At 65.0% G+C, this 57,671-nt stretch carries 48 protein-coding genes and 1 pseudogene (2 of these 49 cut by a window edge); 26 read left to right on the forward strand and 23 right to left on the reverse strand.

Going from position 1 to position 57,671, the window contains the following annotated elements; all coding sequences use genetic code 11:
• The 6 genes and pseudogenes from CCZ28_RS09740 to mreB form a co-directional block, all read right to left on the reverse strand.
• A protein-coding gene (locus tag CCZ28_RS09740; RefSeq protein ID WP_140217632.1) for a YhdP family protein crosses the window boundary here: on the reverse strand, positions 1-3,045 show its 5' portion. 783 nt of this gene lie to the left of the window's left edge; the window shows 3,045 of its 3,828 coding nt (coding positions 1-3,045); it begins with the start codon at positions 3,043-3,045; its stop codon lies beyond the left edge, outside the window.
• Positions 3,046-3,057: 12 nt separating this feature from the next.
• On the reverse strand, positions 3,058-4,512 hold the full coding sequence (rng, locus tag CCZ28_RS09745; RefSeq protein WP_140217633.1) for a ribonuclease G: 1,455 nt from the start codon (positions 4,510-4,512) through the stop codon (positions 3,058-3,060).
• 55 nt (positions 4,513-4,567) lie between these two features.
• Positions 4,568-5,176 (reverse strand): Maf family protein, encoded by a 609-nt coding sequence (locus CCZ28_RS09750; RefSeq protein ID WP_140217634.1) that lies wholly within the window; start codon positions 5,174-5,176, stop codon positions 4,568-4,570.
• Between the two features lie 73 nt (positions 5,177-5,249).
• A complete protein-coding gene (gene mreD / locus CCZ28_RS09755; protein WP_140217635.1) occupies positions 5,250-5,738 on the reverse strand; it encodes a rod shape-determining protein MreD in 489 nt (162 codons plus the stop codon).
• A 215-nt stretch (positions 5,739-5,953) separates the two neighbouring features.
• A pseudogene (gene mreC, locus CCZ28_RS09760) lies at positions 5,954-6,916 on the reverse strand (rod shape-determining protein MreC); the annotation flags it as partial.
• Between the two features lie 126 nt (positions 6,917-7,042).
• Positions 7,043-8,086 carry a rod shape-determining protein MreB gene (mreB, locus tag CCZ28_RS09765; protein ID WP_058760126.1) on the reverse strand — a complete coding sequence of 348 codons (1,044 nt, stop codon included), beginning with the start codon at positions 8,084-8,086 and terminating at the stop codon, positions 7,043-7,045.
• Positions 8,087-8,316: 230 nt separating this feature from the next.
• Between mreB and gatC the strand changes: the two genes are divergently transcribed.
• From gatC to CCZ28_RS09785, 4 genes are all read left to right on the forward strand, one after another.
• The gene (gene gatC / locus CCZ28_RS09770) at positions 8,317-8,604 is read left to right on the forward strand and encodes an Asp-tRNA(Asn)/Glu-tRNA(Gln) amidotransferase subunit GatC (protein WP_140217637.1); all 288 of its coding nucleotides are present in this window, start codon (positions 8,317-8,319) and stop codon (positions 8,602-8,604) included.
• An 8-nt stretch (positions 8,605-8,612) separates the two neighbouring features.
• A complete protein-coding gene (gene gatA, locus CCZ28_RS09775) occupies positions 8,613-10,064 on the forward strand; it encodes an Asp-tRNA(Asn)/Glu-tRNA(Gln) amidotransferase subunit GatA (protein WP_140217638.1) in 1,452 nt (483 codons plus the stop codon).
• A 14-nt stretch (positions 10,065-10,078) separates the two neighbouring features.
• Entirely contained in the window at positions 10,079-11,527 is a 1,449-nt protein-coding gene (gatB, locus tag CCZ28_RS09780; protein ID WP_140217639.1) for an Asp-tRNA(Asn)/Glu-tRNA(Gln) amidotransferase subunit GatB, read from the forward strand.
• A gap of 89 nt (positions 11,528-11,616) precedes the next feature.
• Positions 11,617-12,015 carry a septal ring lytic transglycosylase RlpA family protein gene (locus CCZ28_RS09785; protein WP_140217640.1) on the forward strand — a complete coding sequence of 133 codons (399 nt, stop codon included), beginning with the start codon at positions 11,617-11,619 and terminating at the stop codon, positions 12,013-12,015.
• Positions 12,016-12,031: 16 nt separating this feature from the next.
• On the opposite strand, the gene CCZ28_RS09790 is transcribed toward CCZ28_RS09785, so the two are convergent.
• From CCZ28_RS09790 to CCZ28_RS09815, 6 genes are all read right to left on the reverse strand, one after another.
• A complete protein-coding gene (locus CCZ28_RS09790) occupies positions 12,032-13,051 on the reverse strand; it encodes an alginate lyase family protein (RefSeq protein ID WP_205894657.1) in 1,020 nt (339 codons plus the stop codon).
• Positions 13,052-13,296: 245 nt separating this feature from the next.
• Complete coding sequence (gene kdgD / locus CCZ28_RS09795) at positions 13,297-14,208, reverse strand: 5-dehydro-4-deoxyglucarate dehydratase (protein ID WP_140217642.1); 912 nt, start codon at positions 14,206-14,208, stop codon at positions 13,297-13,299.
• 132 nt (positions 14,209-14,340) lie between these two features.
• The gene (locus tag CCZ28_RS09800; RefSeq protein WP_140217643.1) at positions 14,341-15,093 is read right to left on the reverse strand and encodes a FadR/GntR family transcriptional regulator; all 753 of its coding nucleotides are present in this window, start codon (positions 15,091-15,093) and stop codon (positions 14,341-14,343) included.
• Between the two features lie 83 nt (positions 15,094-15,176).
• Entirely contained in the window at positions 15,177-16,910 is a 1,734-nt protein-coding gene (locus tag CCZ28_RS09805) for an ABC transporter ATP-binding protein/permease (protein ID WP_140217644.1), read from the reverse strand.
• Between the two features lie 123 nt (positions 16,911-17,033).
• On the reverse strand, positions 17,034-17,594 hold the full coding sequence (locus CCZ28_RS09810; RefSeq protein ID WP_140217645.1) for a response regulator transcription factor: 561 nt from the start codon (positions 17,592-17,594) through the stop codon (positions 17,034-17,036).
• Between the two features lie 16 nt (positions 17,595-17,610).
• On the reverse strand, positions 17,611-18,870 hold the full coding sequence (locus tag CCZ28_RS09815) for an ATP-binding protein (RefSeq protein ID WP_140217646.1): 1,260 nt from the start codon (positions 18,868-18,870) through the stop codon (positions 17,611-17,613).
• Positions 18,871-19,046: 176 nt separating this feature from the next.
• Between CCZ28_RS09815 and CCZ28_RS09820 the strand changes: the two genes are divergently transcribed.
• From CCZ28_RS09820 to CCZ28_RS09875, 12 genes are all read left to right on the forward strand, one after another.
• On the forward strand, positions 19,047-19,754 hold the full coding sequence (locus tag CCZ28_RS09820) for an SIMPL domain-containing protein (RefSeq protein ID WP_140217647.1): 708 nt from the start codon (positions 19,047-19,049) through the stop codon (positions 19,752-19,754).
• A 247-nt stretch (positions 19,755-20,001) separates the two neighbouring features.
• The gene (locus tag CCZ28_RS09825; protein ID WP_140217648.1) at positions 20,002-21,600 is read left to right on the forward strand and encodes an ABC transporter substrate-binding protein; all 1,599 of its coding nucleotides are present in this window, start codon (positions 20,002-20,004) and stop codon (positions 21,598-21,600) included.
• A 70-nt stretch (positions 21,601-21,670) separates the two neighbouring features.
• On the forward strand, positions 21,671-23,269 hold the full coding sequence (locus tag CCZ28_RS09830; RefSeq protein WP_140217649.1) for an ABC transporter substrate-binding protein: 1,599 nt from the start codon (positions 21,671-21,673) through the stop codon (positions 23,267-23,269).
• 39 nt (positions 23,270-23,308) lie between these two features.
• Positions 23,309-24,901, forward strand: a complete 1,593-nt coding sequence (locus CCZ28_RS09835) for an ABC transporter substrate-binding protein (protein ID WP_140217650.1) — start codon at positions 23,309-23,311, stop codon at positions 24,899-24,901.
• 146 nt (positions 24,902-25,047) lie between these two features.
• Positions 25,048-26,466 carry an OprD family outer membrane porin gene (locus CCZ28_RS09840; RefSeq protein WP_140217651.1) on the forward strand — a complete coding sequence of 473 codons (1,419 nt, stop codon included), beginning with the start codon at positions 25,048-25,050 and terminating at the stop codon, positions 26,464-26,466.
• A 363-nt stretch (positions 26,467-26,829) separates the two neighbouring features.
• Positions 26,830-27,840, forward strand: coding sequence for an ABC transporter permease subunit (locus tag CCZ28_RS09845; RefSeq protein ID WP_140217652.1), 1,011 nt, complete (start codon positions 26,830-26,832; stop codon positions 27,838-27,840).
• 22 nt (positions 27,841-27,862) lie between these two features.
• Positions 27,863-28,774: an ABC transporter permease subunit gene (locus CCZ28_RS09850; RefSeq protein WP_140217653.1), complete on the forward strand. Its 912-nt coding sequence runs from the start codon at positions 27,863-27,865 to the stop codon at positions 28,772-28,774.
• Positions 28,771-29,802, forward strand: coding sequence for an ABC transporter ATP-binding protein (locus CCZ28_RS09855; RefSeq protein WP_140217654.1), 1,032 nt, complete (start codon positions 28,771-28,773; stop codon positions 29,800-29,802). Before CCZ28_RS09850 ends, CCZ28_RS09855 begins: the two co-directional genes overlap by 4 nt.
• Positions 29,789-30,814 (forward strand): peptide ABC transporter ATP-binding protein, encoded by a 1,026-nt coding sequence (locus tag CCZ28_RS09860; RefSeq protein ID WP_140217655.1) that lies wholly within the window; start codon positions 29,789-29,791, stop codon positions 30,812-30,814. The genes CCZ28_RS09855 and CCZ28_RS09860 overlap by 14 nt, the downstream gene beginning before the upstream one ends.
• A gap of 120 nt (positions 30,815-30,934) precedes the next feature.
• Positions 30,935-31,357 carry a GNAT family acetyltransferase gene (locus CCZ28_RS09865; RefSeq protein WP_140217656.1) on the forward strand — a complete coding sequence of 141 codons (423 nt, stop codon included), beginning with the start codon at positions 30,935-30,937 and terminating at the stop codon, positions 31,355-31,357.
• A gap of 190 nt (positions 31,358-31,547) precedes the next feature.
• Positions 31,548-32,690 carry an IS481 family transposase gene (locus tag CCZ28_RS09870; protein ID WP_140217657.1) on the forward strand — a complete coding sequence of 381 codons (1,143 nt, stop codon included), beginning with the start codon at positions 31,548-31,550 and terminating at the stop codon, positions 32,688-32,690.
• 316 nt (positions 32,691-33,006) lie between these two features.
• Positions 33,007-33,477: a helix-turn-helix domain-containing protein gene (locus CCZ28_RS09875; protein ID WP_140217658.1), complete on the forward strand. Its 471-nt coding sequence runs from the start codon at positions 33,007-33,009 to the stop codon at positions 33,475-33,477.
• 182 nt (positions 33,478-33,659) lie between these two features.
• Here CCZ28_RS09875 and CCZ28_RS09880 read toward each other — a convergent pair whose 3' ends face one another.
• Complete coding sequence (locus tag CCZ28_RS09880) at positions 33,660-34,799, reverse strand: hypothetical protein (protein WP_140217659.1); 1,140 nt, start codon at positions 34,797-34,799, stop codon at positions 33,660-33,662.
• A 122-nt stretch (positions 34,800-34,921) separates the two neighbouring features.
• On the opposite strand from CCZ28_RS09880, the gene CCZ28_RS09885 reads away from it, so the two are divergent.
• From CCZ28_RS09885 to CCZ28_RS09905, 5 genes are all read left to right on the forward strand, one after another.
• Entirely contained in the window at positions 34,922-35,227 is a 306-nt protein-coding gene (locus CCZ28_RS09885; RefSeq protein ID WP_140217660.1) for a nucleotide pyrophosphohydrolase, read from the forward strand.
• Positions 35,224-35,976, forward strand: a complete 753-nt coding sequence (locus CCZ28_RS09890; RefSeq protein WP_140217661.1) for a methyltransferase domain-containing protein — start codon at positions 35,224-35,226, stop codon at positions 35,974-35,976. The genes CCZ28_RS09885 and CCZ28_RS09890 overlap by 4 nt, the downstream gene beginning before the upstream one ends.
• A 49-nt stretch (positions 35,977-36,025) precedes the next feature.
• Positions 36,026-36,637 (forward strand): DUF4136 domain-containing protein, encoded by a 612-nt coding sequence (locus tag CCZ28_RS09895; protein ID WP_140217662.1) that lies wholly within the window; start codon positions 36,026-36,028, stop codon positions 36,635-36,637.
• Between the two features lie 61 nt (positions 36,638-36,698).
• Positions 36,699-37,283, forward strand: coding sequence for a DUF4136 domain-containing protein (locus CCZ28_RS09900; protein ID WP_140217663.1), 585 nt, complete (start codon positions 36,699-36,701; stop codon positions 37,281-37,283).
• A 162-nt stretch (positions 37,284-37,445) separates the two neighbouring features.
• Positions 37,446-39,989 carry a bifunctional diguanylate cyclase/phosphodiesterase gene (locus tag CCZ28_RS09905; RefSeq protein WP_140217664.1) on the forward strand — a complete coding sequence of 848 codons (2,544 nt, stop codon included), beginning with the start codon at positions 37,446-37,448 and terminating at the stop codon, positions 39,987-39,989.
• 5 nt (positions 39,990-39,994) lie between these two features.
• On the opposite strand, the gene CCZ28_RS09910 is transcribed toward CCZ28_RS09905, so the two are convergent.
• Positions 39,995-40,195: a hypothetical protein gene (locus CCZ28_RS09910; RefSeq protein ID WP_140217665.1), complete on the reverse strand. Its 201-nt coding sequence runs from the start codon at positions 40,193-40,195 to the stop codon at positions 39,995-39,997.
• A gap of 244 nt (positions 40,196-40,439) precedes the next feature.
• On the opposite strand from CCZ28_RS09910, the gene CCZ28_RS09915 reads away from it, so the two are divergent.
• On the forward strand, positions 40,440-42,569 hold the full coding sequence (locus tag CCZ28_RS09915; RefSeq protein ID WP_140217666.1) for a TonB-dependent siderophore receptor: 2,130 nt from the start codon (positions 40,440-40,442) through the stop codon (positions 42,567-42,569).
• Between the two features lie 27 nt (positions 42,570-42,596).
• On the opposite strand, the gene CCZ28_RS24925 is transcribed toward CCZ28_RS09915, so the two are convergent.
• The 4 genes from CCZ28_RS24925 to leuA form a co-directional block, all read right to left on the reverse strand.
• Positions 42,597-43,106 (reverse strand): leucine zipper domain-containing protein, encoded by a 510-nt coding sequence (locus tag CCZ28_RS24925; RefSeq protein ID WP_140217667.1) that lies wholly within the window; start codon positions 43,104-43,106, stop codon positions 42,597-42,599.
• 89 nt (positions 43,107-43,195) lie between these two features.
• Positions 43,196-44,146: an aldo/keto reductase gene (locus CCZ28_RS09925; RefSeq protein WP_140217668.1), complete on the reverse strand. Its 951-nt coding sequence runs from the start codon at positions 44,144-44,146 to the stop codon at positions 43,196-43,198.
• Between the two features lie 54 nt (positions 44,147-44,200).
• Complete coding sequence (locus CCZ28_RS09930; RefSeq protein ID WP_140217669.1) at positions 44,201-47,512, reverse strand: EAL domain-containing protein; 3,312 nt, start codon at positions 47,510-47,512, stop codon at positions 44,201-44,203.
• Positions 47,513-47,654: 142 nt separating this feature from the next.
• Entirely contained in the window at positions 47,655-49,325 is a 1,671-nt protein-coding gene (gene leuA, locus CCZ28_RS09935; RefSeq protein WP_140217670.1) for a 2-isopropylmalate synthase, read from the reverse strand.
• 364 nt (positions 49,326-49,689) lie between these two features.
• Here leuA and CCZ28_RS09940 point away from each other — a divergent pair, with 364 nt between their 5' ends.
• From CCZ28_RS09940 to CCZ28_RS09950, 3 genes are all read left to right on the forward strand, one after another.
• Positions 49,690-50,121, forward strand: a complete 432-nt coding sequence (locus CCZ28_RS09940; RefSeq protein WP_140217672.1) for a DUF4174 domain-containing protein — start codon at positions 49,690-49,692, stop codon at positions 50,119-50,121.
• A gap of 170 nt (positions 50,122-50,291) precedes the next feature.
• On the forward strand, positions 50,292-51,440 hold the full coding sequence (locus tag CCZ28_RS09945) for a pyridoxal phosphate-dependent aminotransferase (RefSeq protein ID WP_140217674.1): 1,149 nt from the start codon (positions 50,292-50,294) through the stop codon (positions 51,438-51,440).
• On the forward strand, positions 51,428-52,219 hold the full coding sequence (locus CCZ28_RS09950) for an amidohydrolase (RefSeq protein ID WP_140217676.1): 792 nt from the start codon (positions 51,428-51,430) through the stop codon (positions 52,217-52,219). The genes CCZ28_RS09945 and CCZ28_RS09950 overlap by 13 nt, the downstream gene beginning before the upstream one ends.
• Here CCZ28_RS09950 and CCZ28_RS09955 read toward each other — a convergent pair whose 3' ends face one another.
• Positions 52,220-53,368 (reverse strand): aminotransferase class V-fold PLP-dependent enzyme, encoded by a 1,149-nt coding sequence (locus CCZ28_RS09955; protein WP_140217678.1) that lies wholly within the window; start codon positions 53,366-53,368, stop codon positions 52,220-52,222. It lies immediately after the preceding gene.
• A 133-nt stretch (positions 53,369-53,501) separates the two neighbouring features.
• On the opposite strand from CCZ28_RS09955, the gene CCZ28_RS09960 reads away from it, so the two are divergent.
• Positions 53,502-53,963 (forward strand): Lrp/AsnC family transcriptional regulator, encoded by a 462-nt coding sequence (locus tag CCZ28_RS09960; protein ID WP_058760006.1) that lies wholly within the window; start codon positions 53,502-53,504, stop codon positions 53,961-53,963.
• 184 nt (positions 53,964-54,147) lie between these two features.
• On the opposite strand, the gene der is transcribed toward CCZ28_RS09960, so the two are convergent.
• The 4 genes from der to hisS form a co-directional block, all read right to left on the reverse strand.
• Positions 54,148-55,635 carry a ribosome biogenesis GTPase Der gene (gene der / locus CCZ28_RS09965; RefSeq protein ID WP_140217680.1) on the reverse strand — a complete coding sequence of 496 codons (1,488 nt, stop codon included), beginning with the start codon at positions 55,633-55,635 and terminating at the stop codon, positions 54,148-54,150.
• Positions 55,636-55,712: 77 nt separating this feature from the next.
• On the reverse strand, positions 55,713-56,855 hold the full coding sequence (gene bamB / locus CCZ28_RS09970; protein ID WP_140217682.1) for an outer membrane protein assembly factor BamB: 1,143 nt from the start codon (positions 56,853-56,855) through the stop codon (positions 55,713-55,715).
• Positions 56,855-57,496, reverse strand: a complete 642-nt coding sequence (locus CCZ28_RS09975; RefSeq protein WP_140217684.1) for a tetratricopeptide repeat protein — start codon at positions 57,494-57,496, stop codon at positions 56,855-56,857. Before CCZ28_RS09975 ends, bamB begins: the two co-directional genes overlap by 1 nt.
• A gap of 11 nt (positions 57,497-57,507) precedes the next feature.
• Positions 57,508-57,671, reverse strand: the 3' portion of a protein-coding gene (gene hisS / locus CCZ28_RS09980; RefSeq protein WP_058759999.1) for a histidine--tRNA ligase. Its footprint extends 1,144 nt past the window's final position; only the last 164 of its 1,308 coding nucleotides appear in the window; its start codon lies off the right edge, out of view; it ends in the stop codon at positions 57,508-57,510.

Genomic DNA, 57,671 nt, shown 5'->3' on the forward strand with positions numbered 1-57,671 from the left:
GTTCAGGTTCAGCGCCGGCAACTTACGCGGATCGACGTCGGCCAGCGGATCGGGCCGCGGCGCATCGCTGACCACCGAAGGGTCCGCTGGTGTCTGGGGAATGCGCAGGTGCTGCAGATTGACATCGATCGGCTGCCCGCTCTGCCGCGGTATCCGCACCTGGCCGGCGATGGTCTGGCTGGTCAGCCCAAACTCCCAAGCGGTGTCCTGGGGCTCGTAGGTGAGGCGTAGGTTGTCGATTTCCTGACCAAAGGCGAGGAAGCGATCGAAGGTGAGATCGCCACGCCCGAGACTGGAAAGATCGGGAAGATTGTCATTGCCCTGCCCTGCACCGCCATTGCCGCCCAGGCCAGTGGCTACGTAGCGTTGATAAACGTTCTGCCAGGCGCTCAGATCGAATTCGGCGAGCTTTCCTCGCAGGTCGTAGCCGGGGCTGGCCGGCAGATTGGCGGTGCCACCACCGAGCATGATCTCCCCGCGCCCCTTGGCGATGGCGGCGGGATCGAGCAGCAAGACGGCGTCGGCGATGCCCTTGTAGGTCGCCTCCACGCGGCGTTCACCCTCGTTGAGCGCCAGGCTGAAGAAGGCGTCGCGGCTGTCGTCGGCACTCTTGCCGAAGGGCGCCGGCAGGTCGATGGCCACGCCGCGCAGGTCGGAGGTGACCACCAGCTCGCTGTGCTCGGCCAGGGTCAGCCCGAGGCGATAGCCCAACGAGCCACGCGCCGGGATGGGGCGCCCTGCACTCCCCAGCCAACGGGCCAGTTGATCGACATCCACGCGCCCATCCAGGACCAGGCGGGTACGCGGATCGTCGGCCTTGCCTTCGGCCAAGGCCTGGCCTCGGATGGGCTGGTCGAAGACCCGCGCCTGGATGTCCGGAGCGCTCAAGCCAGTGCGGGTGTCGTAGCGGAAGGTGCCGCGGATGTCGGTCAAGGTCAACTTGGGGTCCGCCAGTTCCAGGCGGGCCTTGTCCGGCGTCAGGTCGACCACCACCACCGGTGGCTGGGCCTTGGCCAGCGGGATGTCCAGATTCAGGCCGCTGTTGGGAAGCGCGCCCTCCCCCTTCCAGCCGGCGAAGACCTTGGCGGTCGGCAACGGCGTTTCCTGCAGGATCTTCAAGCCGTCGCGTACGCTGCTGTCGAGCCGAGCGGTGAGCTTCAGGTGCGGTGCGCTGCCGTCGTGCAGCAGCGGAATACGGGCCTCGGCATCTCGTACGCGGGTGTCGAGGATACGTCCTTCCGGCACCTGCACCTTGATACCGTCGTTTTCGATGAACACCTCGCCCCGGGCCTGCCGTAGCGCCGGCCAGCCGGGCTGATAGGCCAGCTGGGCATCATGCACCCGGAAGAACAGGCTCATGGTGCGAGAGTGCGCGGGCGAGCCGTGCCGCAGCGATCCCTGGTACTGGAAGATGCCCTCGTCGATACGCCCGCCGACGATGGCGGTGCTCAGCCACTGGGCAAGCTCCGGGCTGAATTGCGTCGCCGGCAGGCGCGTGGGCAGGTACTTGCGGGTATAGCTGGCATCGCCATCCTTGAGGCCGACCCGCAGGTCCATGTAGCTGTCCACCTCCGGATGCAGACCGAGCTGGATGTGCATGTCGCCACTGGCGGCGCCTTCGGGACCAGTCACCTGCATCAGCGCACTGCCGAGGGTGAAGCGCTGGCTGTCGAGACTCCAGGTCAGCCGCGCCTTGGCGGTGCGATAGCGCCAGGGGTCCGGGAAGATATCGCTCAGGTACAGCATGAAATCGGTGGTATCCAGGCGCAATTCGCCACCGCCGAGACTGCCGCTGAGGCTACCGCTGATACCGTCGGCGGCGGGTGCGCCGTGATAGGCGGAAAAGCCTACCCGTTCCATGTTGGTGGCGTAGGTGAGGCGCTCCGGCAGGGGCTTCTGCGGATAGAGATCGGCGTTGAGATTGCGTAGCCGGCCATGGGGTGCCAAGGTCTGTACCGCCTGGGCGACCGTCGTGGGCAAGGGCGCAAGATCCCGCGCCAGGCGCGCGGCCTGGGCGAGATCCAGCTGGTCGCCACGCACCTGCAGGTGCTGGGTGTCACCGTCGTAGGCGAGGCCGTAGCGGCCTTCCAGCGGTTGCCCGTCGAGCTGAGCCTTGAGCGCCAGGGCCGCCGTTTGCCTGGCCGCCTCGGCACCCTGCTGGGCGGCGTCCAACTCCAGCCCCTGCAAGCGCACCGGAGGACGGTCGGCGTAGGCGAGGGTCAGGTCGGCGGCGCGCAGGCGCAGGTAGGAATGCTGCAGGCGCCCCTCGGCCCAGTCGAACCAGAGTTCGCCATCCGCCTGAGCGCGCCGCAGCTGCCATTGCCTGGTCAAGGAGGCCGGCACCCAGCGAGACCAGTCGCTGGAGGGCAGGCTGAGATAGCCTTCCAGGCTACTGGCGCGCCAATCGTCAGGACGTGGCTTGCCGTTCAGATGCGCCGCCACGGTGCCGCCATCGGGCAGCCGGAAACGACTCGCCAGCTCCAGGGAACCATTCAATTGCCGCGACAGGCTGGCCTCTAGGTATCTGAGGGTGACCGGTGAACCCTGTTGCGGAATCAGGCTGAGCTGGCTGTCCAGCAGGCTGGCATGGTCCAGCCGGCCCAAGGCGTCGAGCAGCGGAGCCGGATCGAAGGGTTTGGCCTCCGGCGCGCGCGGTGGCAGGCCGCGCAGTTGCCAGTGCCCTTGGGCATCCTCCTGCAAGACCAGATGGACACCATCGACCTGCAGCGCCTTGAGCCGCAGTTGCCAATGCCAGAGGCTGCCGAAGACATCCGGCACCACCTTGAGGTAGTCGAGCTGTATGGTCCGCTCACCCCGTCCCAGGCTCAGATCGCGCAGCACCAGCACCGGATTCCAGATCGCCCAGTGGCCTTCGAGGCGGCCCAGGCGCACCGGCTCGCCCAGCGCGGTCGACGCCCGTGCCTCGACCTCGTTGCGATACTCCCCGACCCAGGGCATGAGCAACCGGCCCAGGCCCACGTAGAGCGTGGTCAAGGCGAGCAGCGACAATGTCAGGATAAGCGCACCACGCTTGAGCAGAGCCATCACCCAGCAGACCTAGAGCAGCACCACATCGTACTGCTCCTGGGAATACATGGTCTCCACCTGGAATTTGACGGTACGACCGATGAAGGCTTCGAGATCGGCGACGTTGCCCGATTCCTCGTCCAGCAGCCGATCCACCACCTTCTGGTTGGCCAGCACCAGGTAGGAATTGGCCTGGTAGGCTCGCGCCTCGCGCAGGATCTCGCGGAAGATCTCGTAGCAGATGGTCTCGGCGGTGCGCAGGATGCCGCGCCCCTGGCAATTGGCGCAGGGTTCGCAGAGCACCTGGGACAGGCTTTCGCGGGTGCGCTTGCGGGTCATCTGCAACAGGCCCAACTCGGTGATGCCGATGATGTTGGTCTTGGCGTGGTCGCGCTCGAGCTGCTTCTCCAGCGTCCGGATCACCTGGCGCTGGTGCTCTTCGTCTTCCATGTCGATGAAGTCGATGATGATGATGCCGCCGAGATTGCGCAGCCGCAGCTGGCGAGCGATGGCGGTGGCGGCCTCGAGGTTGGTCTTGAAGATGGTCTCTTCCAGGGTGCGATGGCCGACGAAGGCACCGGTGTTGACGTCGATGGTGGTCATGGCCTCGGTGGGGTCTATCACCAGATAGCCACCGGACTTGAGCAGCACCTTGCGCTCCAGGGCCTTCTGGATCTCGTCTTCCACGCCATAGAGATCGAAGATCGGCCGCTCGCCGGGATAGTGCTCCAGGCGCGAAGCCACCTCGGGCATGAGTTCCTCGACGAACTGGCCGATGCGCTGGAAATTCTCGCGGCTGTCGACGCGGATCTTTTCCGTGCGCGGCCCGACCAGGTCACGCAGCGCCCGCAGTGCCAGGGTCAGGTCCTCATAGATGGGCACCGGCGTCGGCCCCTGCAGATTGCCGGAAATCTGCTGCCAGAGCCGGCGCAGGTAACGGATGTCGGCAAGGATGTCTTCCTCGCGCGCGGCCTCGGCGGCGGTACGCAGGATGAAGCCGCCCTCCTGCTCGATCCCTTCGCTTTCGACGCAGCGGGTCATGATCGCCTTGAGGCGCTCGCGCTCGGCCTCGTCCTCGATCTTCAGCGAAATGCCGACATGGGAAGTCCGCGGCATATAGACCAAGTAGCGCGAGGGGATCGACAGATGGGTGGTGAGCCGCGCGCCCTTGGTGCCTATGGGGTCCTTGGTGACCTGGACCACCAGGGTCTGGCCCTCACGCACCAGGGCGTTGATGCTCTCTACCGCCGCTCCCTCGCGCTGGGAGATCTCGGCGGCGTGGATGAAGGCCGCCCGGGCGAGCCCGATGTCGACGAAGGCCGCCTGCATGCCCGGCAGCACCCGCACCACCCGCCCACGATAGATGTTGCCGACGATGCCGCGTCTCAGGGTGCGTTCGACGTGCACCTCCTGCAGCACACCGTTTTCCACGACCGCGACACGGGACTCCATGGGAGTGATGTTGATGAGGATCTCTTCGCTCATGGAGGACTCTTGGACGACGTGGAAGGGCGGAAGAACGACCGAGGACTCGAATGCCTCAGGGTTGGGCAGTCGACAGTCCAACGGACCGCCAACAAGGGATGGCGAAAGCGCTCAGCAGTTCCGCGGTTTCGCATAGCGGCAGCCCTACGACGGCACTATAGCTACCCTGCAAGCCACGCACGAAGACCGCCCCGGCGCCCTGGATCGCGTAGCTGCCGGCTTTGTCCGCCGGCTCGCCGGTCTCCCAATAGCGCTCGGCTTCGCCGGGTGCCAGCGGACGGAACTCCACTTCCGCCGCCACCACGCGACTCAGGCAACGCTCGCCATCGGCGACGGCGACGCCCGTCACCACCCGATGACGGCGACCGCTGAGCGCAGCGAGCATGGCCAGCGCCTCGCTCCGGTCCCGGGGCTTGCCCAGCAGTCGGTCATCGAGCACCACGCAGGTATCGGCGCCCAGCACGCAGCCGTCCGCGGTGCCGGCCAGCACCTGCCAGCCCATGGCCGCCTTGGCTCGCGCCAGCCGCTCGACATAGGCGTCCGCCGCCTCGCCCGGATAGGGGGTTTCGTCCACTGTCGCGGCGACTTTTTGGAAGGCGACGCCGATCTGTTCGAGCAATTCGGCACGCCGTGGCGAGGCGGAAGCAAGGTAGAGCTGGGGCATCGACAACAACCAGACGGCAGGAGATGAGGGGAGCATGCCAGCCTGGCGCAGGTGAAACCAGCTCAGACAAGCCTTAGTTGACGCCGAATCTGAGGCGCAACCCGCGAAGCAGCAGGTAGATCCAGGGCCAGAGCAAGGCGCTGACCAGGGCCGGGGTGAGAAAGACCAGGGTCGGCGGGCGGCTGCCAGCCAGGGCGTTCAGCCACAGCGCCAGCAGTTGACCGATGCCATAGACCACCAGCAGCACGAAGCCCTGCTGCCAGATCGGAAAGGCGCGCAGCCGCGGCGCCAGGGAGCGGACCAGGAACACCACCAGACTCAGCACCAGGGCCGTTTGCCCCAGCAGACTGCCGTAGAGCACGTCTTCGGCGATACCCATCACCCAGGCGGTGAGCAGACCGACGCGATGCGGCAGGGTCAGGGTCCAGAAGGTCAACAACATCGCCAGCCACAGCGGCCGGCCGATTTCCATGAACTCCGGCATGGGCGCGACCGACAGCAGCAGGCCGACCAACAGGGTGAGCCAGATCACCCACCCGTTGTGGCCGATGCGCAGCGCCATCAACGATCACCCTCGTCCGGCAGTTCCGGGGCCTGGTGCTGAACCGCGGCGGGCAGCGGAGGCACCTTCTTCTGCGGCTGAGTGGCGGTCGCGGCCGGCTGGCCGGTCGTCGGGGTGGCGCCATGGGCCGGCGGTTTGTTTGGCGTGGCGGGATGGGCAGCGGCACCACCCTGGGTTGCCGGCGGCTTGGCAGGCGTAGCCTGGCGACTGCCGGAGCCGGCTCCTTGCGGCGGCGCGGCCGGGCGACTGCCAGAACCCGTCCCCTGCGCCGGAGTGGCCGCGGCCGGCGGCGTCGCGGCAGCGCCGGCAGCAGGCGGACTGGCCGGGACGGCCGGGCGTTGCGCGGCGTGACGATCAGCCGCTTCCTGGGCCTCGGCGGCGTCGTTGGCGCGCTGCTCGGGGGTCCGGGTGTCGCTGAATACCAGCAGCATGTAGCGGCTGCGATTGAGCTTGGCGGTGGGAATGGCGCGGACCACGGCGAAGGGTTGCCCCGAGTCGTGGATCACCTTGGACACCGTGGCCACCGGATAGCCCGCCGGGAAGCGCTGCCCCAGGCCGGAGCTCACCAGCAGGTCGCCTTCCTTGATGTCGGCGGTATCGGCCACGTAGCGCAATTCCAGGCGCTCGGGGTTGCCGGTGCCGACCGCGATGGCGCGCAACCCGTTGCGATTGACCTGGACCGGAATGCTGTGGGTCACGTCGGTGAGCAGCAGGACGCGTGCCGAATAGGGCATCACCTCCACCACCTGCCCCATCAGGCCGCTGGCGTCGAGCACCGGCTGGCCGACGAAGACGCCGTCTTTCGCGCCCTTGTCGATGATGATGCGATGGGTATAGGGATTGGGATCGACGCCGATCAGCTCGCCGACCAGCACCTTGTCGTCCACCAGCGCTGCGGAGTTGAGCAACTCGCGCAGGCGCACGTTCTGTTCGGTCAGGGCGGCGAGCTTCTGTAGCCGGCGTTGCAGCAGCAGTTGCTCGGCCTTGAGGCGTTCGTTTTCCGCCATGAGTTCGCTGCGACTGGAAAACTGGTCGCTGACCGCTTCCCAGGCGCGCACGGGGAAACCCGCCACCTCGTAAAGGGGCGACAGGACCAGCGCCAGCTGGCTGCGCACGGGTTTCAGATAGTCGAAACGCGCGTCCGTGACCATGACACCCACCGACAGGGCGGCCAGGATCAACAGACGAATGCCCAACGAAGGGCCTTTGCTGAAAATCGGCTTGATGGTGAGTTCCTCGCAGAACGCGCCCGGCGATCCGGACGCCAGGGGCGACCGGATCGGGGCCTGTAGTCTGGAACTGCCTTATTCGGTGGACAGCAGGTCCATGGCGTGGCGATCCATCATTTCCAGCGCCTTGCCGCCGCCACGGGCCACGCAGGTCAGCGGGTCCTCGGCGACGATGACCGGCAGACCGGTCTCCAGCGACAGCAGCTTGTCCAGGTCACGCAGCAGGGCGCCACCACCGGTCAACACCAGGCCACGCTCGGCGATGTCGGAGGCCAGTTCCGGCGGCGACTGCTCGAGGCAGCTCTTGACCGCCTGGACGATGGTCGCCAGGGATTCCTGCATGGCTTCGAGCACCTCGTTGGAATTGAGGGTGAAGCTGCGCGGGACACCTTCGGCAAGGTTGCGGCCACGCACATCGATCTCACGGACTTCGCCGCCCGGGTAGGCGGTACCGATTTCCTGCTTGATGCGCTCGGCGGTGGATTCGCCGATCAGGCTACCGTAGTTGCGGCGCACATAGGTGACGATGGCTTCGTCGAAGCGATCACCGCCGACGCGGACCGACTCGGCATAGACCACGCCGTTCAGGGAAATCAGCGCGATCTCGGTGGTACCTCCACCGATATCGACGACCATGGAACCATGGGCTTCCTCGACCGGCAGACCGGCGCCGATGGCCGCGGCCATCGGTTCTTCGATCAGGAACACCTCACGCGCCCCGGCACCCAGCGCGGATTCGCGAATGGCGCGGCGCTCGACCTGGGTCGACTTGCAGGGCACGCAGATCAGCACCCGCGGACTGGGCTGCAGGAAGCTGTTCTCGTGCACCTTGTTGATGAAGTACTGCAGCATCTTTTCACAGACGCTGAAGTCGGCGATGACGCCGTCCTTCATCGGGCGAATCGCGGAGATGTTGCCCGGCGTCCGACCGAGCATGCGCTTGGCATCGGTACCGACGGCGACCACGCTCTTCTGGTTGCTGTTGCCGTGGGTACGGATAGCGACCACCGAGGGCTCGTTCAGCACGATACCGCGCTCGCGGACATAAATCAGGGTGTTGGCGGTTCCCAGGTCGATCGACAGATCGCTGGAGAACATGCCACGCAATTTCTTGAACATGAGGTGACCCTAGGCGGTGACAAGCAGGCACGCGACAGGACAAACGTGCGGGTAAAAAAGTGCGGCAGACTCTAACAATCGCAGGGATTTAGGGCAAGGCGCCGATATGCTAGATTGAGAGCTTTTCCGGGCCATTAAGCCCTCGTTCAACGCGGCGCCCGACCCGTCTGCCCGTCTCCTGCATACGCGGCCACCAACCGGGTCACGCCGCCTTCCTGCTGGAGAAGCCGATGGCGCTCGAACGCACCGACGTCGAAAAGATCGCTCACCTGGCCCGCCTGGGCCTCGACGAAGCGGATCTCGCCGCTACCACCGCCACCCTCAACGATATCCTCGGCCTCGTCGACCGCATGCAGGCCGTGGACACCGCGGACATCGCCCCCCTCGCCCACCCGCTGGAAGCCACCCAGCGCCTGCGACCCGACCAGGCCACCGAAAGCAACCGGCGCGACGCCTACCAGGCCATCGCCCCCGCCGTGGAAGCAGGGCTCTACCTGGTACCCAAGGTGATCGAGTGAGACACGACATGCATCAGCTGACCCTGACCGAGATCGCCGCCGCCCTGGCCGCGAAGCAATTTTCCGCCGAAGAACTGACCCTCGGCTTGCTGCAGCGGATCGAGCAACTCGACCCGCAGCTCAACACCTTCATCACCGTGACCCGCGAGCAGGCCCTGGCGCAGGCACGCGCCGCCGATAATCGCCGCGCCGCTGGCGAGACCGGCGCCCTGCTCGGCGCGCCCATCGGCCACAAGGACCTGTTCTGCACCCAGGGCGTGCTCACCACCTGCGGTTCGAAGATTCTCACCGGCTTCGAGGCGCCCTATGACGCCACCGTGGTGGAGAAGCTGGCCGCGGCCGGCACCGTCTCCCTCGGCAAGCTGAACATGGACGAATTCGCCATGGGCTCGGCCAACGAATCCAGCCACTATGGCCCGGTGAAGAATCCCTGGGACGTCACCCGCGTGCCGGGCGGCTCCTCCGGTGGCTCCGCTGCCGCCGTGGCGGCGCGCCTCTTGCCCGCCGCGACCGGCACCGACACCGGTGGCTCGATCCGCCAGCCGGCGGCCCTGACCAACCTCACCGGCATCAAGCCCACCTATGGTCGCGTCTCGCGCTGGGGCATGATCGCCTTCGCCTCCAGCCTCGATCAGGGGGGCCCGCTGGCCCGTACCGCCGAGGATTGCGCCCTGTTGCTGCAGGCCATGGCCGGCTTCGATCCCAAGGACTCCACCAGCGTCGACCAGCCGGTGGACGACTACCGCTCCACCTTGCAGCAACCGCTGACCGGTCTGCGCATCGGCCTGCCGCGGGAGTACTTCGGCGCCGACCTGGATGCCCGCATCGGCGAGAAGGTGCTGGCCGTGGTCGAGGAGCTGAAGAAGCTCGGCGCCACCGTCAAGGACATCTCCCTGCCCAATCTGCAGCACGCCATCCCGGCCTATTACGTGATCGCCCCGGCCGAGGCCAGCTCCAACCTGTCGCGCTTCGACGGCGTGCGCTTCGGCTATCGCTGCGAGAATCCGGTCAACCTGGAGGACCTCTACAAGAGATCCCGCGGCGAAGGTTTCGGCGCGGAAGTGAAGCGCCGCATCATGGTCGGCACCTATGCCCTCTCGGCGGGCTACTACGACGCCTACTACCTCAAAGCGCAGCGTATCCGCCGGCTGATCAAGAACGACTTCGTCGCGGCCTTCGCCGAGGTCGACGTCATCCTCGGCCCGACCACGCCGAATCCGGCCTGGAAAATCGGCGCGAAGAGCAACGACCCGGTCTCCGCCTATCTCGAAGACCTCTACACCATCGCCGCCAACCTCGCCGGCATCCCCGGCCTATCGATGCCGGCCGGTTTCATCGACGGTCTGCCGGTGGGCGTGCAACTGCTCGGCAACTATTTCCAGGAAGGCCGGCTACTCAACGTCGCCCACCAGTACCAACAGGTCAGCGACTGGCATCGCCAGGCGCCGAGCGGCTTCTGAGGAAGGATAGAGACATGCAATGGGAAACCGTGATCGGGCTTGAGATCCACGCTCAGCTCAGCACCCAATCGAAGATTTTCTCGGCCAGCGCCACCAGCTTCGGCGCCGAGCCCAATGCCCACGCCAGCCTGATCGACCTCGGTATGCCCGGCACCCTGCCGGTGCTCAACGCCGAGGCCGTGCGCATGGCCTGCAAGTTCGGCCTGGCCATCGATGCCGAGATCGCCGAACGCAACGTGTTCGCGCGCAAGAACTACTTCTACCCGGACCTGCCCAAGGGCTACCAGACCAGCCAGATGGATCACCCCATCGTCGGCAAGGGCCACCTGGACATCACCCTGGAAGACGGCACCGTCAAGCGCATCGGCATCACCCGCGCGCACCTGGAAGAGGATGCCGGCAAGAGCCTGCACGAAGACTTCCACGGCATGAGCGGCATCGACCTGAACCGCGCCGGCACCCCGCTGCTGGAGATCGTCTCCGAGCCGGATATCCGCAGTGCCAAGGAAGCCGTGGCCTACGTCAAGGCCATCCATGCCCTGGTGCGCTACCTGGGCATCTGCGACGGCAATATGGCCGAGGGCTCCTTGCGTTGCGACTGCAACGTCTCGGTACGGCCCAAGGGCCAGGAAGCCTTCGGCACCCGCGCCGAGATCAAGAACGTCAACTCCTTCCGCTTCATCGAGAAGGCCATCAACCACGAGGTCCAGCGCCAGATCGAATTGATCGAGGACGGCGGCACCGTCGTGCAGGAAACTCGCCTGTACGATCCGAACAAGGACGAGACCCGTTCCATGCGCAGCAAGGAGGAAGCCAACGACTACCGTTACTTCCCCTGCCCCGACCTCTTGCCGGTGGTGATCGAGCCGGCCTTCCTCGCCGAGGTGCGCAGCCAGTTGCCCGAGCTGCCGACCGAGAAGCGCGATCGCTTCCAGAGCGAGTACGGCCTGTCGGTCTATGACGCCAGCGTGCTGTCCGCCAGCCGCGAACTGGCCGACTACTTCGAGGAAGTCCAGCGGGTGAGCGGCGATGCCAAGTTGGCCGCCAACTGGGTGATGGGCGAGTTGTCCAGCCTGCTCAACAAGCAGGACCTGGAGATCGGCCAGTCGCCGGTGAGCGCGGCCCAGCTGGGCGGCCTGATCCTGCGCATCAAGGACGACACCATCTCCGGCAAGATCGCCAAGATGGTCTTCGAGGCCCTGGCTGCCGGCGAAGGTGAGAGCGCCGATGCCATCATCGAAGCCAAGGGGCTCAAGCAGGTCACCGACAGCGGCGCCATCGAGGCCATGCTGGACGAGGTCCTGGCCGCCAACGCCGCCCAGGTCGAGCAGTACCGCGCCAGCGACGAAGCCAAGCGCGGCAAGATGTTCGGCTTCTTCGTCGGCCAGGCGATGAAGGCCTCCAAGGGCAAGGCCAACCCCGGCCAGGTCAACCAGTTGCTCAAGCAGAAACTGGAAGGCTGACGGCGGTCGCACGGGGTAGCGGAGCGGGGCTGACAGCCCCGCTCCAAGCCCTTAAGCTGCTGGCGGTCGTTTTGCCAAGAGGCATCGAGATGCATCGTATCCACCGGGCCGGACTGCTGTCACTGGCCCTGCTGTTCGCCGGCTGCGCCAGCCATGACCGCTTCCCGCCCACGCTCTCCTCCAGCGCCGCCCACGATTATCACGACGTCGGCGTGGCGTCCTTCTACTCCAAATGGCACGCCGGACGTCGCACCGCCAGCGGCGAGAAATACGATCCCAACGCCCTCACCGCCGCCCATCGCACCCTGCCCTTCGGCACCCGCGTCCAGGTTACCAACCTGGATAACGGTCGCAGCGTCATCGTCCGTATCAATGATCGCGGCCCTACGGTGCATCGGCGCCTGATCGACCTGTCGCGCAGCGCAGCCGATCGCCTCGACATGGTGGCCGACGGTACGGCGAAGGTCAGCATCTACAGTCTCAATTGATCCCCGCGCGAATCGTCTAGTGCCGACAAGGCGGGGCATAGGCCCACAGCCAACGCGGCGGTGCGGAGGCAAGACGTCTGGCAATAGCGGTATAGCCAGGGTCGAGCAGACTGGCCGACCAGTACAGGGCCTTGGCACTCACCGGATCCCAGGGACCGGAAAAACCAGGTAGTCCGGCCTGGGCGCGCTGGGCATCGAAGCGCACCGTCGAATGCTGGAATTCCTCATGGCTGCGCTGCCCTTGCGCATAGGGCAATAGCCAATCGAGCGCCGCGGCCAGGGTTTGGCCTTCCCGCCCCGGCAGCCGCAACCAATTCTCGCCCCGCCCCTGAGCGACCGCCGCGGCCAGCACCAGGGGTTCGAGGTCATAGACGACATAGTGCAGGGCATCGCGCTGAGTGAAGTCGAGTACCTCGCCATCGGGCCTTACGTTGGCCGACAGCTGGGCCACGAAGGCCATGCGGACCCGGGCGAACAGCGCCTCGTCATTCAGGGCGCTGGCCGCCAGCACGGCCAGCTTGACCCTATGGCTCTGCCAATTGTTGCTCCAGACGCCACGGGCATCGCCGCGATGGGCCTCCATCCAGTCCAGATAACCACGCGCCAGTTGCTCGATGAAGACGCGCGTGCGCTGGGCCGTCGCCTTGGGAAGATCAGCCGCCGCCAGCCGATAGGCAACGATTAGATTGCCGAGACTCGTCTCGTCGATGGGATCGAAGCTCGGTCGATACGTCTGCGCCCAGGCATCGAAGTAGCCCGCCAGCCGCGTCAAAGCCGCGGCATCATGGGCGTCCCGCCAAGCCAATGCCAGATCCAGCATGTAACTGAAATCGCGCACGGCCGCGGCAGACTGATCGTGGCTGCCGGTGTGGGGCAAGGTCCCCTCGGTATGGATGACCGGCAGCGCCTGGGGGCCTGGCGCCGGAGGGTTGCTGGCCGCCCGTACCAGCGCGACCGCCGAGGGCGGATTTGCCGCCAGGCAGGTCGCGCTTCCCGGTGTTGCGGCGAGCGCGAGAAACAGGACGGCTGCGGTCATAGGGCGAACCTTGACTAGAACATTGGCCGAAGGCATGCACCAGGCTGGCCAGGTCTTGGCGTGCTCTGCCGGAAGCGCACGAATCTGGCAGAGCGGCCTTAGCAGCGAATTAAAGCCAGCAGACTGGAGGCCATACCGCATCCATCCCTGACTGCAGAACGGGCAGAAAAAAGCCCACGACCAGCAGGCTGGTGGTGGGCTCTGCAGCTGCAGGGACGGGCCGAGGGCCGCCCCGCCGTTTGTGCTTACTGCGGGCCGAGCTTGTCCATCAGCGCCGCCAGCCGCTCGTACTCGTCCTGCTTGAGATCGGTCAGCGGGGTACGCACCGGACCGGCGTCGTAGCCTGCGATCCTGGCGCCCGCCTTGACGATGCTCACGGCGTAGCCGGCGCAGCGGTTGCGGATCTCCAGGTAGGGCAGGAAGAAGTCGTCGATCAACTTGCCGACGGTCTCGTGATCGTCACGGGCGATGGCTTCGTAGAACTGCACGGCGGTCTTGGGAATGAAGTTGAACACGGCCGAGGAATAGACCGGTACACCCAATGCCTTGTAGGCGGCGGCATAGACCTCGGCGGTGGGCAGGCCGCCCAAGTAGCTGAAGCGATCGCCCAGCCGACGACGGATAGCGACCATGAGTTCGATGTCGCCCAGGCCGTCCTTGTAGCCGATCAGGTTGGGGCAGCGCTCGGCCAGTTGCTCCAGGTGCTGGGGCTGCAGGCGGCAGACGTTGCGGTTGTAGACGACCACGCCGATCTTGACCGATTTACAGACGGCTTCGACATGGGCGGCGACACCGTCCTGGCTGGCTTCGGTCAGGTAATGCGGCAACAGCAGCAGGCCTTTGGCGCCCAGCCGCTCGGCCTCCTGGGCATAGGCGATGGCCTGACGCGTGGAGCCGCCGACACCGGCCAGGATCGGCACGCTGCCCTGGCAGGTGTCCACCGCGGTCTTGATGATGCTGCGGTATTCACTGGCTTCCAGCGAGAAGAATTCCCCGGTGCCACCGGCGGCGAACAGCGCGGTGGCGCCATAGGGAGCCAGCCACTCCAGGCGCTTGGCATAGGTATCGGGGCGGAAGTCGCCTTGAGCATCGAAGTCGGTCAGCGGGAAGGACAGCAGACCGGAAGAGAGGACGTGTTTGAGTTCTTGTGGAGTCATCTGGATGCCTCGGCGTAAGTTGGACTGAGGTGCGGCTATTCCGCCACCTGTTGTAAGTCATCGTACAACCTATTTCGTGGGAGGAGCAAGTCCTCCCCGGTAAAATGCTCTGCGCGAGTCGAAGCCGGCTATCTAGACCTCTTCGACTTGCCGTTCCATCTCTTCGTGGGCACGTCGCAGACGCTCGCGACTGTTGCTCAGGTGCAGACGCATGGTCGAACGGGCCGCTTCCACATCACCCTCTTCGATGGCCTGGACGATGGCCTCATGCTCGGCATCCAGGCGCGTCTGATAGCGTTGCTGGTCATCGTGCGCCAGGTAGGCGGAGTTGAGTCGGGTACGGGGAATGAGCACCGTGCCCAGATAGCTCATGATGTCGCTGAAATAGCGGTTACCCGTGGAGCTGGCGATCAGCAAATGCAATTCCAGATCGGCGCTTACCGCACGATCCGGTTGCTCAACGCCATTGCGCATGGTCTCCAGCAGGCTCCACATGGCGCGCAGCTGCTCCTCGGAACGGCGCTGCGCAGCAAGACCGGCCGCCTCGACCTCCAGGCTGATGCGCAATTCGAGCATCGCCAGGACATCCTTGAGGGTAATGATGGTGGCGGGATCGATCAGCAGCGGCGACTCGGCACGCCGCTCCAGCACGAAGGTGCCGATACCGTGCCGCGTTTCCACGTAACCACCGGCCTGCAGCCGAGAGATGGCTTCCCGCACAACCGTACGACTTACGCCTTGAGCTTGCATGATGGCCGACTCTGTAGGCAGCTTGTCGCCCGGCTGAAATTGACCCTCGCTGATCTGCTCGATCAGCACCATAACAACTTCTTCAGCCAGGCTGCGTGGTCTTTTACGGGGGCGGGAAAAAATGGGTGCAGACATATTTTTTTACCAATTAGAAAGGTCTATCGAAAGCATAGCATTCACCCTCTTGCTAACACCCGATCTAGACCGCCCAGTCCATATCAGGATACGTCATCCACTGCTCTGGGGCGCAGCTCTTGATCCTCCAACAATAGATATCGACGATGATAGGCGCGTAGGCTCGGACGATGGCCGACACTTATCAAGGTAAGGCCGGGATTCTCCGCCAGGAGCCGATGGTAGAGTGCTCGCTCATCCGCTTCGCTGAGCGCTGAACTGGCTTCGTCCAGGAACAACCAGTCGGGCGCATAGAGCAGGGCCCGGGCCAGGGCTACGCGCTGCTGCTCACCCGGCGACAGGGTGCGCTCCCAATGACGATTTTCGTCCAGGTGCTCGCAGAGGTGCTCGAGGCGGCATTGCTGGAGCACTTCCACCAGGCGCTCGTCGGAATAGGCTTCCACTGGCTGTGGATAGGCCAGCGCCTCGCGCAGGGTGCCGATGGGGAGATAGGGCTGTTGCGGCAGGAACAGTTGCCGCCCATCGGGCACGGCGATACCACCCTGCCCTTGCCGCCAGAGTCCGGCCAGGGCGCGCAGCAGGGTACTTTTGCCGCTACCCGAGGCGCCCTCGATCAACAGGTGTTCGCCACGGGCGATGCGCAGGTCGGTGGGATGCAGCAGCAAGCGGCCGGCAGCGCCCAGGGTGAGACCTTCCAGCACCAGGTCACTGTCGCTGGTACGGGGCACCAGGATGTCAGTCTCCTGGCTGAATTCGGCCATGGTTTCGCGGAAGGTCAGCAGACGATCACTGATGGCGCGCCAGGAGGCCAGGCTGACATAGGCGTCGACGAACCAGCTGAGGCTCTCCTGGACGTTGCCGAAGGCTGAGTTGATCTGCATCAGGTCACCCAGCTGGATCTTGCCCGAGAAGTAGCGTGGCGCGGCCAGGACGAAGCCGGCGATGATGGCGATCTGGCTGTAGCCGGCGGTGAAGAAGGTCAAGCGCTTGGTGTAGTTCATCACCAGATGGTAGTTGCCCCAGACATAGCCGAAGCGGTCCAGCAGCCGCCGGTGCTCGTTGGCCTCGCCACGGAACAGGGCGACGCTCTCGGCCTTCTCGCGGACGCGGATCAGGCCGAAACGCAGGTCGGCTTCGTAGCGCTGCTGCTGGTTGTACAGCCCGATCAGCCGGCGCCCGATGAGGTGGGTGAGCCAGGTGCCGACGGTGGCGTAGATCAGCGCGGCCCAGAACATATAGGCAGGGATGGTGATGCCGAACAGAGTGATGTCGCCGGAAATACCGAACAGGATGACGCTGAAGGACACCAGACTGACCACGGTGCGAATGAAGCCCAGCCCCAGGCTCAGAGTGGTTTCGGCGAAGTCGCGGATGTCCTCGGTCAGCCGCTGGTCGGGGTTGTCGGCACCGCCTTCGCGTTCGAGCTGGTAGTAGTTGCGATCGGACAGCCAGAGGCCGAAGTGCTTTTCGGTCAACCAACGCCGCCAGTTGATGGTCAGTGCCTGGGTCAGGTAGAGCCGGTACACGGCCAGCAGGATGGCAGTGGCCGCCAGGCCGCAGAAATACAGCATCAGCCGGATGAAAGCGGCCAGATCGCGGGTTTGCAGGGCATCGTAGAAATAGCGATACCAGGTATTCAGGGCAACCGACAGGCCCACGCCGGCCAGGGACAGGGCGATGACCACGCCCAGCAGGAGCCAGGCCTTACCCTTCTCTTCACTGCGCCAGTAGGGGGTGATCAACGCCCAGACACGGGCCAGGAAATGCCCGCGGGAAGCTCCGTAGACGGAGGGCACGGGTACGGCGGATTCGGACATGCTCGGACTCTCAAAGACTGCTCAACGAGACGCCTGCACAGCCTATGCCGGAATGCCTGAACGAATTCTGACTGAAACAATGTAACAGTCATCACCCGCCGAGCCGGGGACGATGAAGGTCCGTCAGCGCCGGACCGGGCGCTTCTGCAACTTACGCTGCAGGGTCCGGCGGTGCATGCCGAGGGCCCGGGCGGTGGCCGAGATATTGCCCTCGTGCTCCGCCAGCACCCGCTGGATGTGCTCCCACTGCAGGCGATCCACCGACATGGGATTATCCGGCACCAGGGTGTCGAGGTCGGCGTGCTGGGCCAGCAAGGCGGCCAGGACGTCGTCGGCATCGGCCGGCTTGCACAGATAGTTGGTGGCGCCGCGCTTGATGGCTTCCACGGCGGTGGCGATGCTGGAATAGCCGGTCAGCAGCACCACGCGCATTTCCGGATGCAGCTCCAACAGCTTGGGCAGGAGCACCAGGCCGGAGTCGCCTTCCATCTTCAGGTCGAGCACGGCGTAGTCCGGCAGGTCGTCCTTGGCCAGTTGCAGGCCTTCTTCGGCGCTGTCGGCGATGGACACGCGCAGGCCGCGGCGATCCATGGCCCGGGCCATGACCCGGGTGAAGGTGGGATCGTCATCGACCAGCAGGATATGGGGCTGGTCGTCGAAACCGTTGTTGAGGTCTTCAGTCATAGAAATCTCCAGGCATTCACGCCAGGGCGTAGTGCCGCGGCAGGCGCAATTCGGTGAGGGTGCCGCCTTCCTCATGATTGTAGAGCTTGACCGTGCCACCCGCGCGGGTGACGCTGGCCTGGCTGAGGAACAGACCCAGACCGAAGCCCTTGCCCTTGGTGGTGAAGAAGGGTTTGCCGAGCTGCTCGGCGATGGCCAGAGGCACCCCGGCGCCGTGGTCGCGGATCGACAGGCACAGCTCACGCGCATCCCAGTGCAAGCGAAGGCCAAGGTTCTCCGGGCAGGCATCGGCGGCGTTGTTGAGTAGATTCAGCAGCGCCTGGGTAAGTTCGACGGGGGGCGTCAGCCGGGGCGGCGCGCCTAGGCTCGCCACCTCGAAGCTGTAGGTGGCTTCCGGTCGCATCAGGTGCCAGCGATCCATGGTCGCCTCCAGCCACTCCACGACGGTCTGCTCCTGCAGGGTCTGGCGCCGATCAGCTTCGGCGGCGCGTACCAGTTGCTGCAGGGTCTGCTTGCACTGGCCGACCTGGGCCTGCAACAGCGCCAGGTCTTCGCTCAGGGTCGGCTGATCCGCATGTTCCTGCTGCAACTCCTTGAGCAGGACGCTCATGGTGGACAGCGGCGTGCCCAGTTCGTGGGCGGCCCCGGCGGCCTGGGTGGCCACGGCCAGGAGTTGCTGGTCACGCATGGCTTGCTCGCGGCGCTGGGCCTGCAGACTCTCCTGCTCGCGCAGGGCGGTGGCCATCCGCGCGACGAACAAGGTAATGACCGCTGCCGACAGGGCGAAGCTCAACCACATGCCGTAGCTCAGCACGGCGCCATCGTTGGCCACCAGCAGATGCAACGGCTCGTAGGAAAGCAGCATCAGCGAGAAGACGGTAAGGGTCAGGGCCGCCAGTATCAGGGTGTAGAGCCAGGGCAGTGTCGCCGCGGCGATGGTCAGGGGCACCAGGTAATAGGAAGCGAAGGGATTGGTGGGCCCACCGGCGAAATACAGCAGCGCACTGTGGATGGCCAGATCACAGCCCAGATGCGCGGCATATTCCTGCTCGGTGACCGGCCAGGAACGCGTCAGCCGCAGGGCGGCGAACAGGCAGAGCACCGCCGAGACACCCAGGGTGATGGCCAAGGCGGTCCAGGGCAATTGGACGATGCCGGACAAGCGGGCGATCCCCACCGAGCCGGCCTGGGCGGCCAGGACCAGCACGCGAATGAGTACCAGACGCCCAAGATTCTGGCGATTGGCAGACAACCATTGAACGGGCAAGGAGAACATGCGGGGTTCCAGACGCAGGAGACGATCGAGACGGCCACCACCAGTGGCGCGCTCGTCAGAACAGACTGACATTATAGCGAGCGCCATCCGCCTTCAGCCGCCGACGCGGCAAAGCGACGCACCATCCGCCGTGACCGTGGTCCCAAGGCTTTCGTACTGCCAATCAGGAGTTCACCATGACCTTTCCCCTACGCCCGTTCATGCTGGGCGCCGCCCTGTTCAGCGCCGTCGTCGCCACCACGTCCCAAGCCGATGAGGCACGTTACAACCAGGTCAGCCTGAGGGCCGAGGTCAGCCGTGAGATACCGCGCGACCGCATGCAGGTCATGCTCTATACCGAGAGCCAAGGCCAGGACCCGGCGGCGCTCGCCAGCGAAACCACCAAGACCCTCAATGCCGCCCTGGAGCAGGCGCGCAAGGTAGCGGACGTGAGCGTTTCCTTAGGTAACCGCAACACCTACCCGGTCTACGAAGACCAGGGCCGCGCCATCACCGCTTGGCGCGAGCGCGGTGAAGTGCGCCTGGAAAGCGCGGATTTCGCTGCGCTGTCCAAGCTGACCGGTGAACTGCTCGGCAACCTGAAGATGGGCAACCTGCAATTCACCATCGCCGACGGTACCCGCAAGCAGCAGGAGGATGCGCTGTTCAAGGACGCCGTGGCCGCCTTCAAGGCTCGCGCCCAATTGGCTACCGAAGCCCTGGGCGGCACCGGCTATCGCATCGTCAACCTGGATCTAGGCACCAGTGGCGTGCCCCAACCAATGCCCGTGCTGCGCATGTCGGCGATGAAGGCTGCCGGTGATGCCGTGACGCCCGACGTGGCCCCTGGCACCACCACGGTCGAGGTCGCGGCAGGTGGTACCATCCAGGTACAAATGCCCTGATATAGTGCAAAAAAGTAACAATGCTGTTTCTGTGCGCTCTTTTAGGGCGCACAGATGGCTGTCGTGGAGAGACTCGACTTATATCTTTGCGACATCCGCTTTTCGTTTGTGTCTCTTCATGTCTATAGCTCCTTTGAGCTATGCACATGGGCATGAGCTGTGCATGTGGGCTTGTCTGTCCACAAGACATCGGTAATCTGTTTCGCAACACTACCGGGTGTTGCGTCACCCCCAATCTGAGGTCTCCATGCACAAAAAAATACTCGCTGCCCTGATCGCTTCCAGCCTGCTGGCCGGAGCACCCCTGGCCCAGGCGGCCAATCTGGTGTTCTGCTCCGAGGGCAGCCCGGCCGGTTTCGACCCGGCGCAATACACCACCAGCACCGATTGGGACGCCTCAGCCGAAACCGTGTTCAATGAGCTGGTGCAGTTCGAGCGTGGCGGCACCCAGGTCAAGCCGGGTCTGGCCGAGAGCTGGGACATCAGCCCGGACAACAAGACCTATACCTTCCACCTGCGCCCGGGCGTGAAGTTCCACACCACCGACTACTTCAAGCCCACCCGTGATTTCAACGCCGACGACGTGGTCTTCACCTTCAAGCGCATGCTGGACAAGAACCAGCCGTTCCGTAAGGCCTACCCCACCGAATTCCCCTACTTCACCGACATGGGCCTGGACAAGAACATCCAGTCGGTGGAAAAGGTCGACGATCACACCGTGCGCATCCACCTGAAGGATGTCGATGCCGCCTTCCTGCAGAACGTGGCCATGCCCTTCGCGGTGATCCTCTCCGCCGAATACGCCGACCAGTTGCTCAAACAGGGCAAGGCCGCCGAGATCAACCAGAAGCCCATCGGCACTGGCCCCTTCGTCTTCAGCCGCTACCAGAAGGATGCGGTGATCCGCTTCAAGGCCAATCCCGACTACTGGGACAAGGCCGACGGTCCCAAGGTGGACAACCTGATCTTCTCCATCAACACCGATCCTTCGGTACGCATCCAGAAGCTGAAGGCCGGCGAATGCCAGATCACCGCCTATCCGCGGCCTGCCGACCTGGAAGGCCTGAAGAAGGACCCCAGCCTGAAGATGCCCTCGCAGCCCGGTTTCAACGAGGGCTGGGTGGGCTTCAACGTCAAGCATGCGCCGCTGGACAAGGTCGAGGTGCGCCAGGCGCTGGACATGGCCATCAACAAGAAGGCCATCATCGATACCGTCTACCAGGGTGCCGGCCAGGAAGCGGTCAACGCCATGCCGCCGACCCAGTGGTCCTATGACACCTCGATCAAGGCCGTGCCTTACGATCCGGCCAAGGCCAAGGCGCTGCTGGAAAAGGCTGGCGTCAAGGAGGGCACCGAGATCACCCTCTGGGCCATGCCGGTGCAGCGCCCCTACAACCCCAATGCGCGGCTGATGGCCGAGATGATCCAGCAGGATTGGGCCAAGGTCGGCATCAAGGCCAAGATCGTCAGCTACGAATGGGGCGAGTACATCAAGCGTGCCCACAACGGCGAGCAGGATGCCCTGCTGATCGGCTGGAGCGGCGACAATGGTGATCCGGACAACTGGCTGGGCACCAACTTCGGCTGCGACGCGGTCGGCGGCAACAACTTCTCCATGTGGTGCTACAAGCCCTACGAGGATCTGATCCAGGCCGCCAAGCGCACCACCGACCAGGCCAAGCGTACCGAGCTCTACCAGCAGGCCCAGCAGATCATCATGCAGCAGCGGCCCCTGGCTCCGATCGCCCACTCGACCATCTATATGCCCATGCGCAAAGAGGTCGAGGGCTTCAAGATAAGTCCGTTCGGACTGAACCAGTTCTACGGCGTCAGCGTCAGCAAGTGATCCACGCGGATACGACCGGCCCCTAAGGGGGGCGGTCGTATCCCTTTGTTGACCGACGGAGAACCCCCTCATGCGTCCCATCCACGCCTCTTCCTTGCTGGCGGCGGCCTTGCTCGCCTCCGCGCCGCTGGCCCAGGCCGCCAGCAGCCTCGTCTATTGCTCGGAAGCCAGCCCCGCCGGTTTCGATCCGGCGCAATACACCTCGGGTACCGAGTTCGATGCCTCGGCCGAGACGGTCTTCAATCGCCTGGTGCAGTTCCAGCGTGGCGGCACCACCCTGGAGCCGGGCCTGGCGACCGGCTGGGATGTGAGTGCGGATGGCAAGATCTACACCTTCCACCTACGCTCCGGGGTGAAGTTCCACACCACCGATTACTTCAAGCCCACGCGCGACTTCAACGCCGACGACGTGGTCTTCACCTTCCAGCGCATGCTGGACAAGAACCAGCCGTTCCGTAAGGCCTACCCCACCGAATTCCCCTACTTCACCGACATGGGGCTGGACCAGAACATCGCCCAGGTAGCCAAGGTCGACGACCAGACCGTGGTCTTCACCCTGAAGCAAGTGGATGCCGCCTTCGCCGCCGATCTGGCCATGAGCTTCGCCTCCATCCAGTCGGCCGAGTACGCCGATCAGCTACTCAAAGAGGGCAAGCCGGAGCTGCTCAACCAGCAGCCCATCGGCACCGGCCCCTTCGTCTTCAGCCGCTACCAGAAGGATGCGGTGATCCGCTACAAGGGCAACCGCGACTACTGGAAGCCCGAGGACGTCAAGCTCGACAACCTGATCTTCGCCATCACCCCCGACGCCGCGACCCGCCTGCAGAAGCTCAAGGCCGACGAGTGCCAGATCAGTGGCTATGCCCGCCCGGCGGACCTGGTGGAGATGAAGCGGGATCCACAGCTCAAGGTGCTGGAGCAGCCGGGCTTCAATGTCGGCTTCCTCGCCTACAACGTGCAGCATCCGCCGCTGGACAAACCCGAGGTGCGCCGCGCCCTGGACATGGCCATCAACAAGCAGGCCATCGTCGACACGGTATTCCAGGGTGCCGGTCAGGTGGCGCAGAACGTGATCCCGCCGAATCAGTGGTCCTACGACAAGCGCATCAAGGGCGCCCCCTACGATCCGGAAAAGGCCAGGGCGCTGCTCAAGCAGGCCGGGGTCAAGGACGGCACCGAGATCGCCCTCTGGGCCATGACGGTGCAGCGCGCCTCCAACCCCAACGCCCGCCAGTCGGCGCAGATGATCCAGCAGGACTGGGCCAAGGTCGGCATCAAGGCCAGGATCGTCAGCTACGAATGGGGCGAGTACATCAAGAGAGCCAAGGCCGGCGAACACGATGTGCTGACCTATGGCTGGACCGGCGACAACGGCGATCCGGACAACTGGCTGGGCGTGCTCTACGGCTGCAGCGCCATTGGCGGCAGCAACTATGCGCGCTGGTGCGACCAGGACTACGACGCTCTCATCCAGCGAGCCAAAACCAGCAATGATCGCGCCGAGCGCACCCGTCTCTATGAGCGGGCTCAGCAGATCATTCGCCAGCAAATGCCAGTGAGCCCCATGGCCCACTCGGTAGTGTCCCAGCCCATGCGCAAGGACGTGCAGGGTTTCAAGATCAACCCCTTCGGTGTCACCGGTTTCTATGGCGTAAGCCTAGACCGTTGATCCTTTCCGGCCCCTGGGCCTTTTACGAGGAGAATTTTCGTGTCCAAACCACTATTCTCGCTGTCTCTTGCTGCCCTGCTCTGCCTTACCGCCAACGCCGCCCTGGCCCGCCCTCTGGTGGTCTGCACCGAGGCCAACCCGGAAGGCTTCGATCCCGGGCGCTATACCTCGGGCTACACCTTCAACGCCTCGGCCACGCCGCTATACAACCGCCTGGTGGAATTCAAGCAGGGCAGCGCTGAAATCGAGCCGGGCTTGGCGCAGAGCTGGGAGGTCTCCCCCGATGGCCTGCAGTACACCTTCACCCTGCGCACGGGCGTGAAATTCCACACCACGCCCTATTTCAAGCCGACCCGCGACCTCAATGCCGACGACGTGGTGTTCAGCTTCGAACGCATGCTGGACAAGAACAACCCCTGGTACAACCTCTCCCCTAGTGGCTATCCCTATGCCGCGGCCATGGAGATGGGCAGCCTGATCAAGTCCATCGACAAGATCGACGATCAGCACGTGCGCTTCACCCTGAACCAGCCCGAGGCGCCCTTCCTCGCCGACCTGGCGATGCCCTTCGGCTCCATCCTCTCCAAGGAGTACGCCGATAGCCTGCTGGCGAGCAAGAAGACTGAAGACATCAACCAGAAGCCCATCGGCACCGGCCCCTTCGTCTTCGAGCGCTATGCCAAGGACTCGATGACCCGCTACAAGGTCAATCCCGATTATTTTGGCGCCAAGCCCAAGCTGGACGGCCTGGTACTGGCGGTGACCCTGGACCCCAATGTGCGTATCCAGCGGGTGCGCAACAACGAATGCCAGATTGGCCTGACGATCAAGCCCCAGGACGCGGCGATGCTGCGCCAGGACAAGAGCGTCAAGCTGGCCCAAGTGGAAAGCCAGACCACCTCCTACCTGGCCATCAACACCAAGCACAAGCCACTGAACGACGTGCGGGTGCGCCAGGCCATCGCCATGGCCTTCGACCAGCAGAACTACTTGAAGACGGTGTTCGGCGAAGGCGGCGCCAAGCCGGCCGTGAATCCCTATCCCTCCTCGCTGCTGGGCTATGCCAAGGACATCAAGCCCTGGCCCCACGACCTGGAAAAAGCCAAGGAATTGCTCAAGGAAGCTGGTTACCCCAACGGTTTTACCCTCAAGTACTACATCAGCACCGGCAGCGGCCCGGGTGGCAGTCCGGCCCTGGTGGCTCAACTGATCCAGGGCGACCTGGCCAAGATCGGCATCAAGGCCGAGATCACCCAGTTCGAGTGGGGCGAGTTCGTCAAGCGCACCAAGGCCGGCGAGCATGATCTGATGATGATGAGCTGGACCGGCGACAACGGTGATCCGGACAATTTCCTCACCAATAACCTGAGCTGCGCCGCGGCGCAAAGCGGTGACAACCGCTCGTTCTGGTGCGACAAGGCCTTCAATGACGACATCGAGAAGGCCAAGCGCATCAACGATCCGGCCCAGCGCGCCGCCCTCTACGAACAGGCCCAGCAGATCTTCCACCAGCAGATGCCCTGGATTCCGCTGGCCCATCCGCTGTTCACCGACGTCCTGCAACCCAAGGTGCAGGGCTATGTCCAGAGCCCCCTGGGGGTCTACGACTTCTCCACGGTGACCCTCAACTGACCGGCGCCTGACGCCAAACCGAACCGGGCCCGGGCGGGCCCGTCCCGACGCCTTACCCGTACGCGTGCCGTTTTCGGCGCGACGGGTTCGGCCGTCGCGAAAAACGCCCCTACGACAGAAAAATAGCCAATCAAAGGAGCAACACCATGAAGAAGATCCACCAAGGGAGCCTAGCCCTATCCCTGCTTGCCTTGGCACTGAGCGCCCAGGCTCAGTCCCCTGCCCCTCAAGACCCCAGCTATGCCAACGACGTCCAGACCGTCCCCAACGTGCAGAAGCCGGTCAAGGGCCAGGAAGGCGCCAAAGGCTTTCTCGCCGATGACAGCCTGACCCTGACCACGCGCAACTTCTTCGCCCGCGAGACCAGTTCCGATCCCATCTTCAGCTACGAGAAGAATGGCACCCGCAAACGCACCCACTCGCGCAACACCTGGGTCCAGGCTACCGCGCTCAAGTACAGCTCCGGCTACACCCAGGGCACCGTGGGCTTCGGCCTCGACGTGGCCGGCTACCAGGCCACCAACCTGGAGCGCGGCAAGGGCCGTATCGGCGGTGGCGGCAACCGCACCCTGGCCAACGCCCAGGGTGAAGGCCATGCCGAATGGTCGAAACTGGGCATCGCCGATGTGCGCTTGCGCGCCTCCAACACCGAGCTGAAGGTTGGCCGCTTCATGCTCGATACCCCGGTGATCAGCTATAACGACAACCGCCCCTTCCCCTCCAGCTTCGATGGCGCAGCCTTCACCAGCGACGAGTGGGATAACCTCTCGCTGCAGGGCGGTAGCTTCAACCGGGTCAGCCCGCGCACCGGCGCCGGTGACGAGCCCTGGACCACCGAGTACGGCACCCGTGAGGTGCGCGCCGATCGCCTGAGCTTCCTTGGCGGCAACTACAAGCTGCCCCAGGGCTGGGAAGTCAGCCTCTATGGCGCTAACTTCGCAGACGTTTGGAACCAGTACTTCCTGAGCCTGACCCAGGCCGGCGGCAACCTGGACACCTTCGCCTGGAAGACGGTGGCCAACGCCTATCGCACCCTGAACACCGGCAGCTCCAAAGCCGGCGACATCGACAACACCGCCTGGAGCCTGGCGTTCACTGGCAGCCACCAGGCCCATAGCCTGACCCTGGGCTACCAGCAGATCGACGGCAACGAGTACTTCGACTACGCCCACGAGACCGCCGCCATCTACCTGGCCAACTCCCTGGTCTCGGACTACAACGGCCCCAACGAGAAGTCGCTACAGATCCGCTATGAAACCGACTGGAGCTACTTCGGCATAGCCGGCCTGAGCACCGGTGTCTGGTACGCCAAGGGCTGGGATATCGACGGCACCCACTACAATCCCGGCACCGGCAAGTACGCCAACTATGCTGATGTGCTGGAGCAGGATGGCGAGAAGCACCACGAGATCGGCTTGATCGGGACTTACACGGTACCGAGCGGCGAGTTGAAGAACAGCAAATTCCGTCTATTGCTGACCGATCACACCGCCAGCCACAAACAAGCCGACGGCAACGTCAAGGAAGTGCGCCTGGTCTCCACCTTGCCGTTCAACCTGCTGTGATGATCGAGCCCGGTAGAATTCGTCAAGCGCCGGCCATTTGGCGGGATCGCGTGGCGAACATCGGCGAAGCCATGATTTTGTCGAGGATTTCGACCCCCATGGCAACGTGGTAACCTGCCGGGCTTCGAGTGCCGTCCCAGAGCGCTCTTCGAACCTTTCCGTAGGACCGAAGGAACCACCGTCGCAGGTGCTTCCTTCGTCCGGGGCCAGGATGGCTCCCTCAGGGATGAATCGAGACCCACAAGGTCTGAGAGCCAGAGCAAAAGCTCACACGCAGCTTTCGAGCAGGCTCTTACCCAAAAAACGCGGCCGGGCACGTACCTGCGCCGTTCTAATAAGCCTCAAGAGGAGACACCCCCTCCGATGCTCGCCTTCATCGCCCGTCGCTTCGGGCTGCTGATCCCGACGTTCTTCGGCGTCACCCTGCTGACCTTCGCCCTGATCCGCCTGATTCCCGGCGATCCGGTGGAAGTCATGATGGGCGAACGCCGCGTCGATCCGCAGATGCACGCCGAAGCCATGCACCGCCTGGGCCTCGACAAGCCCCTGTACCAGCAGTATTTCGACTACATCGGCAACCTCGCCCACGGCGACCTCGGCGAATCCTTGCGCAGCCGTGTCGGCGTCTGGGACGAATTCACTACCCTGTTCCCCGCCACCTTCGAACTGACCGTGTCGGCCATGCTGTTCGCCACCGTGTTCGGTGTGCTGGCCGGCATCATCGCCGCGCTCAGGCGCGGGTCCGTCGTCGACCACGGAGTGATGGGCGTCGCCCTCACCGGCTACTCCATGCCGATCTTCTGGTGGGGCCTGCTGCTGATCATGCTGTTCTCGGTAAAGCTCGGCTGGACCCCGGTCTCGGGTCGCCTGGACCTGCTCTACGATATCCCGCCGCGTACCGGCTTCATGCTCATCGACACCCTACTCTCCGACGAGCCCGGCGCCTTCCTCGATGCGCTCAAGCACCTGATCCTGCCGGCCATCGTGGTGGGTACCATCCCCCTGGCGGTGATCGCCCGCATGACCCGCTCGGCCATGCTCGAGGTCTTGCGCGAAGACTACGTGCGTACCGCCCGGGCCAAAGGCCTGTCGCCGGCGCGGGTGGTCTTCGTCCATGCCCTGCGCAATGCCCTGATCCCGGTGATCACGGTCCTCGGCCTGCAGGTGGGCAGCCTGCTCTCTGGCGCGGTGCTGACCGAGACCATCTTTTCCTGGCCCGGCATCGGCAAGTGGCTGATCGAGGCCATCGGCGCCCGGGACTACCCGGTGGTGCAGAACGGCATCCTGTTGATCGCCACCCTGGTCATCCTGGTCAACTTCGTCGTGGACATCCTCTACGGCCTGATCAATCCGCGCATCCGCCACCAGCGTTGATGCGCCCGCACGGACAGAGCCTATGACAACGGTAAACACTCCGGCCGCTCAAGACCCGAGCGCCCTCTATCCCTCCCCTTTCAAGGAATTCTGGCAGGCCTTCGCCCACAACAAAGGCGCCCTCGGTGGGCTGATCTTCATGGTCATCGTGATCTCCTGCGCGCTCCTGGCGCCCTGGGTCGCGCCCCATGCGCCGAGCGAGCAGTTCCGCGACTTCATGCTCAACCCGCCGATGTGGCTGGCCGGTGGCCAGGCGCAATTCCCGCTGGGCACCGACGAGTTGGGCCGCGACATCCTCAGCCGGCTGATCTATGGCGCCCGGTTGTCGCTGCTGATCGGCCTGGCCTCGGTGGTGGTCTCGCTGATCCCCGGCATCCTGCTCGGGTTGATCGCCGGCTTCTCGCCCAATCGCGCGGGTCCGGTGATCATGCGCCTGATGGACATCATGCTGGCGCTGCCCTCGCTGCTGCTGGCGGTGGCCATCGTCGCCATCCTCGGCCCAGGCCTGACCAACACCGTGGTGGCCATCGCCATCGTCTCGCTGCCCTCCTATGTGCGCCTGACCCGCGCCGCGGTGATGGGTGAACTGCATCGCGACTACGTCACGGCCTCGCGGCTGGCCGGCGCCGGCACCCTGCGCCTGATGTTCGTCAGCGTGCTGCCCAACTGCATGGCGCCCCTGATCGTCCAGGCCACCCTGAGCTTTTCCTCGGCGATCCTCGATGCCGCCGCCCTGGGCTTCCTCGGCCTCGGCGTCCAGCCGCCCACCCCCGAGTGGGGCACCATGCTGGCCTCGGCCCGCGACTACATCGAGCGCGCCTGGTGGGTGGTGACCCTGCCGGGTCTCGCCATCCTCTTCACCGTGCTGGCCATCAACCTGATGGGCGACGGCCTGCGCGATGCCCTCGATCCGCGTCTGAAGGTGCAGTCATGAGCCTCCTCGAAATCCAGAACCTCTCGGTGCGCTTCGGCGGCGCCGACGCCCCGCCGGTGGTGGAAGGCCTCGATCTCACCGTGGATCAGGGCGAGATCGTCGCCATCGTCGGTGAGTCCGGCTCCGGCAAGTCGGTGACCATGATGGCCGTGATGGGCCTGATCGATCACCCCGGCCGCATCACCGCCGACCGCCTGCACTTCGACGGCCAGGACCTGCTCAGCCTCAAGGGTAGCCATCGTCGGCACCTGATCGGCAAGGAGCTGTCGATGGTCTTCCAGGACCCGATGACGGCGCTCAATCCCAGCTACACCGTGGGCTTCCAGATCGAGGAGGTGCTGCGCCAACACCTGGGCCTCAAGGGCCGCGCCGCCCGCCAGCGCGCCGTGGAATTGCTGGAGAAGGTCGAGATCCCGGCCGCCGCCAGCCGCCTGAGTGCCTATCCGCACCAGCTCTCGGGGGGCATGAGCCAGCGCGTGGCCATCGCCATGGCCATCGCCGCCGAACCGCGCCTGCTGATCGCCGATGAACCCACCACCGCCCTGGACGTGACCATCCAGGCGCAGATCATGGAACTGCTGGTCAACCTGCAACGCGACGAGGGCATGGGGCTGATCCTCATCACCCACGACCTCGCCGTGGTGGCCGAGACCGCCCAGCGCGTGGTGGTGATGTATGCCGGGCAAGCGGTGGAGAAAGGCGTGGTGCCGACCCTGTTCGACGCCCCCGCCCATCCCTATACCGAAGCCCTGCTGGCGGCCATTCCCGAGCACAGCCAGACGGACCGCCTGCACACCCTGCCGGGCATCGTCCCCGGCCGCTACGACCGTCCCACCGGTTGCCTGCTCAGCCCGCGCTGCCCCTATGTGCAGCCACGCTGCGCGGAACGCCCGGCGCTGGAGCCCTATGACCGCGGCGCGGTGCGCTGCTTCTTCCCGCGCAATGTAGCCCCGGGCGAGGCGCCCGAGGTACTGCCCGAACATCAACGACCCAGCCAGTTGCCGGAGGATCGCCATGGCGCCGTCTGAAGCCACCGTCCTCGCTAGTCCCGCTACCCAGGGGCAGGCGTCCGAGCGCCTCGTGCTCGAAGCCAAGAACCTGACCCAGCACTACCACCTCTCCCGCGGCCTGTTCAAGGACAGCGCCACGGTCAAGGCGCTCAACGGCGTCTCCTTCGACCTCCAGGCCGGGCGTACCCTGGCCGTGGTGGGCGAGTCCGGTTGTGGCAAGTCCACCCTGGCGCGTTCCCTGACCCTGATCGAGCAGCCCACCGCCGGCAGCCTGGTCATCGGCGGCCAGGACGTCGCCCAGGCCGATGCCGCCCGCCGCAAGGAGCTGCGCCGCGAGGTGCAGATGGTGTTCCAGAATCCTTACGCCTCGCTCAACCCGCGGCGCAAGATCGGCGACCAACTGGCCGAGCCGCTGCAGATCAACACCGATCTCTCCCGCAGCGAAAGGCGCGAGAAGGTGCAGGCGATGATGCAGCAGGTCGGTCTGCGACCCGAGCATTACCAGCGCTATCCGCACATGTTCTCCGGTGGCCAGCGCCAGCGCATCGCCGTGGCCCGCGCCATGATGCTGCAGCCCAAGGTGCTGGTGGCGGACGAGCCGACCTCGGCGCTGGACGTATCCATCCAGGCGCAGGTGCTCAACCTGTTCATGGACCTGCAGCAGCAGTACCACACGGCCTATGTGTTCATCTCCCACAACCTCTCGGTGGTGCGCCACATCGCCGACGAGGTGATGGTGATGTACCTCGGCTGCATTGTGGAGAAGACCAGTCGCGACCTGCTGTTCGAACGGCCGCTGCATCCCTACACCCAGATGCTGCTGTCGGCCACCCCGAGCCTGCACCCGGACCCGAGCAAGCCGCGCATCCGCATCCAGGGCGAACTGCCCAACCCGCTGGACCCGCCACCCGGTTGCGTCTTCCACCGTCGCTGCCCCTATGCGACGGAGAAGTGCAAGACCGAGGTACCGGTCCTGCGCAATGTGGAAGCCCGCCAGGTGGCCTGCCACTATGCGGAGAATTTTCTCTAGGACGCAGACCCGTCGGGCTTCGCTAACGCTCAACCCAACCTACGAACGCCCCGTAGGTTGGGTTGAGACGGCTCTATCGTCGAAGCCCAACACGTACCCTGGCTATAGGTTTCCAGCCCCATGCTCATCCGCCCTTTCCAGCCCAGCGATACCGAGGCCGTGGTCAGCCTCTGGCACGTCTGCGACCTGACCCGCCCCTGGAACGACCCCTACCGCGACATCGAGCGCAAGCTGGCCGAGCAACCGGAGCTGTTCCTGGTGGGCGAGGTGGACGGCACCCTCATGGCCAGTGCCATGGTCGGCAATGACGGCCATCGTGGCTGGCTCTACTACCTGGCGGTGGCGCCGGAGCACCGTCGCCGGGGCCATGCCCGGCGCCTGGTGGAAACCGCCGAACGCCTGCTGATCGAGCGGGGCTGCCCCAAGCTGCACCTGATGGTGCGCCGGGAAAACACAGCGGTGCATGGCTTCTACGCGGCCCTGGGCTACGCCGAGGTGGAGGCCGTCACCCTGGGCAAGCGGCTGATCGCCGACGATCACTGATTGCTGCCCGGGCGGTGGCCAAGGCGGCAGTTCTCCCCGCTTAACCTTTGCCAATCGGAAATCCGTTACCGGGGCGCTCCCTCACCCCAACCCTCTCCCAAAGGTGTATGGCCCGGGGACATGGTGGACACCTGTTCGGAGACAGGGTGGACACATCAAGCTGTGGCATTTGGCAGGTGGGAGCAGGCCGATGCCGTGGCAGGGGAGGTCCACGATGGAGTTACGCGAGGAATTCGTTGGCTTGGCGCAACAGGCGGGAGCGAACATACGCTTGCTGTGCCGCCGTTTCGGCATTAGCCCGACGACGGGATACAAGTGGCTGGCGCGTGCCAGGGCCGGCGAGGCGTTGACGGACCGTTCGCGCCGTCCGGCGACGTCGCCAAGCCGCTGTGCACCGGAACAGGAGGCGCAGGTCATGGCCTTGCGCGCGCAACACCCGGCTTGGGGAGCACGTAAGCTGGCGCGTCGGCTGGAAGATCAGGGCGTGCCGATGCCGGCCATCAGCACGGTGCATGCAATCCTGGTCCGCCACGGCGCAGTGAGCGCGGCGGCTTCAGCGGCGGCCAAGCCCTGGCAGCGCTTTGAACACCCGCACGCCAACGATCTGTGGCAGATGGACTTCAAGGGTCATGTCCCCCTATTGCGGGGACGCTGTCATCCGTTGACCGTATTGGACGACCATTCGCGCTACGCAGTGGTGTTGCAGGCCTGCGGCGACGAGCGGGAAAGCACCGTGCGTCAGTGCCTGATCGCCGCATTCGAGCGCTATGGCCTGCCGGCGCGAATGACCATGGACAACGGCAGCCCCTGGGGCACGGACGGCCAGCATTACACTCGGCTGGACGTCTGGCTGATGGCCCAGGGTATCCGGGTCAGCCATTCGCGGCCCTATCATCCGCAGACGCAGGGCAAGGACGAACGCTTCCACCGCACGCTCAAGGCCGAAGTCTTGCAGGGCCCGCCGTGGGCAGACCTGGACAAGGCGCAGCGGGCCTTCGACCACTGGCGACAGCTCTACAATGCCCAGCGGCCGCATCAGGCGCTGGGCATGCAGGTGCCCCAGACACGCTATCAACCCAGCCCCCGCGCCTATTGCCCCGCGCCATCCGCGCCGTTGTACGCTGAAGGCGGTATCGTCCGCACGGTACGCGATCAGGGGCTCATCAACTGGCGAGGCCATCAGTGGCACGTGGGCAAGGCCTTCATCGGCGAACCCATGCTGATCCGTCCCGAGGGCGTGGACGGCCAGTACGACGTGTTCTGGCGCACCTGGCGCATCGCGTGCCTGAACTTACATACCCGGACGGCGACGACGGGACGTTCCGTCGCCTGACACCTGTCCACCATGTCCTCGAACAGGTGTCCACCATGTCTCCGGGCTATACACAAAGGGAAAGGGGGCTATCGAGCAGGCGTTTGTCTCCCGTAGGAGCGGCAGCATCGGCGGACCGCCATGGCCACGATCGAGGTGTAAGCTGGAAAGACCCCAGCTCATTCACCGGCACCGGCCGCCCCAGATGAAAAACGTTGCGTGGCTGGTTAATTGCCCCTGTCGCGTCGCTGTCGGGCTACTGTCAGGTTGCTGTCGTGTCAGGCCTGAGGCAAAACGGCGAAGCTTGCTCCCGTCGATTCCCTCTGGAGAAACTGCGATGCAAATGCCGAACAAGATCAAGGAACTTCGCGTGGCACGAGCCTGGTCGCAAGAGCACCTGGCTGAGTTGGCGGGTATCAGTGCTCGCACCGTGCAACGCATCGAAAACGGCGAACAGGCCAGCCTGGAGACACTCGGCGCGCTGGCTGCCGTACTGGAAGTCCGGATTGTCGATCTGACCGAGCAAACCACTCAAGCAGGCGGGGCAGCCGTAGACGAGCGGATCACCGATGCCCGTGACCGAGTAGCGGCGGAAAGCAAATTCTACTGGCGAGTGCTGCGTGGCCTGGTGATTTGTCTATTTCTCTATTTCCTGAACCGCGCTACCTCACCTGATAGTCATTGGTCTTGGTGGGTCGCGGCTATCTGGGGCGTCTTGCTGGCAGTGCGTGGCCTACAGATCTTCGTATTGCGCGACCGGATTGCCCGCTGGCAGCAAATCCGGCTGCAAAAACTTCTTCGCAAATAATGAAAAGCTACTCATGGCGCCGGTTGGGCTGAGACGGCCTTATCGTCGAAGCCCAATCATGCCGAGCGCGGCTTGCGGCTGTTGGGCTTCGCTACGCTCAGCGCCAACCTACGGGTACTTTGCCGGCCACCGCGTAGGTTGGGTTGAGACGGAGCCCAACATCACCCGGCACCAACCTAGCCCTAGCGCGGCAGCAATCCCACCAACGGCCCCGGATGCTTGCGCACCTCGGCGTAGGGCACCAGGGTGCCGCCGGGTTCGTCGCAGTTGCGCGCGGCGCGGTAGAAGGTCGGGCCCAGGTAGAGTCCCTTGGGTGTCAGGTACCAGGGCGCGAATTGCCAGACATCGGCGCTGCGATAATCGCAGCCCTCGCCATCTGCCGGTGCCTGCATCAGCGCAGGATACAGCCGGCTGAACAGCCGTATCACCCAGGGTGCCAGGGTCTTTTCCCGATAGTCCGCCAGGGCCTGGGAATAGCGGTCGTCCGGCACTGGTCGGATCGGCTTGCCGTGGCCCAGCCAGAGGAAGTCCTCCAGCGCCAGCTCCTGGCCGGTCTTGAGGTCCAGGGTCAGGGGCGCGCTGCCGAAATCCGGGTGGGCCGCACCGCTGCAACTGTACTGGCTGAACAGATTGACGCTGAGCACCCGGTCGGTGAGCAATTGCGGCGTCACCTTCAGGCTGTGTTCGCCGTCGTTGCCGATGCAGCCCAGATGGGCGTCCACCTCCGCCCAGAGTCGTTCGCGCAGCACGGCATTGGCCACCTCGCTGGCACCCTCCACGGTGAACAGCCGCATGCCCGAAAGGGGCTCGCGCCACCAGCGCAGACCGCGTCCCATGAAGGTCTGGTGCTCGCCGGGCTGCAGGGTCAGGCCCTGCAGCCGGCGGAATTCGTAGGGATCGTCCTTGAGTAGCCGCTGGCGATAGCGATCCGCAGGGGCGCCGTTCGCCAGCTGCAGCGGCGCCAGGGCGATGGGCAGGGTCTTGCCATCACCGCTCCAGGTGCCACGCCAATGCCCAGCGGGGTCACGCGCCAACGACCAACTCGCCTTGGGACCATCCTGCCAGGGAGCGCCCTCTTCCAGCTTCAGGTGATCGCCCTGCTGCGCCGGACCGCTCAGATGCAGGTCCCGGCGGCAGCGATCATAGAAATAGCGGCCACAGGCTTCTTCGTTGGCGCTGGGATCGAGCTCGACCACCACGGTGCCCTGGCCCAGGGTGCCTTCCAGCAGCAGCTTCTCGGCGTGGGCGGTGCCGGTGATCAGGGGCAGCAACAGCGCCAGCTCCAGTAAAAAGCAGCACAGGCCGCACAGGCGAGCATTCATAGAATCTCCAACGGACAGCCTTTCGATTGACGATTCAGGGTAAAGCAGGCTGGCCAGGCTGTCCTCCACAGCGACCGGTCCGCCATGGGAGAATGCCGCTTTAGCAGAATCACCGGACGCCCATGGATCTCCCCGCCCTGCTCTCCCGCCTGCACGCCATCCGCGACGCCAATGCCTGGCGGCGTTACCACAACCCCAAGAACCTGGCGATGGCCGCCAGTGTCGAGATGGCCGAGCTGGTGGAAATCTTCCAGTGGAAAAGCGATGCCGAGGCGCGCGCGCTAACCGCTGCCGAGCGCGAACATGCCGGCCAGGAGATCGCCGACGTCCTGCTCTATCTGCTGCAACTGGGCAGCGAACTGGAGCTGGACGTGGAACAGGCGGTGCTGGCCAAGCTGGCCGACAACGAGAGGCGCTTCCTGCCGTGAGCGATACCTTCTTCGACGACCGGGCGACCCGCTTCGCTGCCAATATCTACGGCGGCACCAAGGGCGCCATCCGCTTGGCGGTGCTGCAGGCCGACCTCACCGAAGTACTGCCGCCGCGCCCGCTGCGGGTACTGGACATCGGCGCGGGCCTGGGCCACATGAGTCTCTGGCTGGCCCAGCAGGGCCATGCGGTGACCCTGGCCGAGCCCTCGGCGCCCATGCTCGCCGGTGCCCAGGAGGCCTTCGCCAGCGCCGGACTCGAAGCCGACTGGCTGCCACTGCCGTGGCAGGAGTTGCCCCGCTTCGCCGAACCCTTCGACTTGGTGCTCTGCCATGCGGTGCTGGAATGGCTGGAGACGCCCACGGCGATCCTGCCGACGCTGCAACGCTGCCTGCCCCCGGACGGCTGGTTGTCCCTGGCCTTCTACAACCGCGACGCCCTGATCTACCGCAACCTGCTCAAAGGGCACTTCCGCAAGCTCAAGCTGGGTCACTATGCCGGCGAGGGTCGCGGCCTCACGCCGCAACAGCCGCTCGATCCGCGCGAGGTGGAAACCTGGCTGGCGCCCGATTGGCAGATCCAGGCCCGCAGCGGCGTGCGGGTGTTCCACGACTACATGCCGCCGGACTTCCAAGCCCGCGCCGACGGCGAAGAGCTGGTGGCCATGGAACTGGCGCATCGCCGCCACCCCGCCTTCGCCGGCCTGGGGCGTTATCTGCATTGGCTCTGCCAAGCTAAGGTAGAGTGAAGCTGGGCGCGGTATGCTCTGGCCCAAGCATTCCTTCGAGGAGCTGGTCATGCGTTGCCCCCTGCTTTGCCTGGCGCTCGCGCTGTTCGCCCTGGCCGGATGCCAGGGCACCAATCCCTATGTCGCCAGCGCCCTGCCCCAGGCCTCGGCGCCGGTGCTGCCACAGCAGGACCCGGCTGCCTATCCGGCCGCACCCATCGATTGGGGCCGCTTCCGTAGCTGGACCTGGGCACCGGGTGCCGCCGTGATCAGCGGGGGGTTGGATGGCGCGACCCTGCAGCGGGCGGTAGCCGATGGGCTTGACCAACGCGGCCTGCGCCCGGCGATCGACGGTGCCCGCCCCGATCTACTGGTGCGCGCCCGTCTCACCCAGCAGCAACGCAGCGAGCAATACACCGATTATTACGACACCAACTACGGTTACGGCGGCTATGGCCCCTACGGCTACGGCCCCGGCTATGGCGCCACGATCGGCCAGGCGCGGACCCGCACCCGGACCTATCTGGTGGACGTGCTGGAGATAGAGCTGTTGGACCCTGCCAGCGGTCGCGTACTCTGGCATTCTGCCGCGGAGCAGTCCGCCGGCGGCAATAGCACCGAACGCGCCCGTACGCTGAGCGACACCATCCGCCGCGTTCTGGCCAGCTATCCACCGAGCTGACGGGACAAGACGTCCCTGAAGCAGTCCAAGCACCTTGAGTGCCTCACCCAGAGGGTCGTTCATGAAACGCTGTCTTCTGCTGCTGTCGGTCTTGCTGCTCGCGGCCTGCGCCGAGCGGATGCCCATCAACCTGGATTACGATGCCAGCCGTGATTTCGCGGCCTATCGCAGCTGGAGCTGGGCGGACCCGGCCATCGAGTATCGGCCCAACGACCCGCGGGTCCGCAGCGACCTCACCGAGCAACGCCTGCGTGAGGCGGTCAGCGCCGGCCTCGATCAGCGCGGCCTGCGCCCTGCGGCGGCCGGTACCCGGCCGGACCTGAAGATCAAGCTGTACGTCATTCTCGACCAGCGCCAGCAGAGCGTCAGCTACAGCGAGCCCTATTGGGGTGGCGGCTGGGGCAGCCCCTGGGGACCCGCTTGGGGTCCCAGCCCCTGGGGGCCGAGCTATGTCCGCACCCAGACCATCACCTATCCGGTGATGACGGTACAACTCGACATGCTCGACGGTCGCGACGGCAAGTTGGTCTGGCGTGCCAGCGAGGAACGCCTGATGGACGATCAGAACGCCACGCCGGCGCAGCGCAGCGCCGCCTTCGATCGCCTGGTGAACCAACTGCTGACCCACTATCCGCCGCGTCGCTGACGCGAACGACCGTCCAGGCAGCTGAGTAACGCCCCCGGTCAGATGGCCGGGGGAACATCCTTTGTTGGCTGGCGATAATAGCCCATTGCCAGACCCCCTCTTCCGCTCCCGGCACCTATCCGAGGCGTCTGTCAGTCGTTCCCACGCGTCTTTGGGTCACTCATGCCGTCAGCTCCCGTCGCTACCCGCCGCAGCCACAAGATGCTACTGCGGCTGTTTCCCGCCATCTGCGCCCTGCCGATCCTACTCGGCCTGGGCTGCTACCTGCTGATCAAGACCGCCACCAGCCAGGATGCCGACGTTCAGCAGCGCGCACAGAAGTACATCGCCCGTACCCTGGGGCAGGTGCAATACGAAATCGCCCACAACATCATCAATTACGCCAAGTGGGGCGAGGCGTACAAAAACCTGCACATGAAGGTCAATCTGTTCTGGGCGAACGACGAGCGCAACGTCGGCGATATCCCCTACGAGCTGTACGGCTACAATGGCGTGTTCGTTCTCAATCCCCAGGATCGCACCGTCTACGCCGTAATCAATGGCCTGCCTTCGACGGCCCCCATCCAGCAGTGGCTCGACGGCGATCTGACCAAGCTGCTGGCGACGGCGCGCAGTCATCCCGGGGAAACCGAAAGTTTGGTACGGCTGTTCAGCGTCAGCGGTGTGCCTGCCCTGGTCGCCGCCGCAACCATCACCACTGGCGACAGCTACAGTGTGGCACCGGTACCCGGTACGCCGTCGGTGATGCTGTTCGTCAACGTACTCGACAAAGCCAAGCTCGATCATCTCAGCGAAACCTACGGCCTGCCTGATCTGGAACCCTCCCATGAACCCCTGCCCGGCTTCGAGTCCATGCGCGTGCTGGACTCTTCCTGGCTGCTGAACTGGCATCCACCCCAGCCCGGCGCCCACCTGCTGCACCAGACCCTGCCGGTGTTTCTCGCCGTCGTACTGACCCTGGCCCTGGTGCTGGCCCTGCTGATCCGCCATGCCCTGAGTTCGGCACGCCAGCTCGACCAGCAATTCGACGCCCTGGTCGCCAGCCAGGCGGAACTGACCCGCAGCGAACAGCGTTTTCGCGATCTGGCCGAGGCGGCGTCCGACTGGCTGTGGGAAGTCGATGCCGAGGGGCGTCTCTCCTATCTCTCCGAGCGCTTCGCCCGGATCACCGGCAATACGCCGCACAGCTGGCTCGGCCGCTCCCTAGCCGAATTGTTCAGCCCGGAGACCACCACCCTGCCTGTCTGGCTGGCCGCCAGTGCCGACCGCCTCGACGAACGCGAGGTGCTGCGCTGCCATTACCGCGACCGCCTGGGCCATCCCCGCGTCTGCGAGATCACCGCCCGCCCCTTGCCGAATGGCGCCGGCTATCGCGGCACTGCCAGCGACATCACCGCCGCCTTCACCGCCCAGGCCGAGATCGAGCACCTCTCGCAGCATGACAGCCTGACCGGTTTGTCGAATCGCCTCCATCTGCAGCAATTCCTCGCCAGCCATCTGGTCCGCAACCCGGCGTACCTGACCCTGCTCAGTCTCGACTTGGACCGCTTCAAGCCGATCAACGACAGCCTCGGTCACGCCGCCGGCGATCAGGTGTTGCAGGAGATCGCCCAGCGCCTGCAAGCCAGCCTGAGACCGGGTGGCCTGGTGGCACGCGTGGGCGGCGATGAATTCATCGTGGTGCTGGTCGGCGCTCTGGAAAAGACGGTGATCGAACAGATCTGCGCCCGCCTGGTGACGACCTTGAATCGCCCCATCCTGCTGGAAGACCAGACCGTCAGCGTCGGCACCAGCATCGGCGTCGCCCAGGCACCCGGCCAGGCGATGCAGGCCGAGGAACTGCTGCGGCTGGCCGATATCGCGCTCTACCAGGCCAAGGCCGCCGGGCGTAACTGCTGGTGCTTCTACGCCCTGGAGATGGACGCCCAGCTCAGTCAGCGGCGACAGCTGGAGCAGGAACTGCGCCAGGCGCTGCCGCTCGGCCAACTGCGCCTCTATTACCTGCGCCGGCACCTCCCGGAGACCGATGTCCTGTGCGGCTTCGAAGCGCAACTGCGCTGGGCGCATCCCGAGCAAGGGCTGTTGCTGCCGGACGCCTTCCTGCCGCTGGCCGAGGAGACCAGCCTCAGCGTTTCCCTGGGGTTATGGCTGCTGGATACCGCCTGCCGCGAGGCGGCCAGTTGGCCGGTGCCGCTGAAGCTCGCGGTGACCCTGACCGCCCGCCAATTCGCCGGTCGCACGCCCCTGGCGGACGTTGTCGCCCAGGCCTTGCAGCACAGCGGCCTGGCGCCCGACCGCCTGGAATTGCAGTTCAGTGAAACTCTGCTGGAGAGCAACAGCGGCGAGTTGCCAGCGCAGTTGAGTGCACTCAAGGCGCTCGGCGTGCGATTGAGCCTGATCGACTTCGGCAGCGGTTGCGTTGCACTCGAACTCCTGCACCGTCAGGTACTGGACGGGGTCCGCATCGACCGCCGCTTCATCGCCCAGCGCGAACACCAGGAGCTCGATCCCACCATCGTCCAGACGCTGATCACCGTTGGGCAATCGCTGGGGCTGACGGTGGCGGCCGAAGGCATCGACACCGCAGCGCAATTGGATTGGCTACGCGCGCACCGATGTTCCGAAGTCCAGGGCGACTACCTGGGCAGCGCCCTGTCCACCGACCAGTTGACCTCTCTGCTCGCCACGCTCGGGCAAGCAGGCTGAGCGGCTTAAAGCCGCTCCAGCCAGCCCAGGTCGCCGCCCCTGGCGGGTACCGGATAGCAGCCGTAGGGGGCGTAGCCGTGGGTACAGACCGGATCGGCCGGCAATAGCGGGGCGAGGAGCGGGCGCGCCTGCCAGCTGTCCACCAGGGCCAGCGCCAGCAGCAGGGCGATGAAGAGCACGGAGCGAATCGTTCTTGTCGTACGCATGGTGACCTCCGGCGAGGCGAACGCAAGGGTCGAGCGGACAGCGCCTCGCCCTTTGAGTATCGCCCCATGCCCCCTTTTCCGCCGCTCCCAGGGCGCACCTTTCGCGCAACGCTGCACTACCGTTCGCGCAACAGTTGTCTGAGGTCTTATCTATAAAACTTGGCAAGGCTCAAACGCGCAAATAGAATTGATTCTCTTTAGCCAATAACTCTCAAACTTTCCTGCGCGTTTCGGAGCACCCTCGATGAAACCTACCCTGGCCCCTCTGGCCGCCCGGATCCTGGCGGCCATTGCCGGCACCGCCTGCCCGCTCGTTCAGGCCGCGGACTCTCCGCTCGATCTCCCCAGCGATACCATCACCTCGTCGGTCATCGAGACCCAGGAAGGTGTCGCCCAGGGCTACCAGGGCAAGCCCACCACCGGTACCACCCGCCTCAACCTGACCAACCAGCAGACGCCCCAGGGCGTGACCTCGGTGACCCGGGAGCGCATGGACGACTTCCGCCAGGAAAGCGTGCGTGATGTGCTGGACTACACGCCGGGCATCAACGTGCAGAAGGTCGAGACCGACCGTACTTACTTCACCTCCCGCGGTTTCGACATCACCAACTTCCAGTACGACGGCTCCGGCATGCCATTCTTCTGGGGCGTACTGGTGGGCGATATCGACACCGCCCCCTATGAGCAGGTCGACATCCTGCACGGCGCCAACGGCGTCATGACCGGGCTGGGCAATCCCTCGGCCACGGTCAACTTCGTGCGCAAGCGCCCGACCTATACCCCCGAGGCCGAGGTCACCCTGAGCGCCGACTCCTGGGACAAGCGCCGGCTCGACATCGACGTGTCCGGCCCGCTCACCGAATCCGGCAACGTCCGCGGCCGGCTGATCTACGCCAACGAGAACAAGAACTCCTACCTGGATCGTTACTCGCGGGAAAAGAACGTCTTCGCCGGCCTGTTGGCCTTCGACCTGAGCGAGCGCGACACCCTGACCGTTGGCTTCGAACAGCAGAAGAGCGACGCCAACGGCGCCAGCTGGGGCGCCCTGCCGCTGACCGATGCCAGCGGTAACGCCATCCATTACCACAGCGTGCATTCGAACATCGCCCAGCCGTGGGTCTACTGGGACGTCGACACCCAGCGCGCCTTCGCCGAGTGGGAACACCGCTTCGACAACGACTGGGTATCCAAGCTGACCATCACCGGCGCGGATCACCGCGAAGACACCCAGATGTTCTACATGTACGCAGGCGTCAACGGAGCCGGTACGGATTCCTTCTACGGACTCGCCTCCAAGTACAAGGGCAAGACGCGTGACCTGATCGGCGATCTCTCCTTCACCGGGCCTTTCCAGCTGCTGGGCCGCGAACACCAGCTCACCCTGGGCGCCAACGCCGGTCGTTCGCGCACCCAGGAGCGCTCGCTGTACGACTCCAACCTCTATTACACCGAGGTCAGCCTGGCGGATGCCCTGAACGGTGCCCTGCCGCTGTCCAACTTCGATGTGGCCAGCCCGGCGCAGACCTCCGACTACACCAATCGCCAGAAAAGCCTCTATAGCGCGGCGCGCTTCAGCTTGAGGGATGATCTGCACCTGCTCGCAGGCGCGCGGCTGCTCAGCGCCGACAGCGATGGCAGCAGCTACGGCGTGGAGCAGAACGCCCGCAACCATGGCCGCACCACGCCCTACCTCGGCCTGGTCTACGATCTCGATCCCCAGTACGCCCTCTATGCCAGCTACACGGAGATCTTCGCCCCGCAAAGCTATCGGGACCCGAGTGGCAGGCAGCTCGACCCGCTGGAGGGCAAGAGCTACGAAGTGGGCGTCAAGCGGCAATCGCTGGACAAGAAGTCCAGCATCACCGCCGCGGTCTTCCACACCAAGCAGGACAACGTCGCCACCTATGCCGGCTACGATGCCAGCCTGGGCGGCAGCCTCTACAACGGTCTCTCGTTCGAGGGCCAGGGCCTGGAGCTGGAAATCGCCGGCGAAGTCCTGCCCGGCCTGCAACTCAGCGGCGGCTACACCTACCTGTGGATCACCGACGAGGACGACCAGCGCGCGCGACGCTTCATTCCCCGTCACCAGCTCACCTCCAACCTGACCTATCGCCTGCCCATGGCGCCCAAGGTCAAGGTCGGCGGCAGCCTGAGATGGCAGAGTGAGGTGCAGTACGACGGCGTCGACAACAGCCGGCAAGACGCCTATGCCCTGGTGGGCCTGATGGCCGGCTACGAGATCGACCGCCACTGGAGCACCCAGCTCAACCTCGACAACCTGACCAACGAGAAATACCTGCAATCGCCGCGCTACGGCCAGAGCAATTTCGGCGAACCGCGCAGCGTGACCGCCTCGGTCAGCTGGCGTTATTGAGCAGAGGAGCCTGGCGAGGAGTCAGGCTCATTGGGGTGGGGGGCGGCCCTCACCCCAACCCTCTCCCCGAGGGAGAGGGGGCGGCATCGAGGGGGCGGGATTTTGGTACGCCCTGGTCGGACTTGGCCCAGTACCAGGTTGTATACCCAACCGGCATAACCCTGACCAGGATCCCATGCACCGTGCTGATGGCCGGCATCGGTACGCCCTGACCCTCCAGTCGACGCGCCAGCTTGCGTGCCCCCAGGCCGGGTGCTGCGCGCACATGGCCATGACCTGCGCCTTCCGTTCCGGTGCACAGCGTCCTGGCGATGTCACCGGACGGTGTGAGCGATCCGTCAGCGCCTCGCCGGCCCTGGCACGCGCCAGCCATTTATATGCCGTCGTCGGACTCATGCCGAAACGGCGATACAGCAAGCATACGTTCGCTCCGGCCTGTTGTGCCAAGTCAACAAACTCTTCGCGTAACGCCATCGTGGACCTCTCCTGCCACGGCATCGGCCTGCTCACTTCTGCCTCCGAACAGGTGTTCACCATGTCCCCGGGCCATACACTCTCTCGAAGGGAGAGGGGATTGTCCGAGTTCAATCAAGCTGGGCGAGATCGCAGCTGCGGACCACGATGCCTCAGTGGTAGGCGCTGACCTGATCCAGCAGGGTGATGTCGTCGGCCGGTAGTTGCAGCCGGGTGGCGGCGATCAGGTCGTCGAGTTGGGCCTGGGAAGTGGCGCTGACGATGGGCGCGGTGATGCTGGGTCGGGCGATCAGCCAGGCCAGGGCGACCTGACCCGGGGTGGCGTCGTGCTTTTCGGCGATCTCGTCGAGGCCGGCCAGGATGGCCATGCCGCGTTCGTCCATGTAGCGCTTGGCCATCTCCGCGCGCGAACCCTTGAGGTCGTCCTTGGTGCGGTACTTGCCGGTGAGGAAGCCACTGGCCAGGGAGAAATAGCTGATCACGCCCAGGCCGAGTTCCTCGACCACGGGTTCCAGATCGGCCTCGTAGTCCTTGCGGGCGTGCAGGTTGTAGTGGGGTTGCAGACTTTGGTAAGTCGGCACGCCCAGGCGCTCTGCCACCTTCGCCGCTTCGCGCAGACGCTGACCGCCATAGTTGGAAGCACCGATCACCCGTACCTTGCCCTGTTCCACCAGCTTGGCGAAGGCACCCAGGGTTTCTTCCAGCGGGGTGTGCTCGTCGTCGCAGTGCGCCTGGTAGAGATCGATGCGATCGGTCTGCAGGCGCTTGAGCGAGGCTTCCACCGCCTGCTGCACATAGCTGGCCTTGAGGCCCTTGCGGCCTTCGCCCATGTCCATACCCAACTTGGTGGCCAGGATCACCCGGTCACGCTTGCCGCTCTTGGCGAACCACTTGCCGAGCAGGGTTTCGGATTCGCCGCCCTGGTTGCCCGGCGCCCAGCGTGAATAGACGTCGGCGGTGTCGATGAAGTCGAGTCCGGCGTCGAGCAGGGCGTCCAGCATGCGAAAGGACTGAGCTTCGTCGAGGGTCCAGCCGAAGACGTTGCCACCGAAGCAGAGCGGCGGGACCTGCAGGTCGGAATGGCCGAGGGTACGTTTTTGCATGGGATCCTCATCCAGATAGGTGGAGATATCCAGGTTACGACCGGCGGCCAGGGCTCAAGGTTCGCAGTGTGGCATCCCCTGCCAGTCTTTCAGCGGGATCGGCTTGCCGAGGGCGTAGCCTTGGGCGTAGTCCACGCCGATCTGGCGGAGCAGTTCGAAAGTGGCCTGGGACTCGACGAATTCGGCGATGGTCGCGGCGCCCAGGTGATGGGCGACCTGGTTGATGGACTCGACGATGGCGCGATCCAGCGGGTCCTGGTCGAGGTTGCGAACGAAGCTGCCGTCGATCTTCACGTAGTCGACGCGGAAGTTCTTCAGGTAGGTGAAGGAACTGAGGCCGGCGCCGAAGTCATCCAGGGCGATGCGGCAACCACGTTCGCGGACCTGGCTGATGAGTTGGGAGGCCACCGACAGCTTGTTGATCACCGCGGTCTCGGTCAATTCGAAGAGCAGGCGCTGCGGGTCCAGCGGCGAGGCGGCGATCAGTTCCAGCAACTCGGGGAGGAAATCGGCATCGCTCAGGCTATTACCCGAGAGGTTGATGCCCACGTGCAGCTGGGGTCTTTCCTGCAGCCAGGGCACCAGCTCGACCAGCACCTGGCGTACCACCCAGCGGTCGATGCTGCTCATCAGGCCAAAGCGTTCAGCGGCCGGGATGAAGGTAGCCGGCGAGATGAGCTGGCCCTGGACATCACGCAGGCGCAGCAGCAATTCGACGTGCTGCTCATCGCTGCCGCTGTCGCGGGTGGCGACGATGGGCTGGGCGTGCAGTTCGAAGCGATGCTGCTCCAGGGCCTCGCGCAGGCCGCTGGCCATGAGGATCTCCCGGTGCTGGCGCTCGACGTCCTCGCTGCCGGCGCGATAGAGGGCGGCGCGATTGCGTCCGGCATGCTTGGCGGTATAGCAGGCGACGTCGGCCTGGCTCATCAGCTCCGCCGGACTGCGCGTCTCGGCGGTGATGGCGACGATGCCGGCGCTGGCGCCCACATCGTAGAGGCGATCCTGCCAGTTGAAGCGTACCGCGCCGATGCTGGCGATCAGCTTTTCCGCGACTGCCTCGGCCTGCATCAGATCGCAGTCGCGCAGCAACAGGGCGAATTCGTCGCCGCCGATCCGCGCCACGGCGTCGGAGCCGCGCAGGGAATCACGCAGCAGCGTGCCCAGTTCGCGCAGCAGCAGATCGCCCGCGGCGTGGCCGGCGGAATCGTTGACCACCTTGAAGCGGTCCAGGTCGATGAAGCACAGCGCATGCTGAACGGTACCCGCCTGGGCCTGCTGCCAGGCGGCTTCCAGCTCCTGCTCGAACTTCAGGCGGTTGTAGAGCCCGGTCAGGGCGTCATGGGAGGCGTTGTAGCTCAGCTCGCGTTGCAGGTTGCGCGCATGGGTGACGTTCTGGAACACCAGCACTGCGCCGATGATGCGGCCATCGACCGTTCGTACCGGGGCGGCGGAATCCTGGACTTCATGACGCTCGCCCTGGCGACTGAGCAGCACCGCCCCTTCGTCCAGCGAGGTGATGGTCTGCTCCCGCAGGCAGCGGGTCACCGGGCTGGGCAGCTTGGCGTCGCTCTGGCTGTCGTGGATGCGGAAGACCTCCTCGTGGGGCCGCCCCCGGGCGTCCGCCATTGTCCAGCCGGTCAACTGCTCGGCGACCGGATTGAGGAAGAGGATGCGACCCTCGACATCGGTGGTCAGCACGGCGTCGGCAATGGAGGCGAGGGTGACCTGCAGCCGCTCCTTTTCCTCGTACAACGCCGTGGTCAGTTGGTGGTGTTCGGTGACGTCGCGATTGCTGCCGACGAGGCGGACGTGGCCGTCTGCTCCAACCACCGAGATCAGCTCGGAGCGTATATGCCGGACTTCGCCGCCCGGACCGCCATGATTGATGCGGAAGTTGAAGGTATAGGACATCGATTCGCTGACGACCTTGTCGAAGACCTCCAGCGAGCGCGCTCTGTCGTCGGGATGGATGAAGGTGAGCCAGAACTCCATGTCTCGGCATTGATTGTCAGGCGCGATGCCGTAGAGATCGCGCAGCCGGGCATCGGCGTTGAAGCCCGGTGAGCGGGTATCCCACTCCCAGATGCCGAGGTTGCTGGCGCGGATGGCCAGTTCGAGGCGTTCGCGAAGGCTGGCATTGAGCTCGTCGGCACGGCGTTCGGCATCGATGTCGCGGATCTGTAGCAGGTAACCCGTCAACAGGTCCTGATCGTCGTGGTCAGGCGAGCAGGCCATCATCACCCACAGGTCATGGCCGTGGCAGTGACGCAACTGCAGTGTCTGCTCGTGCTCGCCCAGGTCGAGTTCGCGCTGGGAGTCGGCCAGGAGGTCGCGCAGGGGACGACCCTCGAGGCCGCCGCGAGCATAGCCAAGGATGCCTTCCAGGGCTGGATTGACGTCCCACAGCAGCCCGTGGACGGAGACCAGCGCCATGCCATAGGGTGCGGTATCCATGGCGTGACGGTAACGTGCCTGGTTACGCAGCAGGCGCTGGTGCTGATGCCGGCTCTGCTGGACGGCGGCGGCCAGCAACAGGGGCGGCACCTGCATCAATGCCAAGGGTATATAGGTCAACGCCTGCATGGCCAGGGAGACGCCGGTCAGGTCGATGATATGGTTGAAGGTGAGGAGGTTGCCAATCAGCAGGATGGTCAGACCGCCGACGAGCGCCGTACCTTCCACGGTCAGGCGCATGGCAGCTACCAGTAGTAGCATCGCCAGGTAGACGAAGGGATAGGGCAAGTAGCTGAGGATGAGCAGCGCCAGTAGCGGGCTCAACAGCAGCAGCGCCAGAAACTCCGTGAGGCCATGTCGGCTGAAGATGGCCAGTCTCAGCGGCCAAGGCAGGAAAGTCAGCGGCAGGACCACCAGCAGGCCGAGGGCATCGGCGATGTACCAGTGCACGGCGGTGAAGAGCAGTCCGGGTTCGTTGTCCAGGGCGGTGACCAGCGTACCCAGGCTGGCGCCTAGCAGCGGTGGCAGCAGCACGCCATGGATCAGCAACCGGCCCATGGCGGCGATGTTACGGTCGAAGATCAGACTCTGCCGCTGTAACAGCGCGGCCCCGAAGAGAACCTCGGCCAGGTTGCTCAAGCCGAAACCCAACCCGCGCAGGGTACTGCCACCGACCAGCACGTCCGTCAGAACCGTAGCCACCAGGATAGCTGCTGCCAGCAGAGACCAGTGCCGCCGTTGGCTACGCAGCAGCCAGGCCACGGCCAGACCATTGGCTAACCAAAGCATGGGCACCGAACTGGCATCCTGGCCGGTGAAGGCTATGCACAGCAGCGACGTCGCCAGGAACACGCCGCAAAGTGCCAAGGCGCTGCCCAAGGCGGGTGAAACGCGAAGCGTAGATAGGTTCATCGACTGTCCGTAACGGACCGGTCCCGGCGCGAGGCGAGGCGGCGGGAGCGGCAAGTCTTCGAAGCGGCCAGTATCGATGTAGCGGTGACATAAAAAAAGGGAACGCCGACGGGCATTCCCTTTGCTTTGACCAGCGTCAGACTCAGGCGGCTTTGGCCTGTGCCTGGGTGACCGCGCGGTTCAGGGCACTGAGCAGCGCCCGGAAGCTGGCGGTGGTGATGTTCTCGTCGATACCGATGCCGTGCAGCGGACGCTGGCCTTCCAGGCGGATCTCGATGTAGGACGCGGCCTTGGCGTTGGTGCCGGCGCCGATGGAGTGCTCATGGTAGTCCATGATTTCCACCGCCTCGGGCAGGCTGGCCACCAGGGCTTCCAGCGGCCCCTTGCCGGTGCCGTGCCAGTGCTCGGTACGGCCTTCGACGGCTACCTGGATGTCCACGGTGGAAGTGCCGTCTTCCTCGCGCAGCTTGTGGCTGAGCAGGGCATAGGGGCTCTTGGCCTGCAGGTATTCCTGTTCGAGCAGGCTGTGGATCTGGGCGGCGGTCATTTCCAGGCCCAGGCGGTCGGTCTCGCGCTGGACCACCTGGCTAAATTCGATCTGCATGCGGCGCGGCAGGCTGATGCCGTACTCCTGCTCCAGCAGGAAGGTAATGCCGCCCTTGCCCGACTGGCTGTTGACGCGGATGACCGCCTCGTAATCGCGGCCGATGTCAGCCGGGTCGATGGGCAGGTAGGGCACTTCCCAGAGGGCGTCCGGCTTCTGCTGGGCGAAGCCCTTGCGGATGGCATCCTGGTGGGAACCGGAGAAGGCGGTGTGGACCAGGTCGCCGACGTAGGGGTGGCGTGGGTGCACCGGCAACTGGTTGCATTCCTCGACGGTCTTGCGCACGGCATCGATGTCGGAGAAATCCAGCTCAGGGTCGACGCCCTGGGTGTAGAGATTGAGTGCCAGGGTCACCAGGCAGACGTTGCCGGTGCGCTCGCCGTTGCCAAACAGGCAGCCTTCGACACGATCGGCGCCGGCCATGACTGCCAGCTCCGAGGCGGCCACACCGGTGCCGCGGTCGTTATGGGTGTGGACGCTGATCAACACGCTGTCGCGGCGGTCGATGTGGCGGCCGAACCACTCGATCTGGTCGGCGTAGTTGTTCGGCGTGGCGCACTCGATGGTGGCCGGCAGGTTGAGGATCAACTTGTTGGCCGGAGTGGGTGCGAACACCTCGATCACCGCGTTGCACACCTCGACGGCGAAGTCGGTCTCGGTGGAGCTGAACACCTCGGGGGAGTACTCGAAGCCCCACTGGGTCTCCGGGCGCTCGGCGGCCAGGCGCACGATGGTCTGGCCAGCGGCCACGGCGATGGCCTTGACGCCGGCCTTGTCCTGGTTGAAGACAATGCGGCGGAAGCTCGGCGCGCAGGCGTTGTAGTAGTGCACGATGGCGCGCTTGGCACCCGCCAGGGATTCGAAGGTGCGCTCGATGAGGTCGTCGCGGGCCTGGGTCAGCACCTGGATGGTGACGTCGTCGGGGATGTGACCGCCTTCGATCAGCTCGCGGACGAAGTCGAAGTCGGTCTGGGAAGCGGAGGGGAAGCCCACTTCGATCTCTTTCAGGCCCACGGCGACCAGGCACTTGAAGAACGCCATCTTCTTCTCGGCGTCCATCGGCTCGATCAGCGACTGGTTGCCGTCGCGCAGGTCGGTGGACAGCCAGATCGGCGCCTTGTCGATGATCTTGTCCGGCCAGGTACGGTCGGGCAGAGCGACGGGCGTGAAGGGACGGTATTTCTTCGAGGGATCTTTGAGCATGGTCATGGCGAGTCTTTCCTTGGGCGTGGTCGGGAGCTTACGAAGCGAGCGCGGTCGAGCTTCGCAGTCGTGGACTGACCAATCGCAGGCAGCGGTGCTGCCGGAGGAGGATGAGGGTATGGGCGTTGTGCATGGCGCTTACGTTAGTCCGCCCGGGGCATGGCTCGCAATGTTCTTTTTAAAATTGGCAGGCTTATACGCCTGGCGCCATTTATTGGTGATTTATTGCGCATGAGAAGAGAATTTTGGTGATTCCTGAAAAGGCTGGGTGCTCTTCTTTCTGTAACGGGAAGTCGCTGGGGCGATCCGTATCGCTTGCCTGAGGTCAAGGCTAGAGAGTTGGAGTCCAAGAGGTCGGAGGAAAGCATCCATGAAGATCCTGTCCCTGGTCGGGGTGGCGACCACCTTGCTCGCCGGTCTGGTAGCCACGGCGCAGGCCGCTGACAACCCCCTCGACGCTGAGCGTTGGAAGACGCGGCCGTTGATCCTGGTGGCGCCTACGGCGAACGATCCCCAGGTGACACAGCTACGCGCCGAACTGGCGCAAACGGCCAATCGCGAAGCCTTCGCCGAACGAGAGATGGTGCTCTATACGGTGGTGGGCGACGCCGGCAGCCGCAATGACCGGCCCTTACGCCCCGAGCAGACCCGAGCGCTACTCCAAGCGCTCGACGCGCGCGCCGGGCAGCCGGCCACCCTGTATCTGGTGGGCAAGGATGGAGGGGTCAAGGTGCGCGAGGAACAGGGATGGTCGCTCAAGGCGCTGTTCGGCACCATCGACAGGATGCCGATGCGGCGGTAGCGGCTTTGCCTTCACCCCAGCCCTCTCCCGGAGGGAAGAGGGCTGTCTGGCTCAGGCTCTGTACCTGGGTTCATCCGAGTTCGCTGTCTTGCACTGCCAGGCAAGACTTGCCCTTAGCCACAAAAAATCGCAGTCTGCCGCTCTTCCCCAGTCAGACCTGTGCCCGCGCGATGATCCAGAGCAAGCTTCCCGGCCTCGCCGTCACCATCTTCACCCGCATGTCCCAGCTCGCCACCGAAACCGGGGCGCTGAATCTCTCCCAGGGCTTTCCCGATTTCGACGGTCCCGCCGAGCTGTTGGCGGCAGTAGGGCATCATGTGGCGGCCGGCCACAACCAGTACGCGCCCATGACCGGATTGCCGGCGCTGCGCCAGCAGGTGGCGGCCAAGGTCGCGGCCTTCTATGGTCGGGAGGTGAGTGCCGATACCGAGGTCACCATCGTACCCGGCGCCACCCAGGGGCTGTTCTGCGCGCTGCAGACGCTGGTGCGGCCGGGGGACGAGGTCATCGTCTTCGATCCCTGCTACGACAGCTACGAGCCCTCGGTGCAACTGGCCGGTGGGCGTTGTGTGCACGTGCCCCTGGCGCTGCCGGGTTTCGGCATCGACTGGGCGGCACTGGAAGCGGCGCTGAGCCCTCGTACCCGCGCCATCGTGCTCAATACCCCGCACAACCCCAGTGGTGCCCTGATCGGCGCTGCCGAGCTGGATCGCCTAGCCGCCTTGATCCGCGGGCGCGATCTCTATCTGGTCAGTGACGAGGTCTATGAGCACCTGGTCTACGACGGCCAGCGCCATGCCAGCGTCATCACCCATGACGAACTCTATGCCCGCGCCTTCGTGGTCAGTTCCTTCGGCAAGACCTATCACGTCACCGGTTGGAAGACCGGCTACGTGGTGGCGCCGCCGGCGCTCACCGCCGAGTTGCGCAAGGTGCACCAGTACGTGAGCTTTTGCGGGGTGACGCCGATCCAGTGCGCCCTGGCCGATTTCATGGCTGCCCATCCCGAGCATCTGAGTGAGTTGCCGGCCTTCTACCAGGCCAAGCGCGATCTCTTCTGCGATCTGCTGGGCAAGTCGCGCTTCACCTTCCAGCGCGCCGCCGGTACCTATTTCCAGGTAGTGGATTACTCCGCCATCCGCCCGGAGCTGGACGACGTGGCCATGGCCGAATGGCTGACCCGCGAGCATGGCGTCGCGGCCATCCCGCTGTCGGTGTTCTATCAGCAGCCGCCTGCGGACCTGCGCCTGGTGCGCTTCTGCTTCGCCAAGCGCGAAGAGACCCTGCGCCAGGCAGCGGAGCGGCTATGCGCGATCTGAGCCCGACCCAGGACCTACACCTGGCCCTGTTGCAGAGCGAATTGGCCTGGCATGACCCGGCGGCCAATCGCGCGCATTTCGAGCGTCAGTTGGCGGAGGTGGGAGCGGTCGACCTGATCATCCTGCCGGAGATGTTCACCACCGGCTTCTCCATGGACTCGGCAACCCTCGCCGAACCTATCGACGGCCCCACCTCGGCCTGGATGCGCGCCCAGGCGCAGCGCAGCGGCGCCGTGGTGACCGGCAGCCTGATCGTGCAGGACGAGCACGGCCAGTATCGCAATCGCCTGCTGTGGGCGACGCCGGACGGCGAATTGCTGCACTACGACAAGCGCCATCTCTTTCGCATGGCCGGCGAGCACGAGCACTACGCCCCCGGTGCGGAGCGGCGACTGGTCACCCTCAAGGGCTGGCGCATCCGTCCGCTGGTCTGCTACGACCTAAGATTCCCGGTGTGGAGCCGGGCGCAGGACGACACCGATCTGCTGCTCTATGTGGCCAACTGGCCAGCGCCCCGGCGTGGCCATTGGAATCGCCTGCTGCCGGCGCGGGCCATCGAGAATCTCTGCTACGTCGCCGCGGTGAATCGGATCGGCAGCGACGGCAATGGCCATCCCTATGCCGGCGACAGCCAGGTGCTGGACTTCCAGGGCGAACCCCTGGTCGAGGCCGGCGCGGCGGCTGGTATCTTCCGGGCCACCCTGTCGGCCACAGAACTAGCCGCCTATCGCCAGCGCTTCCCGGCGCAGCGCGACGCTGACGCCTTCAGCCTGGACTGATCAGGCCCAGAAAGGCGCCGGCTGGGCTCGGTGGGCGTGGATCAGGGCGATGGCCTGGTCCACGTCCTGCTCGGTGGTATAGCGACCCAGGCTGAACCTGTAGCTGCGCGCTGCCTGGTCCGCGTCCAGACCCAGCCCCAGCAGGACATGAGAGGGCGCAGCCTTGGCCGAGCTGCAGGCCGAGGTGGTGGAGAAGGCCAGCTGGCGTTGCAGGGCGACGGTGTCCAGCGCGGTGGCGAAGGTCAGGTTCAGGGTGTGGGGGATGCGCTGCTGGGCGCAGCCGTTCAGGCGCGTACCGGGCAGGCCTTGCACGCCGGCCAGAAAGCGGTCGCGCAGGGCCGTGAGTCTGTCGTTTTCCCGCACCATGGCCTGGCCGGCGAGGACGAAGGCCGTGCCCATGCCGACGATCTGGTGGGTGGCGAGGGTTCCCGAGCGCAGCCCGCGTTCGTGGCCGCCGCCATGGATCTGTGCCTGGAGCGCACCTTCCGCGCGCGGACCGACATAGAGCGCGCCGATGCCCTTGGGCCCATAGGTCTTGTGGGCGGAAAAGGACATGAGGTCGACGTCCAGCCGGGCGAGGTCGATGGCAACCTTGCCGGTGGCCTGGGCGGCGTCCACGTGGAACAGCGCGCCACGGGCGCGGACCTGGGTGCCTATACGGGCAATGTCGGTCAGGGTGCCCAGCTCGTTGTTCACCAGCATCAGCGAGACCAGGAAGGTGTCGTCGCGCCAGGCCTGCGCCACGGCGTCCGCGGTGATGAGGCCCTGCTCGTTCGGCGTCAGGTAGGTGACGGCGAAGCCCTCGGCTTCCAGCTGCGCGGCGGTATCCAGTACGGCTCGATGTTCCAGGCAACTGGTGATGAGATGTCCCTGGCCGCGGCGGCGGGCCACGCCGAGCAGGGCGAGGTTGTTGGATTCGGTGGCGCCCGACGTCCAGATCAGTTGCTCGGGCTGGGCGCCGACCAGCTCGGCGACCTCTTGGCGGGCCTTATCCACGGCGCGCTGGGCATCGTTGCCGAAGGCATGGCCGCGCGAGGCGGGATTGCCGAACACGCTCTGGCGCCCCAGGCAACCGAGCATGGCTTCGATGACGGCGTCATCGACCGGAGTGGTGGCGGCATAATCGAAATACAGCGGAAGAGCGTCCATGGCGGGGTCTCAGGCGTTTGGATGGCATCAGGTTAACGCCGTCACCGGTGAAGGAATTTGCTTTTTCCTCGCCAGGCTGAGATTGAATTCGAATACTATTCTGCCAATAGGCAATTAAAGAGAAAATTTTTCCTTGGACCGTTTCGACCGCGCCATTCTCGACCTCTTGCAGCAGGACAGCACCCAACCGGTGGCCGATATTGCCGAGCGCATCGGCCTGGGCACCACCGCCTGCTGGCGGCGTATCCAGAAGCTGGAAGAGCAGGGGGTCATCCGGGCACGGGTCGCCCTGCTCGATCCTCGCCAGCTCAATGTGGGGGTGACGGTGTTCGTCTCGGTGCGTACCAACCAGCATGCACTGGACTGGTTGCAGCGCTTCCATGCGGCGGTGGCGGCCATTCCGGAAGTGGTGGAGCTTTATCGCATGGCCGGCAACACCGACTACCTGATGCGCATCGTCGTCCCGGACATCGCCGCCTATGACGGCGTGTACAAGCGACTGATCCAGGTGCCGGGGCTGCTGGACGTCAGTTCCAGTTTCGCCATGGAGCAGATCAAGTACAGCACGGCCTTGCCGCTGGATTATGTGCGGTAAGGGGGCGAACGCAGACCCGTAGCGTGGAAAACGGCGCAGCCTTTTCCACTGGGACAGACGTCGCACGGGATGCCCTCACCCCAACCCTCTGGGAAGTTCGGTTCGCGAGGAGCCCCCTCGCCCTATCCGCTACCAAAGAAAAAGGGGGCTATTCGCCCCCTTCCCTTCGCAACGCACTACCGGCTTACCGCCGCTTGTCCTTGCGCTTCTTCTCCGCCTTCTTGTGGTGGCTCATCAGGCGGCGCTTCTTGTTCACCTGGCGCTCGGTGAGGGTGTTCTTCTTGCCCTCGAAGGGGTTCTCGCCACCGCGGTATTCGATGCGAATCGGCGTACCCACCAGCTTGAGCACCCGGCGGAAGGTCTTTTCCAGGTAGCGGGTGTAGGACTTGGGTACCGCATCGGTCTGGTTGCCGTGGATGACGATCAGCGGCGGGTTGGCGCCGCCCAGGTGGGCATAGCGCAGCTTGATGCGGCGGCCACTGATCATCGGCGGCTGGTGCTCCTGCACCGCGTCCTCGAGGATCTGGGTCAGGCGGCTGGTGGGCCAGCGGGTGGTGGCCGAGGCGAAGGACTGCTGCACCGACTTGTACAGGTGGCCCACGCCGGTGCCATGCAGCGCCGAGATGAAGTGGATGTCGGCGAAGTCGACGAACAGCAGGCGGCGTTCCAGCTCGGTCTTGACGTAGTCGCGCTCGCCAGCCTCCATGCCGTCCCACTTGTTCAGGGCGATCACCAGGGCGCGTCCGGTCTCCAACACGAAGCCGAGCAGGTTGAGGTCGTGCTCGACCACCCCCTCGCGGGCGTCCATGACGAAGATCACCACGTTGGCGTCCTGGATCGCCTGCAGCGTCTTGACCACCGAGAACTTCTCGACCGCCTCGAAGATCTTGCCGCGGCGGCGCACGCCGGCCGTGTCGATCAGGGTGTAGCGTTCTTCGTTGCGCTCGAAGGGGATGTAGATGCTGTCGCGCGTGGTGCCGGCCTGGTCGTAGACGATCACCCGCTCCTCGCCGAGCATGCGGTTGACCAGGGTCGACTTGCCGACGTTGGGCCGGCCGATCACGGCGATCTTGATGCCGGTGATCTCGTCGATGCCCTGCACCCGGCGGAAGACGTCACCGCCCTCCTCCGCAGCGGCCCGTACCTCGTCCTCGGTGAGTTCCTCGACCGGTGCCTCGTCCTTGGGAAAGACGCCCAGGGCGGCTTCCAGCAGGTTGTTCACGCCACGACCGTGGGCCGCGGCGATGGGATAGGCGTCGCCGATGGCCAGCGGGCTGAATTCCGCCCGGGCGATGTCCGGATCGACGGTATCGACCTTGTTGGCCACCAGGAAGGTGCGCTTGTTTCGCTTGCGCAGGTGCTCGGCGATCATCTGGTCGGCCACGGTCAGGCCGTCGCGCGAGTCCACCAGGAACAGCACGGCATCGGATTCTTCGATGGCCTGCAGCGACTGCTCGGCCATCTTCAGGTCGATGCCTTCCTCGTCACCGGAGATACCGCCGGTATCCACCACGATGTAGGTCCGTCCCTGCCACTTGGCCTCGCCGTACTTGCGATCGCGGGTCAGGCCGGCGAAGTCGGCGACGATGGCGTCGCGCGTCTTGGTCAGACGGTTGAAAAGCGTGGATTTGCCGACGTTCGGCCGCCCCACCAGTGCAATTACGGGAACCATGCGGCTCTCCCAGAGCAGAAAACACGATGGCCGCTACCGAGCTTCACGGTAGCGGCCATCGGTTGAGGATAAAAGTTCTAGCGCAGACGATAGGCGGCGAGTGTACCGCCATTGCCGTAAACGTAGAGCATGTCGCCGACGACCAGCGGTCTTACCCGGATACCGTCGCCATCGACCTTGGTCCGACCGACGAAACGGCCATCGACCTGGCTCAGCAGGTGGATGTAGCCGGCGTAGTCGCCCACCACCACGTTGCTCGACCAGACCACCGGACCGGAGAGCTGGCGGCGGGCCAGATCGGAGTTGCTCCACAGGGTAGAGGTGGAGGATTCCTCGACCGCCTCGACGGTACCGTTGTCCAGGCTCAGGTAGACGTTGCCGAAGCCTTCGGTCACGCCGTCGTAGCTGGACGCATCGCGCTGCCAGAGGATCTGGCCGTTGGCCGGATTGAGTGCTGCCACCCGACCGTTGTAGCTGACCACATAGAGGGTATCGCCCGACAGCGACAGGCCACCATCGACGTCGACGATGCGCTCCAGTTCGGAACGGCCCTTGGGCACGGCGATCTGTTGCTCCCACAGCGGCAGACCACGCTGCACGTCCACGGCGACGACCTTGCCATTGGCGAAACCGGCCATGGCCACCTGGTCGGTGACCAGCGGAGCACCGGTGCCGCGCAGGCTCAACACGGGCAGGCTGTCTTCGTAGACCCAGCGGCGCGAACCGCTGCCCGCTTCGAAGGCATACAGCTTGGCATCCTGGGACTGCACCACCACCACGTCGTTGTGCACCACCGGCGCCGACAGCACTTCGCTGGACACCTGGGCGCGCCACTTCTCGCTACCGTCGCTGGCATCCAGGGCGATCACCTGCCCACGCAGGGTACCGACCACCACCAGCCCGGAGCCAACCCCGACGCCACCGGAAACCGGCAGGTCCAGGTCCTTCTTCCAGAGCACCGCGCCGGTCTCGCGATTCATCGCCATGACCCGGCCATCGGCATCGGCGGCGAAGATCGTCTGACCCTCCACCGCCGGCACCAGGCGGTTGTATTCCTTGCCCTGGCCATCGCCGATGGAGCGACTCCAGACTTCATCCAGCCGGACTTCCGCCTTGATGTCCTTCAGCTCGGCCGGGGGCAGCTCTTTCTTGCCGGTGCTGCTGCAACCGACGACCGCAAGGGCGAGGCCCAGTACCGCGATAGGCTTCCAGCGCAACATCAGGCGTCTCCTTTGGCGAGATCATCGAGTTTCATCTGCAGCACGCCTTCGGCTGCATCGTTGGGCAGCGCGGCACGCGCCTTCTCATAGGCGACCCGCGCCTCGGCCGGCTTCTTCAGCGCCACCAGCAGGTCACCACGCAACTCCTCACGATTGGCGACATAGGCCTTGGGCGCCTCGCCATCGAGCAGCTTCAAGCCCTCTTCGGCCTTGCCCTGAGCCGCCAGCACCCGGGCCAGGCGCTCACGCGCCAACTCGCCGAGTTCTTCGTCATAAGGCTTGGCCAGCACCGCCTTCAATTCGTTGGCCGCATCGTCCAGGCGATTGCTGTCCGCCGCCACCTTGGCGACGAAGAGGCCACCGTACTGCGCATAGGCGGTACCGGAATAATCCTGCTTGAGCTTGCCGAAGGTGTCGGTGACGCGGGCCGTGTCCACCTTGCCACCAGGGGCGAGAGCCGCTTCCACCAGTTGCTGATAGAGCACCGAGGCACCTTGCGCCTGGTTGCTCTGGTAACGCTGCCAGCCCTGCCAGCCGAGTACCGCTACCAGGGCGATGACACCACCGGCTACCAGCGGCTTGCCGTTACGCTGCCACCAGGCCTTGGCGACCACCAGATTGTCGTCGTCGATGGAACTCAAATCCGTTCTCCTCAATTCCCGCGACCGGCAGCGGCCGGGGGCAAAATCTCGTCCAGACGTGCGGCCAGGGCCGCGAAATCGACCTTTTCCTGGGGCGCATCGCCACGCAGCGGCTTGAGCGCCACCTGTTGCGCGGCCAGTTCGTCCTCGCCCAGGATCATGGCCCAGAGCGCAC

Origin of the sequence: Pseudomonas oryzihabitans (assembly GCF_006384975.1) — a bacterium.
Taxonomy (GTDB): Bacteria; Pseudomonadota; Gammaproteobacteria; order Pseudomonadales; family Pseudomonadaceae; genus Chryseomonas; species Chryseomonas psychrotolerans_B.

Bases quoted from the DNA above. Each gene is read 5' to 3' on its own strand.
- CCZ28_RS09815 (WP_140217646.1), bottom strand. From the start codon at position 18,870: ATGTTCTCCTTGCCCGTTCAATGGTTGTCTGCCAATCGCCAGAATCTT.
- gatB (WP_140217639.1), top strand. From the start codon at position 10,079: ATGCAATGGGAAACCGTGATCGGGCTTGAGATCCACGCTCAGCTCAGC.
- CCZ28_RS09750 (WP_140217634.1), bottom strand. From the start codon at position 5,176: ATGCCCCAGCTCTACCTTGCTTCCGCCTCGCCACGGCGTGCCGAATTG.
- leuA (WP_140217670.1), bottom strand. From the start codon at position 49,325: ATGACCATGCTCAAAGATCCCTCGAAGAAATACCGTCCCTTCACGCCC.
- CCZ28_RS09880 (WP_140217659.1), bottom strand. From the start codon at position 34,799: ATGAATGCTCGCCTGTGCGGCCTGTGCTGCTTTTTACTGGAGCTGGCG.
- CCZ28_RS09950 (WP_140217676.1), top strand. From the start codon at position 51,428: ATGCGCGATCTGAGCCCGACCCAGGACCTACACCTGGCCCTGTTGCAG.
- CCZ28_RS09850 (WP_140217653.1), top strand. From the start codon at position 27,863: ATGACAACGGTAAACACTCCGGCCGCTCAAGACCCGAGCGCCCTCTAT.
- CCZ28_RS09895 (WP_140217662.1), top strand. From the start codon at position 36,026: ATGCGTTGCCCCCTGCTTTGCCTGGCGCTCGCGCTGTTCGCCCTGGCC.
- CCZ28_RS09785 (WP_140217640.1), top strand. From the start codon at position 11,617: ATGCATCGTATCCACCGGGCCGGACTGCTGTCACTGGCCCTGCTGTTC.
- CCZ28_RS09790 (WP_205894657.1), bottom strand. From the start codon at position 13,051: ATGACCGCAGCCGTCCTGTTTCTCGCGCTCGCCGCAACACCGGGAAGC.
- CCZ28_RS09955 (WP_140217678.1), bottom strand. From the start codon at position 53,368: ATGGACGCTCTTCCGCTGTATTTCGATTATGCCGCCACCACTCCGGTC.
- CCZ28_RS09925 (WP_140217668.1), bottom strand. From the start codon at position 44,146: ATGCAAAAACGTACCCTCGGCCATTCCGACCTGCAGGTCCCGCCGCTC.
- CCZ28_RS09930 (WP_140217669.1), bottom strand. From the start codon at position 47,512: ATGAACCTATCTACGCTTCGCGTTTCACCCGCCTTGGGCAGCGCCTTG.
- CCZ28_RS09830 (WP_140217649.1), top strand. From the start codon at position 21,671: ATGCGTCCCATCCACGCCTCTTCCTTGCTGGCGGCGGCCTTGCTCGCC.
- CCZ28_RS09860 (WP_140217655.1), top strand. From the start codon at position 29,789: ATGGCGCCGTCTGAAGCCACCGTCCTCGCTAGTCCCGCTACCCAGGGG.
- CCZ28_RS09940 (WP_140217672.1), top strand. From the start codon at position 49,690: ATGAAGATCCTGTCCCTGGTCGGGGTGGCGACCACCTTGCTCGCCGGT.
- rng (WP_140217633.1), bottom strand. From the start codon at position 4,512: ATGAGCGAAGAGATCCTCATCAACATCACTCCCATGGAGTCCCGTGTC.
- CCZ28_RS09845 (WP_140217652.1), top strand. From the start codon at position 26,830: ATGCTCGCCTTCATCGCCCGTCGCTTCGGGCTGCTGATCCCGACGTTC.
- CCZ28_RS09900 (WP_140217663.1), top strand. From the start codon at position 36,699: ATGAAACGCTGTCTTCTGCTGCTGTCGGTCTTGCTGCTCGCGGCCTGC.
- CCZ28_RS09840 (WP_140217651.1), top strand. From the start codon at position 25,048: ATGAAGAAGATCCACCAAGGGAGCCTAGCCCTATCCCTGCTTGCCTTG.
- CCZ28_RS09865 (WP_140217656.1), top strand. From the start codon at position 30,935: ATGCTCATCCGCCCTTTCCAGCCCAGCGATACCGAGGCCGTGGTCAGC.
- CCZ28_RS09885 (WP_140217660.1), top strand. From the start codon at position 34,922: ATGGATCTCCCCGCCCTGCTCTCCCGCCTGCACGCCATCCGCGACGCC.
- kdgD (WP_140217642.1), bottom strand. From the start codon at position 14,208: ATGACTCCACAAGAACTCAAACACGTCCTCTCTTCCGGTCTGCTGTCC.
- CCZ28_RS09910 (WP_140217665.1), bottom strand. From the start codon at position 40,195: ATGCGTACGACAAGAACGATTCGCTCCGTGCTCTTCATCGCCCTGCTG.
- bamB (WP_140217682.1), bottom strand. From the start codon at position 56,855: ATGTTGCGCTGGAAGCCTATCGCGGTACTGGGCCTCGCCCTTGCGGTC.
- CCZ28_RS09905 (WP_140217664.1), top strand. From the start codon at position 37,446: ATGCCGTCAGCTCCCGTCGCTACCCGCCGCAGCCACAAGATGCTACTG.
- mreB (WP_058760126.1), bottom strand. From the start codon at position 8,086: ATGTTCAAGAAATTGCGTGGCATGTTCTCCAGCGATCTGTCGATCGAC.
- CCZ28_RS09870 (WP_140217657.1), top strand. From the start codon at position 31,548: ATGCCGTGGCAGGGGAGGTCCACGATGGAGTTACGCGAGGAATTCGTT.
- CCZ28_RS09820 (WP_140217647.1), top strand. From the start codon at position 19,047: ATGACCTTTCCCCTACGCCCGTTCATGCTGGGCGCCGCCCTGTTCAGC.
- CCZ28_RS09800 (WP_140217643.1), bottom strand. From the start codon at position 15,093: ATGTCTGCACCCATTTTTTCCCGCCCCCGTAAAAGACCACGCAGCCTG.
- der (WP_140217680.1), bottom strand. From the start codon at position 55,635: ATGGTTCCCGTAATTGCACTGGTGGGGCGGCCGAACGTCGGCAAATCC.
- mreD (WP_140217635.1), bottom strand. From the start codon at position 5,738: ATGGCGCTGCGCATCGGCCACAACGGGTGGGTGATCTGGCTCACCCTG.
- CCZ28_RS09945 (WP_140217674.1), top strand. From the start codon at position 50,292: ATGATCCAGAGCAAGCTTCCCGGCCTCGCCGTCACCATCTTCACCCGC.
- CCZ28_RS24925 (WP_140217667.1), bottom strand. From the start codon at position 43,106: ATGGTGAACACCTGTTCGGAGGCAGAAGTGAGCAGGCCGATGCCGTGG.
- CCZ28_RS09825 (WP_140217648.1), top strand. From the start codon at position 20,002: ATGCACAAAAAAATACTCGCTGCCCTGATCGCTTCCAGCCTGCTGGCC.
- CCZ28_RS09875 (WP_140217658.1), top strand. From the start codon at position 33,007: ATGCAAATGCCGAACAAGATCAAGGAACTTCGCGTGGCACGAGCCTGG.
- gatA (WP_140217638.1), top strand. From the start codon at position 8,613: ATGCATCAGCTGACCCTGACCGAGATCGCCGCCGCCCTGGCCGCGAAG.
- gatC (WP_140217637.1), top strand. From the start codon at position 8,317: ATGGCGCTCGAACGCACCGACGTCGAAAAGATCGCTCACCTGGCCCGC.
- CCZ28_RS09915 (WP_140217666.1), top strand. From the start codon at position 40,440: ATGAAACCTACCCTGGCCCCTCTGGCCGCCCGGATCCTGGCGGCCATT.
- CCZ28_RS09810 (WP_140217645.1), bottom strand. From the start codon at position 17,594: ATGACTGAAGACCTCAACAACGGTTTCGACGACCAGCCCCATATCCTG.
- CCZ28_RS09805 (WP_140217644.1), bottom strand. From the start codon at position 16,910: ATGTCCGAATCCGCCGTACCCGTGCCCTCCGTCTACGGAGCTTCCCGC.
- CCZ28_RS09855 (WP_140217654.1), top strand. From the start codon at position 28,771: ATGAGCCTCCTCGAAATCCAGAACCTCTCGGTGCGCTTCGGCGGCGCC.